This is a genomic window from Providencia sp. PROV272 (assembly GCF_049901975.1).
GTDB classification, from domain to species: domain Bacteria; phylum Pseudomonadota; class Gammaproteobacteria; order Enterobacterales; family Enterobacteriaceae; genus Providencia; species Providencia stuartii.
The window spans coordinates 2,306,860-2,364,530 of sequence record NZ_CP096291.1 but is presented as its reverse complement, the minus strand read 5'-3'; the positions used below and the strand labels follow the sequence as shown (position 1 = coordinate 2,364,530).

52 protein-coding genes and 1 pseudogene (2 of these 53 only partly in view) are annotated in these 57,671 nt (G+C 39.9%); 33 read left to right on the top strand and 20 right to left on the bottom strand.

Annotation, left to right across the window (positions count from 1 at the left end):
* From M1E93_RS10765 to znuC, 3 genes are all read right to left on the bottom strand, one after another.
* Positions 1-276, bottom strand: the 5' portion of a protein-coding gene (locus M1E93_RS10765) for a hypothetical protein (protein WP_004919459.1). Its footprint begins 198 nt before the window's first position; the window shows 276 of its 474 coding nt (coding positions 1-276); it begins with the start codon at positions 274-276; its stop codon lies off the left edge, out of view.
* A gap of 167 nt (positions 277-443) precedes the next feature.
* The gene (gene znuB / locus M1E93_RS10760; protein ID WP_014658292.1) at positions 444-1,229 is read right to left on the bottom strand and encodes a zinc ABC transporter permease subunit ZnuB; all 786 of its coding nucleotides are present in this window, start codon (positions 1,227-1,229) and stop codon (positions 444-446) included.
* On the bottom strand, positions 1,222-1,989 hold the full coding sequence (gene znuC, locus M1E93_RS10755) for a zinc ABC transporter ATP-binding protein ZnuC (protein WP_004919464.1): 768 nt from the start codon (positions 1,987-1,989) through the stop codon (positions 1,222-1,224). Before znuC ends, znuB begins: the two co-directional genes overlap by 8 nt.
* A gap of 76 nt (positions 1,990-2,065) precedes the next feature.
* Here znuC and znuA point away from each other — a divergent pair, with 76 nt between their 5' ends.
* The 5 genes from znuA to M1E93_RS10730 all read left to right on the top strand — a co-directional run bounded on the left by znuA (position 2,066) and on the right by M1E93_RS10730 (position 8,278).
* The gene (gene znuA, locus M1E93_RS10750) at positions 2,066-3,025 is read left to right on the top strand and encodes a zinc ABC transporter substrate-binding protein ZnuA (protein WP_004919466.1); all 960 of its coding nucleotides are present in this window, start codon (positions 2,066-2,068) and stop codon (positions 3,023-3,025) included.
* A gap of 27 nt (positions 3,026-3,052) precedes the next feature.
* A complete protein-coding gene (gene mepM, locus M1E93_RS10745; RefSeq protein WP_154598745.1) occupies positions 3,053-4,375 on the top strand; it encodes a murein DD-endopeptidase MepM in 1,323 nt (440 codons plus the stop codon).
* Between the two features lie 108 nt (positions 4,376-4,483).
* Positions 4,484-5,458, top strand: coding sequence for a lauroyl-Kdo(2)-lipid IV(A) myristoyltransferase (lpxM, locus tag M1E93_RS10740; RefSeq protein WP_004919471.1), 975 nt, complete (start codon positions 4,484-4,486; stop codon positions 5,456-5,458).
* A 1,305-nt stretch (positions 5,459-6,763) separates the two neighbouring features.
* Positions 6,764-7,627 (top strand): LysR family transcriptional regulator, encoded by an 864-nt coding sequence (locus tag M1E93_RS10735; protein WP_426206889.1) that lies wholly within the window; start codon positions 6,764-6,766, stop codon positions 7,625-7,627.
* Between the two features lie 189 nt (positions 7,628-7,816).
* The gene (locus tag M1E93_RS10730) at positions 7,817-8,278 is read left to right on the top strand and encodes a fimbrial protein (protein WP_426206887.1); all 462 of its coding nucleotides are present in this window, start codon (positions 7,817-7,819) and stop codon (positions 8,276-8,278) included.
* Here the strand turns inward: M1E93_RS10730 and M1E93_RS10725 are convergent.
* The gene (locus M1E93_RS10725; RefSeq protein WP_140035165.1) at positions 8,232-9,179 is read right to left on the bottom strand and encodes an IS30 family transposase; all 948 of its coding nucleotides are present in this window, start codon (positions 9,177-9,179) and stop codon (positions 8,232-8,234) included. The two genes, M1E93_RS10730 and M1E93_RS10725, sit on opposite strands and share 47 nt — an antisense overlap.
* 105 nt (positions 9,180-9,284) lie before the next feature.
* Here M1E93_RS10725 and M1E93_RS10720 point away from each other — a divergent pair.
* From M1E93_RS10720 to M1E93_RS10700, 5 genes and pseudogenes are all read left to right on the top strand, one after another.
* Positions 9,285-9,428: pseudogene (locus tag M1E93_RS10720) on the top strand (fimbrial protein); the annotation flags it as partial.
* Between the two features lie 184 nt (positions 9,429-9,612).
* Complete coding sequence (locus tag M1E93_RS10715; RefSeq protein WP_004919478.1) at positions 9,613-10,275, top strand: fimbrial biogenesis chaperone; 663 nt, start codon at positions 9,613-9,615, stop codon at positions 10,273-10,275.
* Between the two features lie 11 nt (positions 10,276-10,286).
* Positions 10,287-12,776, top strand: coding sequence for a fimbria/pilus outer membrane usher protein (locus tag M1E93_RS10710; RefSeq protein ID WP_040133097.1), 2,490 nt, complete (start codon positions 10,287-10,289; stop codon positions 12,774-12,776).
* An 8-nt stretch (positions 12,777-12,784) separates the two neighbouring features.
* Entirely contained in the window at positions 12,785-13,804 is a 1,020-nt protein-coding gene (locus M1E93_RS10705; protein WP_014658298.1) for a fimbrial protein, read from the top strand.
* 98 nt (positions 13,805-13,902) lie between these two features.
* Positions 13,903-14,133: a hypothetical protein gene (locus M1E93_RS10700; protein ID WP_036943896.1), complete on the top strand. Its 231-nt coding sequence runs from the start codon at positions 13,903-13,905 to the stop codon at positions 14,131-14,133.
* 64 nt (positions 14,134-14,197) lie between these two features.
* Here M1E93_RS10700 and pyk read toward each other — a convergent pair whose 3' ends face one another.
* The gene (gene pyk, locus M1E93_RS10695) at positions 14,198-15,640 is read right to left on the bottom strand and encodes a pyruvate kinase (protein ID WP_004919488.1); all 1,443 of its coding nucleotides are present in this window, start codon (positions 15,638-15,640) and stop codon (positions 14,198-14,200) included.
* A gap of 263 nt (positions 15,641-15,903) precedes the next feature.
* The gene (locus M1E93_RS10690) at positions 15,904-16,749 is read right to left on the bottom strand and encodes a MurR/RpiR family transcriptional regulator (protein ID WP_004919490.1); all 846 of its coding nucleotides are present in this window, start codon (positions 16,747-16,749) and stop codon (positions 15,904-15,906) included.
* A 407-nt stretch (positions 16,750-17,156) separates the two neighbouring features.
* On the opposite strand from M1E93_RS10690, the gene zwf reads away from it, so the two are divergent.
* Positions 17,157-18,632: a glucose-6-phosphate dehydrogenase gene (gene zwf / locus M1E93_RS10685; protein WP_004919491.1), complete on the top strand. Its 1,476-nt coding sequence runs from the start codon at positions 17,157-17,159 to the stop codon at positions 18,630-18,632.
* Positions 18,633-18,711: 79 nt separating this feature from the next.
* On the opposite strand, the gene pdxK is transcribed toward zwf, so the two are convergent.
* Complete coding sequence (gene pdxK / locus M1E93_RS10680) at positions 18,712-19,560, bottom strand: pyridoxine/pyridoxal/pyridoxamine kinase (RefSeq protein ID WP_004919494.1); 849 nt, start codon at positions 19,558-19,560, stop codon at positions 18,712-18,714.
* A 633-nt stretch (positions 19,561-20,193) separates the two neighbouring features.
* On the opposite strand from pdxK, the gene mdtJ reads away from it, so the two are divergent.
* Both mdtJ and mdtI read left to right on the top strand, forming a co-directional pair.
* Positions 20,194-20,622: a multidrug/spermidine efflux SMR transporter subunit MdtJ gene (mdtJ, locus tag M1E93_RS10675; protein WP_036940133.1), complete on the top strand. Its 429-nt coding sequence runs from the start codon at positions 20,194-20,196 to the stop codon at positions 20,620-20,622.
* A 2-nt stretch (positions 20,623-20,624) separates the two neighbouring features.
* Positions 20,625-20,957, top strand: coding sequence for a multidrug/spermidine efflux SMR transporter subunit MdtI (gene mdtI / locus M1E93_RS10670; protein ID WP_004919498.1), 333 nt, complete (start codon positions 20,625-20,627; stop codon positions 20,955-20,957).
* A gap of 65 nt (positions 20,958-21,022) precedes the next feature.
* Here mdtI and M1E93_RS10665 read toward each other — a convergent pair whose 3' ends face one another.
* Complete coding sequence (locus tag M1E93_RS10665) at positions 21,023-21,370, bottom strand: RidA family protein (protein WP_014658300.1); 348 nt, start codon at positions 21,368-21,370, stop codon at positions 21,023-21,025.
* Between the two features lie 162 nt (positions 21,371-21,532).
* Here M1E93_RS10665 and M1E93_RS10660 point away from each other — a divergent pair, with 162 nt between their 5' ends.
* From M1E93_RS10660 to rnd, 5 genes are all read left to right on the top strand, one after another.
* Positions 21,533-23,437, top strand: a complete 1,905-nt coding sequence (locus tag M1E93_RS10660) for an ATP-dependent DNA helicase (protein ID WP_104873462.1) — start codon at positions 21,533-21,535, stop codon at positions 23,435-23,437.
* Between the two features lie 142 nt (positions 23,438-23,579).
* Positions 23,580-24,278: a tRNA (adenosine(37)-N6)-threonylcarbamoyltransferase complex dimerization subunit type 1 TsaB gene (gene tsaB, locus M1E93_RS10655; RefSeq protein ID WP_104873463.1), complete on the top strand. Its 699-nt coding sequence runs from the start codon at positions 23,580-23,582 to the stop codon at positions 24,276-24,278.
* Positions 24,279-24,564: 286 nt separating this feature from the next.
* Positions 24,565-25,173, top strand: coding sequence for a Slp family lipoprotein (locus M1E93_RS10650; RefSeq protein ID WP_060560585.1), 609 nt, complete (start codon positions 24,565-24,567; stop codon positions 25,171-25,173).
* Between the two features lie 327 nt (positions 25,174-25,500).
* Positions 25,501-27,189, top strand: a complete 1,689-nt coding sequence (fadD, locus tag M1E93_RS10645) for a long-chain-fatty-acid--CoA ligase FadD (RefSeq protein ID WP_163762047.1) — start codon at positions 25,501-25,503, stop codon at positions 27,187-27,189.
* An 86-nt stretch (positions 27,190-27,275) separates the two neighbouring features.
* Positions 27,276-28,400 carry a ribonuclease D gene (gene rnd, locus M1E93_RS10640; protein WP_004919510.1) on the top strand — a complete coding sequence of 375 codons (1,125 nt, stop codon included), beginning with the start codon at positions 27,276-27,278 and terminating at the stop codon, positions 28,398-28,400.
* 325 nt (positions 28,401-28,725) lie between these two features.
* Here rnd and minE read toward each other — a convergent pair whose 3' ends face one another.
* Genes minE through minC form a run of 3 tightly spaced genes read right to left on the bottom strand, consistent with a single transcriptional unit; the run spans position 28,726 to position 30,566 of the window.
* Complete coding sequence (gene minE, locus M1E93_RS10635; protein WP_004919515.1) at positions 28,726-29,004, bottom strand: cell division topological specificity factor MinE; 279 nt, start codon at positions 29,002-29,004, stop codon at positions 28,726-28,728.
* A 3-nt stretch (positions 29,005-29,007) separates the two neighbouring features.
* Positions 29,008-29,823, bottom strand: coding sequence for a septum site-determining protein MinD (gene minD, locus M1E93_RS10630; protein WP_004919516.1), 816 nt, complete (start codon positions 29,821-29,823; stop codon positions 29,008-29,010).
* Positions 29,824-29,846: 23 nt separating this feature from the next.
* Positions 29,847-30,566 carry a septum site-determining protein MinC gene (gene minC, locus M1E93_RS10625; RefSeq protein ID WP_004919519.1) on the bottom strand — a complete coding sequence of 240 codons (720 nt, stop codon included), beginning with the start codon at positions 30,564-30,566 and terminating at the stop codon, positions 29,847-29,849.
* Between the two features lie 129 nt (positions 30,567-30,695).
* Here minC and M1E93_RS10620 point away from each other — a divergent pair, with 129 nt between their 5' ends.
* From M1E93_RS10620 to M1E93_RS10605, 4 genes are read left to right on the top strand one after another with little or no spacing between them, the layout of a single operon-like run.
* Complete coding sequence (locus M1E93_RS10620; RefSeq protein ID WP_004919520.1) at positions 30,696-30,968, top strand: YcgL domain-containing protein; 273 nt, start codon at positions 30,696-30,698, stop codon at positions 30,966-30,968.
* Between the two features lie 43 nt (positions 30,969-31,011).
* Positions 31,012-32,094 carry a lytic murein transglycosylase gene (locus M1E93_RS10615; RefSeq protein ID WP_004919522.1) on the top strand — a complete coding sequence of 361 codons (1,083 nt, stop codon included), beginning with the start codon at positions 31,012-31,014 and terminating at the stop codon, positions 32,092-32,094.
* A gap of 20 nt (positions 32,095-32,114) precedes the next feature.
* A complete protein-coding gene (locus tag M1E93_RS10610) occupies positions 32,115-32,771 on the top strand; it encodes a fumarylacetoacetate hydrolase family protein (RefSeq protein ID WP_163762046.1) in 657 nt (218 codons plus the stop codon).
* A 19-nt stretch (positions 32,772-32,790) separates the two neighbouring features.
* Positions 32,791-33,243 (top strand): YcgN family cysteine cluster protein, encoded by a 453-nt coding sequence (locus M1E93_RS10605; RefSeq protein ID WP_088499444.1) that lies wholly within the window; start codon positions 32,791-32,793, stop codon positions 33,241-33,243.
* An 85-nt stretch (positions 33,244-33,328) separates the two neighbouring features.
* On the opposite strand, the gene M1E93_RS10600 is transcribed toward M1E93_RS10605, so the two are convergent.
* Both M1E93_RS10600 and M1E93_RS10595 read right to left on the bottom strand, forming a co-directional pair.
* A complete protein-coding gene (locus M1E93_RS10600; protein ID WP_004919527.1) occupies positions 33,329-34,162 on the bottom strand; it encodes an aldo/keto reductase in 834 nt (277 codons plus the stop codon).
* Between the two features lie 53 nt (positions 34,163-34,215).
* Positions 34,216-35,163 (bottom strand): FUSC family protein, encoded by a 948-nt coding sequence (locus M1E93_RS10595; RefSeq protein WP_004919529.1) that lies wholly within the window; start codon positions 35,161-35,163, stop codon positions 34,216-34,218.
* A 290-nt stretch (positions 35,164-35,453) separates the two neighbouring features.
* Here M1E93_RS10595 and M1E93_RS10590 point away from each other — a divergent pair, with 290 nt between their 5' ends.
* The 6 genes from M1E93_RS10590 (at position 35,454) to M1E93_RS10565 (ending at position 42,721) form a co-directional block, all read left to right on the top strand.
* The gene (locus M1E93_RS10590; protein WP_004919531.1) at positions 35,454-35,621 is read left to right on the top strand and encodes a hypothetical protein; all 168 of its coding nucleotides are present in this window, start codon (positions 35,454-35,456) and stop codon (positions 35,619-35,621) included.
* A 1,616-nt stretch (positions 35,622-37,237) separates the two neighbouring features.
* On the top strand, positions 37,238-37,822 hold the full coding sequence (locus tag M1E93_RS10585) for a fimbrial protein (RefSeq protein WP_004919533.1): 585 nt from the start codon (positions 37,238-37,240) through the stop codon (positions 37,820-37,822).
* Positions 37,823-37,892: 70 nt separating this feature from the next.
* On the top strand, positions 37,893-38,594 hold the full coding sequence (locus M1E93_RS10580) for a fimbrial biogenesis chaperone (RefSeq protein ID WP_426206883.1): 702 nt from the start codon (positions 37,893-37,895) through the stop codon (positions 38,592-38,594).
* 9 nt (positions 38,595-38,603) lie between these two features.
* A complete protein-coding gene (locus M1E93_RS10575) occupies positions 38,604-41,093 on the top strand; it encodes a fimbria/pilus outer membrane usher protein (RefSeq protein WP_040133104.1) in 2,490 nt (829 codons plus the stop codon).
* On the top strand, positions 41,084-42,091 hold the full coding sequence (locus tag M1E93_RS10570) for a fimbrial protein (protein WP_426206880.1): 1,008 nt from the start codon (positions 41,084-41,086) through the stop codon (positions 42,089-42,091). The genes M1E93_RS10575 and M1E93_RS10570 overlap by 10 nt, the downstream gene beginning before the upstream one ends.
* A 12-nt stretch (positions 42,092-42,103) precedes the next feature.
* Positions 42,104-42,721 carry a fimbrial protein gene (locus M1E93_RS10565; protein WP_004919541.1) on the top strand — a complete coding sequence of 206 codons (618 nt, stop codon included), beginning with the start codon at positions 42,104-42,106 and terminating at the stop codon, positions 42,719-42,721.
* Between the two features lie 139 nt (positions 42,722-42,860).
* Here M1E93_RS10565 and M1E93_RS10560 read toward each other — a convergent pair whose 3' ends face one another.
* Complete coding sequence (locus tag M1E93_RS10560; RefSeq protein WP_004919544.1) at positions 42,861-43,175, bottom strand: helix-turn-helix domain-containing protein; 315 nt, start codon at positions 43,173-43,175, stop codon at positions 42,861-42,863.
* Positions 43,176-43,343: 168 nt separating this feature from the next.
* Positions 43,344-44,291 carry an IS30 family transposase gene (locus M1E93_RS10555; protein WP_140035165.1) on the bottom strand — a complete coding sequence of 316 codons (948 nt, stop codon included), beginning with the start codon at positions 44,289-44,291 and terminating at the stop codon, positions 43,344-43,346.
* Positions 44,292-45,548: 1,257 nt separating this feature from the next.
* On the opposite strand from M1E93_RS10555, the gene grxB reads away from it, so the two are divergent.
* Positions 45,549-46,187, top strand: coding sequence for a glutaredoxin 2 (gene grxB, locus M1E93_RS10550; protein ID WP_036940140.1), 639 nt, complete (start codon positions 45,549-45,551; stop codon positions 46,185-46,187).
* Between the two features lie 101 nt (positions 46,188-46,288).
* Here the strand turns inward: grxB and M1E93_RS10545 are convergent, their stop codons facing one another.
* Together M1E93_RS10545 and M1E93_RS10540 are read right to left on the bottom strand one after the other, a co-directional pair.
* Positions 46,289-46,726: an META domain-containing protein gene (locus M1E93_RS10545; RefSeq protein WP_014658307.1), complete on the bottom strand. Its 438-nt coding sequence runs from the start codon at positions 46,724-46,726 to the stop codon at positions 46,289-46,291.
* A 16-nt stretch (positions 46,727-46,742) separates the two neighbouring features.
* Positions 46,743-47,741, bottom strand: a complete 999-nt coding sequence (locus M1E93_RS10540; RefSeq protein WP_004919549.1) for a 2-hydroxyacid dehydrogenase — start codon at positions 47,739-47,741, stop codon at positions 46,743-46,745.
* Between the two features lie 232 nt (positions 47,742-47,973).
* On the opposite strand from M1E93_RS10540, the gene M1E93_RS10535 reads away from it, so the two are divergent.
* From M1E93_RS10535 to M1E93_RS10525, 3 genes are read left to right on the top strand one after another with little or no spacing between them, the layout of a single operon-like run.
* A complete protein-coding gene (locus M1E93_RS10535; RefSeq protein ID WP_104873466.1) occupies positions 47,974-50,565 on the top strand; it encodes a YdbH family protein in 2,592 nt (863 codons plus the stop codon).
* Positions 50,566-50,615: 50 nt separating this feature from the next.
* Positions 50,616-50,789 (top strand): YnbE family lipoprotein, encoded by a 174-nt coding sequence (locus tag M1E93_RS10530; protein WP_004919554.1) that lies wholly within the window; start codon positions 50,616-50,618, stop codon positions 50,787-50,789.
* Positions 50,786-51,112: a YdbL family protein gene (locus M1E93_RS10525; RefSeq protein WP_004919556.1), complete on the top strand. Its 327-nt coding sequence runs from the start codon at positions 50,786-50,788 to the stop codon at positions 51,110-51,112. The genes M1E93_RS10530 and M1E93_RS10525 overlap by 4 nt, the downstream gene beginning before the upstream one ends.
* A 48-nt stretch (positions 51,113-51,160) precedes the next feature.
* Here M1E93_RS10525 and M1E93_RS10520 read toward each other — a convergent pair whose 3' ends face one another.
* Positions 51,161-51,760 carry an FMN-dependent NADH-azoreductase gene (locus tag M1E93_RS10520; RefSeq protein ID WP_004919558.1) on the bottom strand — a complete coding sequence of 200 codons (600 nt, stop codon included), beginning with the start codon at positions 51,758-51,760 and terminating at the stop codon, positions 51,161-51,163.
* A gap of 217 nt (positions 51,761-51,977) precedes the next feature.
* Here M1E93_RS10520 and hrpA point away from each other — a divergent pair, with 217 nt between their 5' ends.
* Entirely contained in the window at positions 51,978-55,871 is a 3,894-nt protein-coding gene (hrpA, locus tag M1E93_RS10515) for an ATP-dependent RNA helicase HrpA (RefSeq protein ID WP_169342267.1), read from the top strand.
* Between the two features lie 72 nt (positions 55,872-55,943).
* Here the strand turns inward: hrpA and M1E93_RS10510 are convergent, their stop codons facing one another.
* Together M1E93_RS10510 and M1E93_RS10505 are read right to left on the bottom strand one after the other, a co-directional pair.
* A complete protein-coding gene (locus M1E93_RS10510; RefSeq protein ID WP_426206877.1) occupies positions 55,944-56,912 on the bottom strand; it encodes a fimbrial protein in 969 nt (322 codons plus the stop codon).
* On the bottom strand, positions 56,909-57,671 hold the 3' portion of the coding sequence (locus M1E93_RS10505; protein ID WP_426206875.1) for a fimbria/pilus outer membrane usher protein. The gene runs 482 nt beyond the window's last position; only the last 763 of its 1,245 coding nucleotides appear in the window; its start codon lies off the right edge, out of view — the gene reads right to left on this strand; the stop codon is at positions 56,909-56,911. Before M1E93_RS10505 ends, M1E93_RS10510 begins: the two co-directional genes overlap by 4 nt.

Below are 57,671 nucleotides of genomic sequence, written 5' to 3'. Positions count from 1 at the left end.
CAAATAGCTGTATGGGCCATTTTGAAAACGAATATATAGAGATTCACCAGCAATAAAATGTCCTTGCCCAACAAAAATATTTCTCGCTCCTTTTTCATTAAGCGGTAAGGTTATCTCTGGCTTAGCCAAAGTTCCGTATCGATATTGTGGTGTTTTCCCCGGGTCGACTATCACGCTAACATACTTTTTATTCTCCAGTTGGCAGGTAAATTCTGCGGCCATCACTGGTGTTGCAGATACCCCAATTATAACCATCCCAAGTAATGTTTTATTCATTTCGATACCTTGATACTTAATATTATTAGAGTATTAAGTATTTATTTTTTATTTTAATTAACGAGATGGTTAAGACTGAAAATAGCAAAAGTGTGAAGTTGATATAAAATAAAACCGCTCAATGGGGTATCACCTATTGAGCGGTAAGAGAAAAGCCTCAGTCGGTATTAATTTTTCGTTTTGACTAATAAGCTAAAGGCAAACAAGATTGCAGCGGTTAAGACCACTGAAGGGCCGGCTGGCGTATCGTAAAACGCGGAGAATGTGAGACCTCCTGTCACCGATAACATACCAATTAAAATCGCGATCAGTGCCATTTGCTCTGGTGTTTTAGCGAAACGGCGTGCTGTGGCGGCAGGGATAATTAATAAAGATGTAATAATTAGCGCACCGACAAATTTCATTGCGATCCCAATGGTCAATGCAGTGACTAACATCAGTAGCAGACGTAGGCGTTGAATATTGACACCATCAACAAAAGCGAGCTCTTGGTTAACCGTCATGGAAAGCAGCGCCCGCCAGCGCCAGCAAAGTAAGCCGCAGACTACAATCACACCAATAAAGATAGTGATAATATCCTCGTAATTAACCGAAAGGAGATCCCCGAATAAGTATGCCATTAGGTCAACACGCACATTGGCCATTAAGCTGACAACGACGAGGCCGAGGGATAAGGCGCTGTGAGCCATAATGCCTAATAAGGTGTCAACAGCCAGCTGAGGGCGTCGTTCTAACCACACTAAAATCAAAGACAGCAGCAAAGTGACAGCAATTACGGCATAGAATGGGTTGATATTCAGCAATAGGCCAAATGCCACACCTAATAAAGAAGCGTGTGCAAGGGTATCTCCAAAATAAGACATGCGGCGCCATACCACAAAGGATCCTAACGGGCCGGCAGCAATCGCCAATAACATCCCCGCAATCCAACCGGGTAACAGTAACTCAATCATGACGGCACTCCTTATTATGAATATGAGGAGCCACAACGTTACCTTCTAAATCATGTTGATGGTTATGATGGTGGCGATAAACGCCGAGTTGTGATGCGCCACGATAGCCAAACATCGCAACAAACTCAGGGTGGTTCGATACAACATCGGGTGTCCCTGAACAGCAAATATGCCCATTAATACATAATACTTTATCCGTTTTCGCCATGACTAAATGCAGGTCGTGAGACACCATAAGTACGGCACAACCAAGCTCTGTGCGTAATTGGTTAATTAAGTCATAAAGTGCGACTTGCCCATTCACATCAACCCCTTGAGCGGGTTCATCCAGAACCAAAAGGTCGGGCTTATTCAATAAAGCACGTGCTAATAACACACGCTGTGTTTCGCCACCAGATAGTTTCTGCATTGGCTGTGTCAATAAATGGGCGGCTTTAACACGTTCAAGAGCAGGTAACAGTTGGTCTGAACGAACAGCAGGTTTTAGCATTAAAAAACGCTTTACGGTTAATGGTAAGGTGGCGTCTAAATGTAATTTTTGTGGAACATAGCCAATAGACAGTGAAGCGGCTCGCTCAATGATACCTGTAGTCGGCGCTAACAGTCCTAGCACGACCCGAACAATTGTCGATTTGCCCGCGCCATTAGGGCCTAACAAAGTGACAATATCGCCTTTATTTAAGGTAAAGCTGACGTCTTTGAGCACCTGTTTCTCGCCAAAAGAAACGGAAATTTTATTTAAATTCAGTAATGGTTGCATGTGAAAAACATCTTGCAGAATTCATGTTGTGTTATATTATAACATTTCAAAATTAAAATCACGGAAAAAGACGTCTATGATACATAAATCTCAATTCAATGCCCGACAATTTATTTTAGGCGCCGTTGCGGCATCTGTCCTTAGCACAACGTTGGTCACTGCGGCAAAGGCGGATGTTGTGACCTCTATTCGCCCACTTGCCTTTATTGCCGCGGGTATCGCTGATGGTGTGACTGATACTCAGGTCTTGCTGCCAGATGGTGCATCACCCCATGATTATGCGCTTAAACCTTCTGATTTGAGGAAAATTAAACAGGCAGATCTTTTTGTTTGGGTAGGCCCCGATATGGAGATGTTTTTAGATAAGCCACTCAAGACGTTACCACAGGATAAACGTCTGGCGCTGGCAGAACAAGCAAATATTATTCCCTTGCTGATGAAAGGGGATGAGGAAGAGGCGCATGACCATGAACAGGGTGATGAAGCTAATCATGATGAGGATCACGAACATCACCACCACGGTGAGTATAATATGCATATTTGGCTGTCGCCCGAGATTGCAAAACAGGCTGCGTTAGACATTCACGATCGTTTAGTAGTGCTTTATCCTGACCAAAAAGATAAGCTGGACGTAAACCTTCGTAAATTCAATGAAAAAATGACGCAAAACGATAAGAAAATTGTTAATATTTTAGAACCAGCCAAAAACAAGGGCTATTTTGTTTTTCACGATGCCTACGGCTACTTTGAAAAACACTATCGGTTGGCTCCTTTGGGGCATTTTACGATAAACCCGGAAATTCAGCCTGGTGCACAGAAATTACATAAAATACGAACTCAATTGGTTGAGCATAAAGCACAATGTGTTTTTGCTGAACCCCAATTCAGGCCAGCCGTCATAGAGAGCGTAGCAAAAAATACGGGAGTCAAAATGGGAACTCTCGACCCGCTAGGTAGCGGGCTGGAAATAGGACCAGATAGCTATATGCAGTTTTTAACGCAACTGTCTAAGCAATACGCGAGCTGCCTGAATTAAACAAGAAGGAATTGTTTAGTGCAGCAAATGGCTAAAGGGCTTGCGCAGGTTTACGGTAGCCTGTCCAAGTCTCACAAAATAATGTTAGGAACATTAACAGTAGCAACATTGGCCGTCGCGATTTGGCGGCCAGCGCATTTACCATCAACTAACACAGATACTGAAGGTTCAGTCGATACCGTTATTCCTCTTGCATTTGTACCTTTGACTGATGCAACTGATGATATTATTCAAGATAGTAGCGAACAACTTCCTGATGAAGGCGTCGCTGATAGCACTGACGGTGAAACGGATGGTGCGCCAATCCCCCATGAATATGTTGTTGCAAGCGGCGACAACCTCACTAGCATACTGACTCAATTCGGTATTGAATCAGGTGATGTGGCGACGTTAGCTAATCAACATAAAGCGTTACGTAATCTAAAAATTGGTCAAACGCTAAACTGGAGCCTGACCGATCAGGGGGAGCTCGACACTTTAACATGGGAAGTTTCTCGTCGTGAGACCCGTGTGTACACCCGTGTTGGTAGCACAAATAAATTTGAAGAAAAGAAAGAGATCCGTTCAGGTGAATGGACAAATAGCGTCCTGGCGGGGGTGGTAAACGGCAGTTTTGCGCAAAGTGCCAGCCAAGCAGGTTTAACACGCAGTGAAGGCCGTGAAGTGATAAAAGCACTTCAATGGCAAATTGATTTCCGTAAACTGAAAAAAGGCGATAAGTTCACCGTGTTAATGAGCCGTGAAATGCTTAATGGACGTAGTGAACAAAGCCAGTTGATCGGTGTTCGTCTACGTAGTGGTGGGAAGGACTATTATGCTTTCCGTGCTGAAGATGGTAAATATTACGATAGCGAAGGTAATGGTTTAGAAAGAGGTTTCCTGCGTTTCCCAACAGCCAAGCAGTTCCGAGTATCATCACAGTTTAACCCACGTCGAGTTAACCCAGTAACAGGGCGTGTAGCACCGCATAAAGGGGTGGATTTTGCAATGCCAGTGGGTACCCCAGTGCTTGCAGTAGGTGATGGTGAAGTGATTGTGTCGAAATATAGCGGAGCCGCGGGGAACTTTATCGCGATTCGTCATGGGCGTCAGTACACCACGCGCTACATGCATTTACGCCAATTACTGGTGAAGCCAGGGCAAAAAGTTAAACGGGGTGATCGTATTGCACTTTCTGGTAATACAGGGCGCTCAACAGGACCACATCTGCATTTTGAAATGTGGGTCAACCAACAAGCGGTTAACCCATTGACAGCGAAATTACCGAGTTCAGGTGGTTTAACTGGTAAAGAACGTAAAGAGTACTTAGCCATGGTTAAAGAAACTAAACCACAGTTAAAACTCAATTAACTCTTCATTACTGGCAGGTACAGTGTATCTGCCAGCTTTCTTTGTAACGCTTTCACTTATTATCATTTTAAGCTATAAAAGAGCGCGAACAGTTCTTTTAGGTACATTATGAATAAAGATAAAGATACCGACAGTAAATTAGGCTATGTGCCAACCTTTCATAAATCCTATTTACATCCTAAATACTGGGGAGTTTGGGCTGGGGCTGGCGTTTTTGCCGCTTTAGCCTATATTCCTGTTAAAATTCGTGACCCCATGCTGGCAAAAGTGGGGAAATGGGTAGGAAAATTGGCAAAAAGCGCAAGGCGCCGCGCAAAGATAAATCTATTATATTGCTTCCCTGAGCTTACCGAGCAGGAAAGGGATCAATTAGTGGATAGAATGTTTGAAACTGCACCTCAATCGTTTGTGATGCTTGCAGAGTTATGTATTCGTGGCGCTGATAAAACGTTAGCAAGAACACATTGGCATAACCAAGAGATTATTGATAACTTAAAGCAACAAGGCAGTAATGTTATTTTTATGGTGCCACATGGGTGGGCTGTAGATGCTCCAGCCATGTTACTTGCTGCAAAAGGCTATAAAATGGCGGCGATGTTTCACCACCAAAAAAACCCAGTAGCAGATTATTTATGGAATAAAGCACGTTACCACTTTGGTGGTCGCTTACACTCTCGAGAAGCAGGAATTAAACCTTTCATTGCTTCTGTACGGCAGGGATATTGGGGGTTTTATCTTCCCGACCAAGATCACGGCGAAGAGCATAGTGAATTTGTCGATTTTTTTGCGACTTATAAAGCAACATTGCCTGCTGTGGGCCGCCTAATGAAGGTATGTAAAGCGAAAATTGTGCCTCTGTTTCCGGTGTATGATCATCGTACTCATCAACTGCATATTTATATCCGTGAGCCTATGGATGATATTGATGGGCAGGATGATGAATATATTGCAAGAAGGATGAATGAAGAGCTGGAATATCTCGTCGGTCCAAATCCTGAACAATATACTTGGATACTTAAGTTATTGAAAACACGGAAGGGGGATGAAATTGAACCCTATCAACGTGATGATCTATATCGATAGTTTTACGTTCAATTCACTTAAATAATTATATTTTCTATGAATAGCACCTCGACTGAATTGTTATGTTAGAGGTGCTTTTTTTATATTTGGGGAATGCCTTACCTAAGAATTACCAATCTTTTATTGATTGGCTAATTATGATAATAATTTAGTTAATTGAGAAGTGAATAGAAAAAAAGATATTTATTTTTCTCTTTTATACTTTATTTATGATCGCTATTTTATCGATTTGCCTTATATCAAATGTTTTATAACACCATGATAAATAAGTGAATTATATATTTCTGGGGTTTATTTATAACTTATTTTTTGTAAGGTTATAACTGCTTAACTGCATAAAACGAAGCCTTTTATCGAGCGGAAAGGTCAAAAATCCTTATCAATAGTTAATATCAATTATATGGTAAATGAAATACACGTAAAAGGTTATTTTTATGAAATGATATAAATTGTTGTAATGCAGATAATGTGAGTTTAGTTGATAGAGCGTATTTGTCAGAGTAAAAATAGGCAATCAGAGGTGGAAGGTTGCATTGAGATGCTCATACATTTGCGTTATTTTTCTTTGTAACTAAAGAGTCGTGTGTATTGATGAATGATAATGGAGATATAAGTTTTTTCTCTTTTTCATAAGCTCACTATAGTTAACCGTTAACTTATTGGAACAGTAATAAGATTAATCTAATAGAGCACTAGTTTGATAAAATTTTGATGAAATAAGTATTAATTAAAAAGGTCATATTGTCTGCCATTCCCCCCTAGAACCCCACATTTGCTAATCAATAACAAAAAATTATTAGATTAATATCCTGATTTTCTTTACTCTCAATAGGTGTTTAATAAGCCATAAATTTGCAAGCATTTGACGAGAACATTAAATGTTAAATCATAATTTAATTTAAAGTTAAACATCGTACCAAATATTTATTAATAAAATAATTAATTAATTTAAATTACGCTGGGATTTTTTTAATGATTTAACGCTAAGGCAAAACGCTATATTAACGAATAGTTTTTATGTTTTAAATATACAATAAATGGCAATAAATTTATTGTATATTTTATTTTTACTGATGATTAAATGATGGAAGAAATAAGAGTAAGTTTAAATTAATAAAGCTCAAAAAAGAGATTCTTTTTAACTAAGATGAAATTTGTACTAAAAAACATACAGACTTAAATAATATTTAACTAATGATGACAAAATGATCTGTAAGTGCATATACCTATTAACGGTGATGAAATATGTTGCTATATTTTTATTAAATAATAAAAATTGAGTCCAAAACTCTATTTGGAGACGCTATGGAAAAAACTAGAACGACATTGGACCAATGGATTACCTTGCAAGCTGTTGTAGATTGCGGGGGATTTGCACAAGCCGCTGAAGTATTACATCGGACTCAATCCGCTATTAGTTATACAATCAGCAAACTTGAACAAACACTAGAAATTGAAATCTTTTCATTAGAAAAAAGACGCGCTGTTTTAACACCGAAAGGTGAAATGTTATTAGCGTTATCTCGGGAGTTAACGAATAAAGCGATATTATTGGAAACAAAAGCTAAATTACTGAATAGTAAATGCAATATAAAGATTAAACTCGTGATAAACACGCTTTATCACACAGATAATCTTTTAGATAAAGTGGCTAATTTTATTAAAAGGCATAAAGATTATGACATTGATATAATCAAACAAAACATATCTAAATCAGATGTGTTTGCTTTAAAAGATTATGATATTTTGATTACAGATCAGCATGTTGAGACTTTAAATCCTATTTTTTTAGAAACGGTTGAATCTGTTATTGTGACTTCACCTGACCATATATTACAGAGTATTGAAGAATCTAACTTATTGGATTATCTATCTAAATATACAAAAGTTGTTCTTGATCCTTCATTGGAAGATACCGTTAAAAGTGCACAAACTATCAGCGCTGCATCACTAGAAACAGTTATTAAACTTGTCGAAAATGGAACGGGCTATACATGGTTGCCTAAAAATCTAATAAAAAACCAGTTGAATAATCATTCACTAAAACAGCTAAAAATTGCCAATAAAAATATTTACTATGATTTTTATATGTATGTGAATAAAAATTCATTGGTGCAAGATGTTTTAGGTGAATTTATAAACCATTTAGAGTTAACTGAGATTAAATAAACGTTAATCATTAAATGAGTAATCAAAAATAAACATTAAGTGTTTCGATATAATAACAAAAAATTCAATGTAACAAGATATTAACTAAATTAAATTGTGATGCTATATTTCGCTTGCACTCATGCACTGAGTAAATATTTATTAGTGCTGTGGCAATTAACATCAGAATATCTAATTATAGGAATCGATATGAGTATTCTAAAAAAATCCCTAACTGCTTTAGGGGTGGCTTTAGCTGTAACAACCGCTCCAGCTGTTTTTGCTTCAGGAACAATTGACTTTACTGGTGAAATAACTGATTCAGCTTGTGCAGTAGATAGTAGCTCTCAAAACTTAACGGTTGACCTTGGTAAAGTGTCAGTGAAAAGTTTAGCAGCAGCAGGGCAAATTGCTGGTTTAAAAGATTTTACTATTAAACTCATCGATTGCCCTGAAAATGCTAAAGTGGCAGTAAGATTTGGTGGCTCTCGTGATAACGATGACCGCGATATTTTACAAATAGCACAAGCTGGGGGTCACGCAACCAAAGTAGGTATTGCTTTATTTGAAAAGGATGCGACAACACAAATTAAACTATTGGCGGATTCAAGTCCGAAGTGCAACGCTAAGCCGCCTTTCTTAGCTCCGCAAACACCACCGAAGGTTGTCTGAACCCCAGACACTTGCGTGGCCTGCTGTTCAACGCTCCCTGATAGCGTTGTAAGTCTTCTTCTGTCACTGTCCGCAGGTCTGTTCCTTTCGGGATAAACTGTCTTAACAACCCATTCGTATTCTCGTTCAGCCCACGCTCATGCGAGGCATACGGATGGGCAAAGTACGTATCTGCGTTCAGTGCTTCTGCTATCGCCTTGTGCTCACTAAACTCTAGACCGTTATCGAACGTTATTGTGTGACATACATCCTGATACTCACTCAGCAGTGAGATAATGGCCTTACTGACTTCCACCGCATCCTTTGAAAACACCTTTTTTGTCAGGTAAATACGGCTTTTGCGTTCTGCCAGTGTCACGATAGCACCAGTGCCCTGTTTACCCTGCACCAAATCGGCCTCCCAGTCCCCCAGACGGCTACGGTCATCGACGACTGACGGCCGTAGCTCAATGGATACCGCATCAGGGATGCGCCCTCGTTTCTGCCCGTAGCCCTTACGATATCGCCGTTTGCCCTGCCTAAGATGCCTGTACAACTCGCCACCGCTACGCTTATCCGCATAGATATACTGGTAAATCCATTCATGGCTGACGCTAAGACCAATAATGCTGCCAATTGCACTTATTTGCTCAGGACTCCACTTCCACTCCAGAGCAAATATCACGAAATCTATGGTCTGCTGAGGAATTGTCCTTTTGGCAGATGACAGCCGCCTATCACAGCACTTCTGGTGTGCCTGTTGTGGGTTATAACCAGTATCTGAAGTGTTACGCCTCAGTTCACGGGAGACCGTGGACTTGCTTACACCGATACGGATACCTATCTCATGGCAGGATAAATTATCCTCACGCAGTATCGATATCTGGTATCGTTGTCCTTCGGTTAGTTGCTGATACTTCATACTTACTCGCTCATCTTTGGTCGGAAGAGCAGGATAGCTTATCAGTAGCTAACCGTCCTTCCATCTAACATGACCGAGCGTTGCACTTATTATCTGAATTCGCGATTTGAAGATTCAAAATTAGTTGAATTTAAAAATGCAGCAGGTGATTCAGTAGAATTGAATTACGTAGCTCGCTATAAAGCAACAGGTGCTGCAACTGCTGGTAAGGCAGATGGTACGGCTGTTTATAGCATTCAATATCAATAATAAATATATACCCTAAATAATTTGAGTTGCATCTAAAAGACAGACCTACATATTCTGAGAAGCATCGTTATTTAATGCCTCTTGGAGGGGATGGTGCACGTCAATCATGAGGCAATTTGAATATAGTGTGTATAGAGGGTAACGCTGTTACCCTCTCATTTTTAATAAATAAAATGGCCGAATTATGAAAAAAATAATTTTTTCAGCAGTTTTTCTTTTATTTTCTATTTCTCATTTTGCTTCTGCGGCGGGTGTCAGTGTGGGAGGAACTCGTTTTATCTATCAAGAAAATAAACGTGAAATTGATATCCCTATTTTTAATAGTGATAAAGAAAAGCCATTCCTTATTCAAACTTGGGTAAGTCCATTTGAAGGTGAAGGAAAAACACCATTTATTGCAACGCCACCATTATTTCGCATCGAGCCAGATAGTAATGCTGCTGCACGTATTTCTTATGTAGGTGAACCTATTGGTTCAAACCAAGAAAAATTATATTTGCTTAATGTAAAATCAATACCACCTAAAGACGTTAAAATTGAAAATCAATTACAGATTGTTATCAATTCTCAGTTTAAACTATTTTTAAGATCAAAAGATATTGTTCCATTTGACTTTAATAAAGTTGAAATTATCAAAAAACCTGACGGTATTATTATTAATAACGATACTCCCTATCATTTATCAGTTAGGGATATATTGGTGGACGGGAAAAACATCCAAGGTGGTGATCTCGTTTACCCTCATACAAAAGAATACATTGTTAAACACAGCATAAATAATAATCAAAAAGTTGTTGTTAAATTTATTAATGACTATGGCGCGATTATTGATAAAACATCTAAATAAGAGTATAAAAAATGTCTGCCTCATGTTTTAAAAATAAAAGTTTATACCACTCAAAAGTTTTTATTGCAGTCAGTATTATATTATATTCTAACAATACTAAAGCAGATGATGTTTTTGACATTAATGCAATCAATACAGGGATTGAAAGCCACGTTGCGGATGTAAATAATTTAGATTATCTGTCATATTCGGGAGGGCAGCTACCCGGAACTTATCATGTCGCTATTTATATTAATAACAAATTTGTTGATGAACAAAATTTACGCTTTATCTTTGATAAGCAAAATAAAAAGCTTGTTCCTGAAATAGCAAAGAAGATGCTATTAAGCTGGGGGGTTAAAAATACCGCGAGCCAAGCCTTTAGCGATGCAAAAGATGATCAAGCAATCACTGATATCGCCGCGACTATACCCGGAGCGTTCTATAAATATGATTTTGGGAATGGTCGCCTTAATATCAGTATTCCTCAAATAGGGTTAGATAATTATAGCCGCGGTTACGTTGATCCTAAAGAGTGGGATGATGGTATTAATGCCGCCTTCGTAAATTATAATATCCGACACAGCCAAAATTGGTATAAAGATCGTGACGATACCAATAACACATTTATTGGCTTACGCAGCGGTATTAATTTTGATGTGTGGCGATTGAGAAACCACAGTACTTATAGCCGGACTTCAGGGAAAACGGATTGGAATAATCTACAAACTTATGTGGAAAGGGATATTCGTCCATTAAAAAGTCACTTAACGATTGGTGAAACAGCATCGGATAACGGTGTTATGGAAAGTAACCCTTATCGAGGCGTAAAGCTAGCCTCCGATGAAAGTATGTTACCGCAAAGTCAACGTGGGTTTGCGCCGGTAGTTAAAGGCATTGCTCAAACGAATGCTGTTGTGACGATCCGCCAAAATGGTAGCGTGATTTATCAAACGACAGTACCACCCGGCGAGTTTGAAATAAATGACCTTTATCCTACGTCATATAGTGGTGATTTGGATGTACAAATAGAAGAAGCAAATGGAACGATCCGTTCGTTTATTCAACCTTTTTCTGCCGTTCCTATGATGCAGCGAGCGGGATCATTAAAATACAGCATTGATATTGGTAAATACAATGTTGATAACGCGCTTCGGAAACCTAATTTTGCGCAAGCCTCTGCTATTTATGGTTTGCCTTATAACTTGTCGGTTTATGGTGGTTTTATTTTATCAAAGGACTACCAAGCTTATACCGCAGGGACAGGGATCAACTTGGGGAGTATTGGGGCAATTTCAGCCGATGTGACTCAATCTAAAACAGAACTACTTGATAAAACGAATGCGCAAGGTCAGTCCTATCGAGTGCAATATTCGAAATATATGCCAGGAACAGGTACGTCATTTTCTCTTGCATCTTATCGCTATTCGACAAAAGAATATTACGATTTTTCTGCATCAAATAATGACCCTTATGAGAGCGGAAGAAAGAAACAGCAGTTCCAAGCTTCTATTTCTCAATCATTAAAAGATATTGGTTATTTATCCATTAATGGTTATCAACAATATTATTGGGATAGAAGCGGCGTCGATAAAAATTTAACCGTAGGCTTTAACTCTAATTATCGACAAATAAACTATGGTATTTCTTACTCTTATACTAAGCAGGAACATACTAATAGTAAAAACGAAATGTTATCTATCAATTTTAGTGTTCCATTTACGCTTGGACAAAAAAATAACTGGGTCAATTATCGTTACAATACTAGCCAGAATGGTGATTCGATTAGTTCGGTCAGTGTGAGTGGTACACGTTTAGAAGATAACAATTTGCAATTTGATATCACGCAAAACTATAACCATAGCCGACATGAAAATAGCGGTTCGGTGAGTGGTAATTATATTGTTTCATCAGGAGAGTATAACGGGGGCTATAGTTATGACCCACGTTATCAGTCCGCTAATATCGGGGCAACTGGCGCGTTACTATTACACTCTGGTGGTATCACCCCAGCTCGAGCGATTTATGACTCTGCGGTTTTAGTCAAAGCCAATGATATTAATGACCTGAAAGTCAATAATGCGCAGTCGCTTTATACTAACTCTTGGGGATATGCTGTTGTACCGAGTGCTACACGTTATGAAAGGAATAAGATCAGCGTTGACCCTTCAACATTAACAGGAAATAACGATGTTGGGTTAAGCACGACAACAGTTGTACCAACTCGTGGTGCTATCGTATTAGCCGACTTTAAAGGTAAACGTGGTGCGAGAGTCATGCTTAAATTAACTCACCATGATCAACTCATTCCATTTGGAGCACAAGTGTCTGTTTTAGTTGATAAAGAAGAAGTTACAACAGGTATTGTCGCTAATGATGGTGAAGTCTATTTAAGTGGTGTACCTGAACAGAGTCGTATTGTTGTCAAATGGGGAAGTCATGCGGATCAGCAGTGTGAACTGCCACTTCAGCTTGATTTAAGTAACGACAAAATTCAATTTATTGAGCGAATTTGCCAATAGGAGCAGACATGAATAAATTATTTTTAATTGGGGGTATTTCGACGCTTCTATTTTCACAATCCGCTTTAGCCGAATTTAGAGCATTATTTAATGAATTATCTCATACAGTGAATGAACCTATTTATGTTTCAAGAACAGCACCAATTGGATCAGAAGTCGGAACTATTGATTTAGGAAGCTATACCGCTTGGAGTTGGAGTAACATAACAGACGAAGTTCAAGTGGGAATTTATTTACCTGAAACGTATGGCAGTAAACAATATTATAATAACAGATACATTAAAGAAATTAATAATTCTGGTGTGGGCTATGCGCTACATGGGACAGTGTCAACACCTTGCACAGGTAGTGCTTATGTTGATGGAATTAATACCATTGATGGAAATAATGCGAATAGGATGATCTGTAGCACTACCCAGAGTTCAGGTGTGTATACCGTTTCTTTAAAACTTGTTTTTTATAAGCTCAAAGATAACGTAAAAACGCAAGTACTACCTGCTAGCCGAGCGGCGATGTTAATTATTTATAATAATGGATTTCAAACATCGGATAGCTACGGTAATATGGAGCCTAAGGTTAGTATAGGGCCGGTTAATATTATTTCGACAGGTTGTGAAGTGCTGAATAAAAATATTCTTGTGCCTTTTAATAAGATTGATAAATCGAGTTTTTCAGGGGTAGGGAGTGTTAGCCCAAATAGCGTGAAAGATTTTCAAATCAACCTTAGTTGTGACCCCGTGTCACCCATAAAAATCACCTTTACTGGAACACCTGTCAATAATAGTATGACACCCGGAACAATCGCATTAAATAATCCAACAGACGTCAATACTGCGAAAGGGTATGGTATACAAGTTAAGTATAAAAATGACCCCATTAAAATAAATCAAATGATGACGATCGAAGAAAAAAATGTATCGTCGGAAAATTATAGTATTCCATTACAAGCAGCGTATATTCAAACTTCGAATGATACACAAGCTGGCCAAGCTAATGGAACGTTACAGTTTAATTTGCAATATCATTGATTCCCAGAAAAATCGGACAGATTAAACGGTAACTATTCAATATAAATTATGATGAGCACAATATTTATTACAATGTTGTGCTTATTTTTATTTTAGTGATGCCAAAGACGAACGTAGGAGAACTTGGTGGCATTGGACCGAATGGATTGGCATTTACTGAATTTTATTATTCAACAGAGAATGGGAGCTATTTTGATGACTATCATCGTGTTTTAGCACAAGCATTGCCATCAGTATACCATGTTGAAAATTCTTGGGAAAACTATGACAAAATAGCTTCGGTGATTGCTGCTGTATTTAATAATTGGAAAATGACTCACTCTAAATAAGCATACAGCATTATCTATATCGATTGAAAAAGGGAGCAAATGCTCCCTTTACACCAATATTGATTTATTCGACTTCCAAAATACGGCAAGTATTCGTACTACCAATTGTGCCCATCAAGTCACCTTGAGTAACGAGAACGAGATCTCCAGTCATTAAATAACCATTATCACGTAGGCGTGTGATAGCTTCATTCGCAGCCGCAATACCATCGGTGTGAGTGCTACAGAAAACAGGTGTAACACCACGGTACAGTGAAGACTGATTGAGTGTTTTTTCATGGCGCGACATAGCGAAAATAGGTAAGCCAGAACTGATACGTGACATCATACGAGCAGTACGGCCTGATTCAGTCATCGCGATAATGGCTTTGACCCCTTTCAGGTGGTTAGCAGCGTACATCGTTGACATCGCGATAGCTTCTTCAGGTGAATCAAACTCGGCATCTAAGCGGTGCTTGGAGACATTCAGTCCAGGCATTTTTTCAGCCCCTAAACAGACTTGTGCCATGGCAGCAACAGTTTCAGCTGGGTATTGCCCCGCAGCGGTTTCTGCTGATAGCATAACGGCGTCTGTACCATCTAGAACGGCGTTAGCGACATCCATCACTTCAGCACGAGTCGGCATTGGATTTGTGATCATTGACTCCATCATTTGAGTTGCGGTGATCACTACTCGGTTGAGCTGACGTGAACGGCGGATCAGTTTCTTTTGTACCGCAACTAATTCTGGGTCACCGATTTCAACGCCTAAATCACCGCGAGCAACCATGACAACATCCGATGCAAGGATAACTTCATCCATAATTTCATCGGTTGCCACAGCTTCAGCGCGCTCTACTTTCGCGACGATTTGGCATTCACAGCCTGCATCACGAGCCAAACGGCGCGCATAATTTAAATCTTCGCCTGAACGAGGGAAGGAAACGGCAAGGTAATCGACACCGATTTTAGCGGCGGTGATGATATCTTCTTTGTCTTTATCGGTTAGTGCTTCAGCCGATAAACCACCACCAAGTTTGTTGATGCCTTTATTATTGGAGAGTTGACCGCCAACGGTTACTTCAGTGAAAACTTGTAAGCCTTGGACTTCACGGACTTTCAGTTGTACACGACCATCATCAAGCAATAAAATGTCACCAGGTACAACATCAGCAGGTAAACCTTTATAATCAATACCCACTTTTTGTTGGTCACCTTCACCTTTGCCGAGAGTGGCATCAAGGATAAATTTATCACCAACATTCAAGAATACTTTGCCATCTTTAAACGTAGAAACACGTATTTTAGGGCCTTGTAAATCGCCAAGGATCGCAACATGGCGACCTAAACGAGCTGCGATTTCACGCACTTTGTTAGCACGAAGAATATGGTCTTCTGGAGTTCCGTGAGAGAAGTTTAGGCGTACAACGTTGGCGCCGGCGTTAATAATCTTTTCAAGGTTATTATCACGATCGGTAGCTGGACCTAGGGTAGTAACAATTTTAGTTCTTCTAAGCCGTCTAGTCATGTATTACTCCGTTGACCTGTAATGGTGTTGATTTATTGAGTGAAATCTTTTCATACTTCAAGCGGTATGTAGTGCTCGTGGCGTAAGCCCCTATCATATTATGTCGACATACAACTTGAATCATTTAGCGTATTTTCGAGACCTTTTTACGACAAGTCGTCATGCTGACACGAGCACAGCTATTATATACTGCTAATTCGTTTATGCTATCAGGTCTGTAAAACTATTAAAGCCCACAGCAAGAAAAGAATACTTTTTAACGTTTACACACTATCAAACCGCGAATCACGTAATGCTTCTTTGACCCGTTTCAAGTTATCTCTAAATTTTTCACCTCTTCTTAAGGTAAAACCCGTTGTGAGGACATCGATCACTGTGAGTTGAGCAAGTCTTGAGACCATTGGCATATAGACGTCGGTATCCTCTGGTACATCAATAATAATTGAAAGGGTAGCGACTTGAGACAATGGAGAGTTTTCTGAGGTGATGGCAATCACAGTGGCATCGTTATCACGGGCTAGGCGAGCCATATCAACTAAGGCTTTCGTTCTTCCTGTATGCGAGATTAAAACGATAACATCCCCCTCAGTACTATTTATACAACTCATTCGTTGCATGACAATATCATCGAAATAAATGACGGGAATATTAAAACGGAAAAATTTATTCATCGCATCATGTGCTACAGCCGCCGATGCGCCAAAGCCAAAAAAGCTGATTTTTCTTGCTTGAGTGAGAAGGTCAACCGCACGATTAACGGCCGCAATGTCTAAAGTATGTTTGACATTATCTAAACCCGCCATTGCTGATTCGAAAATTTTATGGGTATAGGTGTTAACCGTGTCATTCTCTTCAACATTTCGGTTCACGTAAGGGGTGCCGTTAGCGAGGTTTTGCGCCAATCGAAGTTTAAAGTCAGGAAACCCTTTGGTATCCATTTTACGGCAAAACCGGTTAACGGTGGGTTCACTCACATCAGCAAGTTGAGCAAGGCTCGCAATGCTAAGATGAATAGCTCGCTGTGGCATACCTAAAATCACTTCGGCAACTTTCTTTTCTGATTTACTTAAAAAATCGAGGCTGTTCTTCATTTGTTCTAAAATATTCATATAACGAAAGTGCCTATTTCATCAAAAGGAGAAATTTTTCTGCCATAAAGATACGCTGTATTTTATTAATATCGTTTTGAAGGCAGTGTGTATATAAAAGGAATATACTATGGGTAATGGCTAACCTATCTGAATGAGAGGCGTTTGTGATGTAATTTTTTACAAAACTATGAGCTGTATCTAATTTTCATATCAGTAAGTTCGTTAGCTGTTTTGTCATTTTATTACAAATGCTGTCACCATTCAGTTAACATGACATGGTTTAGGTTTGCTGCTTTTTTCAGCATAAAAACTGTGATCTGTATCATCAATATTTACTGAATACCCTCAAAAGGGTACATTAGCGGAACATCTGGCTAATTTTGTAACAAAATTACAATAAATTCCGCAAATTGAGGAGAACCAATATGGCGGTAAATAATGCTGCTCAAGCCTGTGACTTGATTATTTTCGGCACCAAAGGAGACCTCGCTCGTCGTAAGTTGCTTCCATCCCTTTATCAGTTGGAGAAAGCAGGCTACATTCACCCAGACACCCGTATCATCGGTGTAGGGCGTGCGCAGTGGAGCCAGAGCGATTATGTTGAGTTTGTTGAAAAGGCGTTCAGCGAATTTTTAAAAGAAGATCTCGACCCAGTACTTTGGGAGAGGCTCAGTGCGCGTTTAGATTTCTGCAATTTGGATGTTAATCAAACCGAAAATTTCGATAGCTTGGCACAAATGTTGAAGCAAGACTGCCATCCCGCTATCCACTATTTTGCTATGCCGCCGAGCACTTTTGGGGCAGTTTGCCATGGACTTGGACATGCAGGTTTAAATAAACAGCCTAACCGTGTTGTGATGGAAAAACCGTTAGGTACAGATTTAGCGTCTTCTCAAGAAATCAACAATGAAGTAGCGAAATATTTTGATGAAAGTCAGGTCTATCGTATCGACCATTACCTCGGTAAAGAAACGGTACTTAACCTGCTGGCTCTACGTTTTGCTAACTCATTATTTATCAACAACTGGGATAATCGCACCATTGACCATGTGCAGATCACCGTTGCAGAAGAAGTGGGTATAGAAGGGCGCTGGGGGTATTTTGATCAGGCAGGTCAAATGCGCGATATGGTGCAAAACCACCTATTACAAATTCTCACCATGATCGCGATGTCGCCACCTGCTGATCTCACCACTGACCGGATCCGTGATGAAAAAGTGAAAGTGTTACGTTCATTACGTCGAATTGACCACACTAATGTCAGAGAAAAAGCGGTTCGCGGGCAGTATACTGCGGGCTTTGTTCAAGGTAATAAGGTCCCCGGTTATCTTGAAGAAGAAGGCGCTAATAAACAAAGTATGACAGAAACCTTTGTTGCGCTACGCGTTGACATCGATGATTGGCGCTGGGCGGGAGTACCTTTTTATTTACGCACAGGTAAGCGTTTACCTGCTAAGTGCTCTGAAGTTGTTGTTTATTTTAAAAAGCCAGCACTGAATATTTTCTCTGAAAGTTATCAGGAATTACCGCAAAACAAGCTCACTATTCGTCTGCAACCGGATGAAGGGATTGATATTGAGATCATGAATAAGGCACCGGGCCTTGATCACAAACATCGCTTGCAAACCACTAAGCTGGACTTGAGTTTTTCAGAAACCTTTAATCAAACACACCTTGCGGATGCTTATGAGCGCTTATTGCTTGAAGCAATGCGCGGTATTCAAGCGCTGTTCGTACGCCGTGATGAGGTTGAAGAGGCTTGGAAGTTTGTTGATTCCATTATGGATGCGTGGGCTATGGATAATGAAGCCCCTAAACCATACCAAGCGGGTACTTGGGGGCCTATCGCATCGGTTGCGATGATCACTCGTGATGGGCGTTCTTGGAACGAATTTGAATAAGCTATAGTTGATTTATCTCGTAGGCCAGCTTGCTCTAGAAGGAAGCTGGCCTTATTTTTATCCATGGTGCGAGAGCATCTTACAGCACTAACTCACTTCTTCCTGTCGCCGCCATATGAATAATACCTTGCTCTATCCGTAAACAAGCCATTTTAGCCGCATCGGGAACAGACAGCCCCGCGAGTAATTGAGCTGTTAACTCTGCACCAAATAGATCGCCGGTGCCTTTTGGCGTGACAGGGTAACGTTTATGGCGAATAACCGCGACATCCTGTTTGGTGACACACACGACCTCAATACTTTCATCATCGGGTTGGAATGCACTGGTAATGATCACCCATTGTGTATGGCCTTTTAGTAATGAACGAGCAGCTTGAGTTGCATCATCAAGGGTCTTTATCTGTTGACCACTTAGTGTCGCGAGTTCAAATTTATTGGGGATGATACCTGTTGCAAGCGGCAATACTTCATCGCGATACACATCGGCAATTTCTGGGGGAATATAAAAACCGCTATCTTCATCCCCCATAACAGGATCGACAATGACAGGTATAGAAGGGTATGACTGACGTACACTTGATAACCATTGTGCAAGATCATGGGCTTTATCTCTAGAGCCTAAATATCCCGTTAGGATCGCACGTACACTGCCAAGGCAATCGCGCTCAACTAATCCAGACAGATAGCCTCGAAACCATTCACCCGGTAATTCGCCGCCGTGACATGTCACATAATGGGGGGTATTGCTTAAAATCACTGTCGGTACAGCAGCGACCCTTAGCCCTTGCTTCATCAGTGCCGGAACCGCAATACTGTTACCGACACTGCCGTAAATAACTTGCGACTGGATGGAGATGACATCATAAGGCAGCGGCGTGGCATTTGCATCGTTTTGAAAACTGTTAGAGGTGAGGTTAAAGGTGTCCATTTATCTCTCTTTCGGCCAAAATTAAGCAGTTAGCTAATATAAGATGCCTGTTTGCCGTTGAAGTCAATCATAAACAATGGATAGGACTACGTAATAAAAGAAAACAATGAAAAATTTATTTTTTTCAATAAAAAGTATGGTTATCTAGTGAGAAGTTTGTGGTTGATTATTCGTTTAACTTGAGAATAGGTCAAGGTTAGTTGATTATTTCCTGCATAATTATGCAATAAATATTCATTTAAAAAAGCTTTTTATATTCATTGACTTAATATTTTTGGCATGATAAAAATAACCTGTAATCAACAATTATATGAGGGTTCGGAGTAACTTGGATGGATGTCCATCCGATGAAATGAATGAGATATCATGCTTAGCGTGAATAGCATTAAAATCAGTAAGTCCCAAAGAAGAACTACCCATCGGCTTTTCCTTTCAGCGATCCTTTCCAGTGAACACCACTGGTGCGGTGCATTATAGCGTCTCTCTCTATTATTCATTTTGCTGAATAAAATCAGCATCACTTTGATATTTATTTGTTTTTTATAATTGCACAAAATTTTTCTTAGCCGAAAAGTTTGCTATTTCTGTATGAAAAATAAGCAGTCGTGCGATTATCCATAGAGAGATTATATAATGATATATTGGATATTTTTAGCATTAGCTATCATTGCCGAAGTGATCGGTACATTATCGATGAAACACGCCAGCGTGAGTGGTGATTTTACTGGGATGGCAGTAATGTATGTCATGATTGCATCTTCTTACATTTTGCTAGCTGTTGCTGTGAAAAAAGTTGCTCTTGGGGTTGCATACGCCTTATGGGAAGGGATCGGTATTCTATTTATCACGACGTTTAGTGTGTTGTGGTTTGGCGAGTCGCTTTCCCCTATGAAAATTGGTGGCTTAGTATTGTTAATCGCAGGAATTGGGTTAATTAAATCGGGTACTAAAAAATCGACCGTCACTCAGTCTGCTCAAAAAGTGAAAGAAGCGGCGGGGCGTGCGGTCTCTGCGGTTAAATCAGGTGGTTTGGCACAAGAACGTGCTAAAACGGAGGCCTGATTATGGACGTCCAATTTGAATGGTGGCACGGCGCATTTTTAGTTCTTGCTGTGGTACTGGAAATTCTTGCAAACATCCTCTTAAAAATGTCGAACGGCTTTAAACGTTACTGGTTAGGCATTTTATCTTTAGTGGCAGTATTAGGCGCATTTAGCTCGTTGGCTCAAGCAGTCAAAGGTATCGAATTGTCGATTGCTTATGCGTTGTGGGGCGCTTTTGGTATTATTGCGACGGTAGCCGCGGGGTGGATCCTTTTCAATCAGCGGCTAAATTATAAAGGTTGGGGAGGTATCGTCCTGTTATTGTTGGGGATGGTGCTTATTAAAATGTCTTAAAAAATAGAGCGCCAATTGATGATTGGCGCTCTATTTTTTTATGATAAATCGTTTGCTAGGTGTCGTTATTCAATAGCGGCAACAATTTTGATTTCGACTTTATATTCCGGTTTCATCAGCGCCGCTTGTACAGTACAACGAACCGGTGCGCTGCCTTCAACAACCCAAGCATCCCATGCTTGATTCATTCCCGCAAAATCGGCTTTGTCAGCAAGGAAAATCGTTGCATCAAGGATTTTACTTTTGTCAGAACCCACGCGTTGTAAAAGAATATCAATCGCTGAAAGGGTATTCGCTGTTTGAGCAATAATATCAGCATCTAAGTTATCCGGTACACTGGTGTAGTAGACAACATTGTTGTGAATAACCGCTTCAGACCAACGTTTGTCAGGGTCAATTCTTTCAATCGTCATCATTATTCCTTAGTTCATTTCATTAGTGAGTCTTTTTAAGGATAACAGCTTGCTTTATTGATGAAAAATCCTTTCTATGACGATTGGATGATTTAGCTCAGCAGGCAACATCAAGACATGATAAAGTAGACGCCTTCAAAGAGAACAATAAATAGGTTTGCGGTGCACGACGATTTTTCTTCTAATGGCTTTTTGGCGAGAACAATCCCAGGTTTTCAACCACGAGCAGCCCAAGTCAAAATGTCACATGCTGTCACGGAGGCAATTGAAAAACAGCATGTGCTAGTGGCTGAAGCGGGAACAGGAACAGGCAAAACATACGCTTATTTGGTGCCCGCCTTACGTTCGGGTAAAAAAGTGATTGTTTCGACTGGATCGAAAGCGTTACAAGATCAGCTTTATCACCGTGACTTACCCACGATTATAGACGCGATGAAATTTAATGGGCGGACAGCGTTATTAAAAGGCCGCTCAAATTATCTTTGCTTAGAGCGTTTAGATCAGCAGTCATTAGGCGGGGGGAGCCTTGAGCCAGAAATATTGTCTGCCGTTGTCCGCTTACGCAACTGGTCCATTGAATCGGAGTCTGGGGATATCAGCACTTGTCACGATATCGCGGAAGATCATGCAGTTTGGCCATTAGTCACCAGCACTAATGACAACTGTCTCGGCAGTGATTGCCCTCGTTATCAAGAATGCTTTGTATTAAAAGCGCGCCGCAAAGCATTAGATGCTGACATTATCGTTGTTAACCATCATCTCTTTATGGCTGATCGTGTTGTTAAAGATACGGGGTTTGGGGAGTTAATGCCACAAGCTGATGTGATGATTTTTGATGAAGCACATCAAATCCCCGATATTGCTAGCCAATATTTCGGTCAACAACTCAGTAGCCGCCAGCTTCTTGATCTCGCACGTGATATGGTTATGGCCTATCGCACAGAGCTAAAAGATCTGGTTCAGCTACAAAAAAGTGCAGATAGGCTAACCCAAAGCACATTGGATTTTCGCTTAAATTTAGGTGAGAGCAGCTTTCGTGGTAACTTGCGTGATCTATTGAAAAGCCCTGTGGTGCAGCGCGCGTTGACATTACTCGATGATTCTCTCGAGTTATGTTATGAAGTGATCAAGACATCATTAGGGCGTTCGCAAACATTAGATTCCGTTTTTGAACGGGTGACTCTCTACCGTAATCGTTTGAATCGGCTAAAAGATGTCACAATTCCAGGTTATAGCTATTGGTTTGAAAGCTATGGCCGGCATTTTTTATTAGCGATAACACCACTGACGGTTGCGGAAAAATTCAGTGAAATGATCTCCAGTACGCCAGCAAGTTGGGTATTCACATCGGCAACGTTATCCGTTAATGAACAACTCAATTACTTTACCGATAGATTGGGTTTAACGTCAGCGAAAACCTTGCTATTGGCGAGCCCTTTTGATTATCAAAGCCAAACTTTACTCTGTGTGCCACGTTTTTTACCGGAAACAAACCAAAAAGGGGTGGCACAAAAACTTGCGAATATGTTGCGACCACTGATTATAAAAAACCAAGGGCGCTGCTTTTTCTTGTGTACATCACATATGATGATGCGTGAATTAGCCGAAGAGCTGAGAACAACACTCGTGTTACCTGTGCTTATGCAAGGCGAAAGCAGTAAAAATAAGTTACTTGCCCAATTTATTGCGGCGGGAAATGCAGTGCTTGTTGCAACGAGTAGCTTTTGGGAAGGGGTAGATGTCAGAGGGGATGAACTGACATGTGTGATTATCGACAAATTACCGTTTACAGCCCCTGATGACCCATTATTACGGGCGCGTATTGAGGATTGCCAATTAAGAGGCGGTGACCCATTTGCGGATGTTCAAATTCCTGATGCGGTGATCACCTTAAAGCAAGGTGTTGGGCGTTTGATCCGTGATACCAGTGATTACGGCGTTATTGTGATTTGCGATAACCGTTTAGTAACACGTCCATATGGTAAGGTTTTTTTGAATAGTTTACCGCCGTCACCAAGAACTCGCAGTTTATCTAAAGCAATTGAGTTTCTTGAGAAAAACGAATAGAACATAATAATAGCAATTAAACCAAGGTCATAAGCGGTTTTTTCTGCTATTTCATTTTGAGTTTATGCTACTATAAACGTCATTTTCAGGTCACTGTACAGGTACAGTGGCATCAAATCTAATCATTTGCCGGAGTTGTGGCATGTCGAGCCGTATTCTTGCTGTTGATACAGCAACAGAAGCATGTTCAGTCGCATTGTTATGCGATGGAGAAATTATTTCGCGTTTTGCCGTTTCGCCTCGAGAGCATACACAAAAAGTGTTGCCAATGGTGGACGAGGTATTATCTCAAGCGGGGGTCACTTTAAACCAATTGGATGCGTTAGCGTTTGGTCGTGGACCGGGGAGTTTTACGGGCGTTCGCATCGGGGTCGGTATCGCCCAAGGGTTAGCACTCGGCGCCAATTTACCGATGATCGGTGTTTCATCATTGATGACACTGGCAGAAGGGGCATATCGAACGCAAGGACATGAGCAGGTTTTGACGGCGATTGATGCGCGCATGACAGAGGTATATTGCGCTCAATATCATCGTACGGCAGAGGGCATATGGCTCGGTGAGGATACCGAAGCTGTTATGGCGCCGGAGCTATTTAGAGATTCAATCGCTCAGTTGGCAGGGCAATGGAGCCTAGCAGGAACAGGTTGGCAAGCTTATCCGCAATTAAAAGACAGTGCGCTTTCGTTGATTGAAAGTGGGATCACATTGCCAGCGGCACAAGATATGTTACCGATTGCTGAACGTTTATGGCGTGCGGGTCAGGTACAAGCCGTCGAAAACGTTGAACCAACATATTTACGTAACGAAGTGACGTGGAAAAAACTGCCGGGTCGTGAATAGGTATATTTTTTAGATTGGCTATGCTTATTTTATTGTTAAGTTAGGCATAGCCAAGTTCTGTTTTACGCTTTTTTCCTACCAATATTTACTGTCTTAAATGGATGTTTTTTTTAATTCGATGATTGAAATTAGCATCGAGACACATCAAGCCTTATTTTATCAGTCTATAATTGAATTATTCGTGTATTTATCTCTCAAAGTATTGAACATATCGTGTTATGTTAGTTGATATTAATGTTAATCCTTGCCGTCTGAATTTATAATTAAAGCTAAATGGAGGTGGTATATGGGTATAAAAATTAACAGCCGTTCGACATTTAAAGTGGTTTTATTTGTCGGCATATTAACGTTAACGGGGTGTGTGTCGATCCCAGCCTCAATTCAAGGCTCGTCACCTAATCCAGCGGTTAACTTATCGTCAGTACAAAATGCGCCTGAAATGTATATTGGGCAGGAAGGGCGTTTTGGTGGGAAAGTAATCTCTGTTTTTAATCAGCCTAATAAAACGCGATTAGAAATTGCCGTGATCCCACTGAATAAATATGATGCAGCACCAGAATTAAATACGGCATCAACTGGTCGTATTTATGCCTTTGTTAATGGGTTCCTTGACCCTGCTGACTATAATGGTCGTTACATCACAGTGGTGGGTAAAATTACCGGAGAGCAGCCTGGTAAAATTGGTGATATCCCCTATAAGTATGTCACGTTAGACGTAACGGGTTACCAGCGTTGGAATTTAGCGCAAAGTGTAATTTTGCCGCCACCAGGCCCGTGGGGTTATGGGTATTACGGAAACCCTTATTACTATAACCATCCTTGGGGTTACGGATATGGCTATGGTTATGGCTATCCGGGGGGTGTTGCTCCAGTACAAACCTATTTAACCGAATAAAATGAGAAGTGAAAGGCTATTTATTCGGCAATGAGCTTAGTCAGTTTATTTATTAGGTTTATACGTGGGAAATATGTTAATTTTTCCAAAAATGATTCAAAAAAGTGTATTATTATGATATCTACACCAGATATCGTTCTGGAATAACATACTAAAACGAAATAGGCGGAATAGTCCGCCTATTTTTGTTTCGAAGGAATGAAATTTATTTAGTGATAGACCTCTCAACCTTAGCACAGGGTATTTTTCAAACTGGTACGCTGAGTTAATAATTTGTTAAAAGAGTGTTTGAGTTATATTACTATACTAAAATTCAGGAGTCATACTTTGGAAAAAATCTGGCTGAAAAATTACCCAAGCGATGTGCCGGAAGAGATCGATCCTGATCGCTTTGCTTCTTTAGCAGAGTTACTTGAAAATTCGGTTTCGCAATATGCTGACCAACCTGCATTCATCAACATGGGTGCGGTGATGACTTATCGCAAGTTAGAAGAGAGAAGTCGTGCTTTTGCCGCTTACCTACAAAATGGGTTAGGGTTAAAAAAAGGCGACCGCGTCGCGTTGATGATGCCTAACTTGCTGCAATACCCGATAGCTCTATTTGGCGTTTTGCGCGCGGGGATGGTTGTCGTCAATGTTAACCCACTTTATACCCCAAGGGAGCTAGAGCACCAGTTAAATGATAGTGGTGCAACGGCCATTGTCATTGTGTCTAACTTTGCTCATACCCTTGAAAAAGTGGTGTTTAATACCAAGGTTAAGCACGTTATTTTAACTCGGATGGGGGATCAACTCTCTCGTCCGAAAGCGACATTAGTGGATTTTGTCGTCAAGTATGTTAAACGGCTGGTGCCTAAATACCATTTACCAGATGCTATCTCTTTCCGACGTGCGATGCATTACGGTTATCGCATGCAATATATCAAGCCAAAGATCAATGGCGATGACCTTGCGTTCCTTCAGTATACCGGAGGGACGACAGGGGTAGCGAAAGGGGCAATGCTAACGCACCGTAATATGTTAGCGAATATCGAGCAAGCTCGAGCGGCTTATGGTCCGGTATTAAAAATAGGTTCAGAATTTGTTGTTACGGCACTACCGCTCTATCACGTCTTTGCTCTCATGGTAAATTGCTTCCTGTTTATTAATGTCGGGGGGGTGAACTTATTGATTACTAACCCTCGTGATGTGGCAGGTACCGTTAAAGAGTTAGCACGTTATCCGATCACCTCGATTACGGGTGTTAATACCTTATTCAATGCATGGCTACATAACGCAGAGTTTCAACAACTGGATTTCTCCAAACTCAGGTTGACGGTTGGTGGCGGGATGCCTGTTCAAAAAGTGGTTGCTGAAAAATGGCAAAAACTGACTGGGAAGCATTTATTAGAAGGGTATGGATTGACGGAATGTTCGCCACTTGTCACTGGAAACCCGTATAATCTGACGGCTTATAGTGGTAGTATCGGGTTACCGGTTCCATCAACAGAAATCAAGCTGGTTGATGATGATGGAAATGAGGTTGCACTTGGGGAACCAGGGGAAATGTGGGTGAAAGGTCCACAGGTGATGAAAGGGTATTGGAACCGCCCTGATTCAACCGCGGAAATTTTACATGATGGCTGGTTAGCGACGGGGGATATTGCTGAAATAGACAGTGAAGGTTATATCCGCATTGTCGATCGTAAAAAAGACATGATCATCGTTTCGGGCTTCAATGTCTATCCAAACGAAGTGGAAGATGTGATTTCATCTCATCCTGATGTCGTAGAGTGTGCCGCGATTGGTGTGCCGAGTACGAGTACAGGGGAGGCAGTTAAAGTCTTTGTTGTTAGTAGTAATCCTAATCTAACGTCAAATGATCTGAAAACATTTTGTCGCCGCTCATTAACCGCCTATAAAGTACCTAAGTTATTTGAGTTCCGAACCGAGCTACCAAAATCGAACGTTGGTAAAATATTGCGTAGGGAACTACGTGATGAAGAGAAACAGCAAAAAGATAAATCAACAGCGTAACGTTGTCATATCGGTTTGCACCCCTATGAGTAACGCCGGTTTTTACCGGCGTTACTGTGATGAGAATATAAAAAGAGAAATTTGTTTTGAATTATCGTTTAGTTACAACTGATAGCGAACTTGCACAGGTATGCCAGCAGGCGAGTGAAGCCGATTGGTTGGCATTGGATACCGAATTTGTCCGTACTCGAACTTACTATCCACAATTAGGTTTGCTACAGCTTTATGATGGAAAACAAGTTTCACTGATTGACCCGTTATCTATTAGCGACTTTTCACCGTTTAAAGCCTTACTGACAAATAAGAGCCTCACTAAGTTTTTACATGCCGGTAGTGAGGATCTTGAAGTGTTTTTGCATGATTTTGAGTGTGTGCCTGAACCGATGGTCGACACACAGGTTATTGCAGCCTTTTTGGGTTATCCAATCTCCTGTGGTTTCGCTTCTTTAGTTTCTGAATACTTAGGCATAGAGCTTGATAAGAGTGAATCTCGAACCGACTGGCTAGCGCGCCCATTAAGTGAAAAACAGTGCCAATATGCGACGGCAGACGTGCTTTATTTGCTGCCGTTAGCCAAGATCCTGATGCAGAAAGTGGAAGAGTCAGGCTACCTTTCTGCTGCGCTAGAAGAGTGCCAAAGAACGGTTGAACGCAGACAAAATGTGACTGATCCTGCATTAGCTTACCGTAATATCACCAATGTTTGTCAGTTAAAGAATGAGCAATTGGCTTGCTTGCAAATGCTGGCGGAATGGCGGCTAAATCAAGCAAAAGCGCGTGATATGGCGATTAACTTTGTGGTTAAAGAGGAGCATCTTTGGAAAGTGGCGCGTTATTTACCCGGTTCATTAGGTGAATTAGACGCATTAGGGCTGACGGGGCAAGAGATCCGCTGTCATGGAAGGCGGTTACTCAGTATTGTTGAAAAAGCCAAACAAATGGATGAGAGTGAATATCCCCCCACAGTGGCGAATTTGAATGAGCAACCTCAATATAAAACGTTATTTAAAGAGATAAAGAGTGTTGTTAAAGAAATTGCAGAGCATGAGAAATTCAATGCGGAATTGCTTGCTTCAAGGCGACAAATAAACCAGTTGCTCTCGGTACATTGGGGGATCAAATCTATCCCTAATCAGCCTGAATTACTTGATGGTTGGCGAGGAAGAATGCTTGCTGAGCCAATTACAAAGCTCCTTCAACAAGCGCGTTAATGGCCTATTTTCACTCCTAGGTTTGCTAGGAGTGAAATGTTAACCTTTTGCCTAGTGAATAGTGACGGCACTTAAGCGTTGAATAGCTCACCCACTCATTAATCAATCGATTTATTTACTGCACTGCTACGGTTTCGACAGAAAGTTAACTATCGGCAGAGGCGTATCGGAGAGTTGGGGGATTTTGTATTTCTTTTGGCAATAGACACCCAAACCACATAGAACAAATATTCATTCCATTGATGATTATTTAAATTCAATTGGTTGAACAAATAAAAAAGCAAGCCGCTATTTACAACTTAAAAACAACGGCTATTTGCTATGATTATTTTTCAGGAGCCTTGATTTCATCACCTTCCGGTAACGTAACGTTGAGTTCAAGTACTGAGATATCATCACCTTTTTGTTCGAATTGTACAGAAAGCATCTCAGGGTCAACTTGCACGTATTTACAAATAACCTGCAAAATATCTCTTTTCATATCAGCAAGATAAGGAGGTTCACTATCACCGCGGCGACGTTCTGCAACGATGATTTGCAATCGCTCTTTTGCGATATTTGCTGTCGACTTTTTTCTCGACAGAAAGAAATCCAATAAAGCCATTATTTACCCCCCAAATAGGCGTTTCAAGAAACCTTTTTTCTCTTCTTCAATGAATCGGATAGGGCGCTCTTCACCTAAAATACGGTCAACACAGTCACTGTATGCCTGACCTGCATCAGATTCTGCGTCTAAGATGACCGGTTCACCTTGGTTTGATGAACGTAGAACAGATTGGTCTTCAGGGATCACACCAATTAATGGAATACAAAGTATTTCCAGCACATCTTCCATGCTTAACATATCACCACGCGTCACACGACCCGGGTTATAGCGGGTTAATAATAAGTGCTCTTTGATAGGATCGAGCCCTTTTTCGGCGCGGCGTGATTTAGAGGCGAGAATACCCAAGATGCGGTCAGAGTCACGAACAGAAGAAACCTCAGGGTTCGTGGTGATGATCGCTTCATCTGCAAAGTAAAGTGCCATTAATGCACCACTTTCAATACCGGCTGGGGAGTCACATACGATAAAATCAAAAGACAAGTCATTACTTAATTCGTCGAGTATTTTTTCAACGCCTTCACGTGTCAGTGCGTCTTTGTCACGAGTTTGTGATGCTGGCAGAATATAAAGATTCTCGGTGCGTTTATCTTTAATCAGTGCCTGATTTAATGTGGCATCACCTTGAATGACGTTAACGAAGTCATACACTACTCGGCGTTCACATCCCATGATCAGGTCGAGGTTACGTAGACCGATATCAAAATCGATCACAACCGTTTTTTTCCCTCTTTGAGCTAGGCCTGTAGCTATGGCCGCGCTTGAAGTGGTTTTACCGACGCCACCTTTACCAGATGTAACAACAATTATGCGTGCCATGAATAATTCCTTGTAAATAAGGTCTAAATTAAGTTTTCAATATTTAATCTGTTGTCAACGAGACAAAGTTTCGCTGCTTTGCCGAGAAATTCAGACGGGATCTGATCACTCAGCCAATATTCACCTGCAATAGACACTAACTCTGCTTGCAAGTGGACACAAAAAATTTGGCTTTCCGTATCGCCAGAAGCACCTGCAAGTGCTCGGCCTCTCATTATGCCATATATATGAATATTACCATCTGCCAACAATTCTGCACCTGCACTCACATTACTTGTTACGATGAGATCACTATTTGGTGCATAAATTCGTTGGCCTGAACGAACAGGGGCATTAATAATTCGTGTTTTCCGGTAATTAAACTCAGGTTCGGCGGGAGTGGCTACCTCAACCGGTGTATGAACAGCCTTAGGTTGAGTATCAACGGCTTTTTGGCTTTTCCCCTCATTGAGAACCGGTAAGCCTGCATCATTGACTTTCTTACGTAGCAAAGGATCGGTACATCCGCTTATTCCGACAACCCTTAAGCCAACCGATATAATTGCTTTGTGAATACTGTATAAATCAGCATTTGTGGTTAAATCAGCAATGTTGATAACCACTGGCGCATTTTTAAGGAAGTCAGGAGCTTGACTAACCTTATCTTGTAGCGCTTTTTTGATGAGTTTGGGTTCTTCACTGTGTAAGTGAAGAACAGAAAGAGTAAAACTACTGCCTTTGAGTTCTATTGGCGACTGTGACATCTATCCGGGCTCAGCAAATTAAAATATCCGAAACAAACTTCGGGTGACGATATTCTGTAAAACAATAGCATGTTATAGTTACTACATTCTTCAAGCAAGCCAATGAACTAAGAAAAAGAGTTAAATATAATGATTTGTGCAATATATCGTAGTCCTAACCGTGAACAAACATATCTTTATATTGAGAAGAAGGATGATTTTTCTCGTGTACCTGAAGAACTCATGAAACAATTTGGTACTCCTCAATTTGCGATGACCCTTTCCCTTGCAAACCGCGACAAGCTGGCAAATGCAGACATTGAGAAAGTCAAAGCTGATTTAATTGAAGTTGGGTATTATCTGCAATTTCCACCTCCAGTTGAAAACCTACTCGCTGAATATCGAGAGTCTTACAGCGAATAAAATTAGGATAATACTTAGATGTTAATTTACTTGGGGAGGTGATGTGATAAAACCAACGTTATTATTTACTTTAATTAGCGGCCTATTTTTAGCTAGCTGCTCAGCAAAACAACCTATTTTGGTTACACCACAGGCTGAGCAAGATGCCATGATTGCAAAAGAGGTGATCGCGCTAAATAAAGCTTTTCCACTCGAAGAGCGTGAACCATCGCAATTCCCTGCTTATGTGGAGTTGTTAAAAGAGCATGCATTAGCTCAAGGTATTCAACCTGCCACTATTGAACGTGGTTTCGCCCATATTCATTTTATTGAACGCGTTGTTAAGGCCGATAAAGGGCAACCGGAAAAAAGAGCAACAGTGACTTTAGAAAGTTATCTCAAGAATGTGCTACCTGCATCACGCATTAATGCAGGCGCGGAAAAATATTGGGAAAATGAGTCACTCTTAAATGCGATTAGCCATCGTTATGGCGTACCGCCCCAATATATTGTTGCATTGTGGGGGCTAGAAAGTGGCTTTGGTCGCTCCCAAGGTAAAGAAGATGTTATCTCAGCATTAGCTACGCTTTCATTTGAAGGCCGTCGTGAAGCATTATTCAGTAAACAGTTGCTGGCTGCACTGGAAATTATGGATAAAGGCTATATACCGGAAGAGCAGCAGTTAAAAGGCTCTTGGGCAGGCGCCATGGGCCAAAGCCAATTTATGCCGACGTCTTATTTATCTTATGCGGCGGATGGTGATGGCGATGGCAAAATGGATATTTGGAACAATAAGGCGGATGTGTTTGCCTCAATTGCCAATTACCTGTCTACGGAAGGCTGGCAGTCTGCACTACCTTGGGGCTATCAAGTGAGCCTACCTACCGACTTTGATAAGCAACTGGAAGGCGTGAAAGCAGAGCAGGGCAAAACGGTTGCACAGTGGGAGCAACTTGGCGTTAAACTCCCTGCATCTGCGCAGTTATCACCCAATTTAAAAACGTGGGTTGTTATCCCTGATGATCCGTTAGGGCGTGCATACTTAGTAACTGAAAACTTCCGCACGATCATGCATTGGAATCGTTCATATTACTTTGCTTTGAGCGTTTGCCTCATGGCTGATGGCGTTGCTCAAAAAATACAATAACGATAATAGGAGTTACAACTATGTACCAACATCGTGACTGGCAAGGTGCCTTACTGGATTTCCCTGCAAACAAAGTGGTTTGTGTTGGCAGTAACTATGCGAAACATATAAAAGAAATGGGCTCAGCACACCCCGAAGAGCCTGTGATTTTTATCAAACCTGAAACGGCATTATGTGACGCTAACCAACCGATTGTTATTCCAAAAGATCTTGGCTCTGTACACCATGAGATAGAATTAGCGGTTTTGATTGGTATGCCCTTAAAAAATGCTGATGAAGATAGAGTTTCTCGCTCAATCGCGGGTTTTGCTGTGGCATTAGATTTAACATTGCGTGATTTGCAGGCAAAATTTAAAAAAGCAGGGCAGCCATGGGAAAAAAGTAAAGCGTTTGATGGCTCATGTCCTATTTCAGGCTTTATTCCGGTTAATAACTTTGGTGATCCGCAAAGTGCCCAGCTTTCACTGGAGATCAATGGGGAAATTCGCCAGTCAGGCTCTACTCGTGATATGATCACGCCAATATTATCTCTGATTAGCTATATGTCTCGCTTTTTTACTTTGCGTGCGGGGGATATTATTTTAACGGGAACACCAGAGGGTGTCGGGCCGTTGACATCGGGTGATATGTTAAAGCTCTCAATTAATGACCACTCGTTAACGACTCGAGTGATCTAATGATATAGGATTGATAAGTATTATGTCTCAGCCTTTCTGGCAGGTAAAAACGTTAGATGAAATGACTGACGATGAATGGGAATCACTGTGTGACGGTTGTGGTCAGTGTTGTTTACATAAGCTGATGGATGAAGACACGGATGAAATTTATTTTACTAACGTGGCTTGTAATCAATTAAATATCAAGACCTGCCAGTGTAAGCATTATGAAGATCGTTTCAGTTATGAGGCAGATTGTATCAAGCTCAATCGCTACAATTTAGAAACGTTTGAATGGTTGCCACACACTTGTGCTTATCGTTTATTGCTAGAAGGTAAAACCTTACCTGCATGGCATCCTCTTAAAACGGGGTCAAAAGCGGCAATGCACAGTGAGCGGATCTCTGTTCGCCATATCGCGGTTAGAGAAAAAGATGTGGTGGATTGGGAAGACCATATCATGAATCGGCCAGTAGATAGAACATCATCTTAATCAGATAAGCTTGATTTAGCCAATATGTTTGAATAACGCGACAGCCCTATTTTATAGGGCTGTCGTATTTTAAAACAGTGACGTATTAAAATTCTTCATAAACAGCAGGATCTTGATTGCGTAATCGACCATTAGCAGAAGATAAGTTATTTATTGCTTGCATATCTTCCGGCGATAATTCGAAATCATAAACATCAATATTTTCAATTTGGCGTGACGAATGCGCCGATTTCGGTATTGGTAATGCACCTAACTGTAAATGCCAACGTATGATAATTTGCGATACCGATTTATTATAGCGACTCGCTAAATTGAGTAAGGTTGGATTAGATAACACATCACCGGCACGACCTAATGGGCTCCATGATTGCGTAATGATCCCTTTAGATTGGTCATATTGACGCTGTTTGGCTTGATTAAAATTAGGATGCAGTTCAATTTGATTGACCACGGGAAGTATGCCCGTCTCTTTTTCTAATGTTTCTAGGTGTTCAGGGAGAAAATTACACACCCCAATACTTCTGATTAAACCTGAACGTTGTGAATCGATTAATGCTTGCCAAGCCTCAACAAATGTTCCTCTTTTCGGATTTGGCCAGTGGATCAAATAAAGGTCAACATAATCTAAACCTAATCGAGCCACTGATTCTTGGATAGTGTGCATGGCATTATTGTATTGTTGGTGTCGGCCAGGTAATTTCGATGTGACGGTTATTTGATCTCTAGGAACCGAGCTATTTTTAATGGCTTTGCCGACAATACCTTCATTCTCATAATTAAATGCAGTATCTAATAAACGATAGCCATGTGATAGCGCACTTTCAATAACCCGAACCCCATGTAAACCTTTTAATGAATATGTTCCAAAACCAATTTGAGGGATTTGGAATCCATCGAGTAATTCATATGATGGGATCATAGTGTCTCCTGATAGATGTCAAAACTGTACCCAATATATCACCGCGTAAGAACTTATTTTGTCGATTTGGGCAGTAGCAATAACATCATGATGGCAATGACCAAAGCGCAAACCGTCAGTAACACTCGGTCAATCGCTAATACAATAGGCCCAGCAGTGGCCGTTAAGTTAAATGTTAATGCGATAGCGGTTAAACAAAATGTCCAATAGCCATAACGTTTCGCACCGATCATTAACATGGCGAATAACAATAGGCCCACTAAGGAAACGTGTAAGAGTGGGTTATTTGATAAACCAAGTAAAAGCCCCCCTACAGCAGCACCGAGCAGAGTGCCTGCACCACGTTGTTTTAGCCTTTGCCAAGTTGCTGTCCGTTCAGATTTCATCACTCTTAAACCAGCAGCAGGTAACCAACAGGGATGAGAGCTAGGGAGCAGGGTTGCAAGAGCACTCCCGATGAGCGCAACGAGAACTATTGCCACAGAGAAGCGCTGTACTGCGGGAGTGCGCATATCAATTTGAGTTGTTGGTGCGGGAAGGTCATGACGGGGCAACAGAATATAAGCAATAATGACGCCCCAAAATGTACCGAGTGTAAATGCGATGCCATAAAATAAGCTACCCTGAGCGGGGACCTGACCAATTGATAGGAAATAAGCTAAAACGCCAAGGGCGATTGGTAAACGTAGATAGGTTGACCGCAATTCGGCATAGCCTTGAAAAAAAGCGCCAAGTCCAGAGCAAATAAAGAATAAAAGGCTACCAAGGGTGACATTAACACCGATTACCGCAAGAGCAGATAAAATGCAGGCTCCTTGCAGTAAAACATAAATAGGTTTTTTCGTGGGGAGTTTAGGAAATGATACAACTAATAAATATGCACCAAAAGAGATCAAAGTCCCTAACATGGGTTGCTTATAGAGGATAGCAATAAACCATGGAGCGATAACCCATAGAGAAAGTAAAAAGGCACTTCGGGTTTGGGGCAAAGAAATTGGCATTAGACGATCTCACCTTATAAATTAATCATATTCATACAGTGTATAAGTTGATAACTCAACGAATAACTTACTGAGAATTATTATAATTTTCCATCATCTCTATTTGAGCATCATTGATTGCCCCGCCAACCTATCACTCGGAAAATGACATAACCAGCGTATAGCAACATCAATATGCCACTCTGGTAGTCGTTTGTATTGCTATCTTCTATTTTTGTAAAATTAAGTAATTAAGACCTATCTTTTTCTTGAGTATGGCATGGTAAAGCCTCTAAAGGGAGGAGACCAAAATGCATCAAATGAAAACAGAAGTTGTGGTTATTAGACTCACTAAGCAAGAAAGAGCAGAGCTTGACGCTAAGAAAACTAAGCCCATTCTCTCAGACTGGTTAAAAGAGCTCGCATTTGCAGCCCCCGATAACCCAGACAATAAGAATATTGAAGGTAAACCCGCCTAGCGGAGTAATGATTTTATTCTCTACAAAATGGGCTTGCATGGTATATCTCAGTCAATAAAGCCGTTGAATGCAATTAACTTTATGGCTAATAGTAGGTTAATTGCATTCACATTAATGGAATGTAGCAGTTTAAGTCAGCAATTTTGTAAGGTGCTGTTAAAGAGGTTAACGGTAGTTTTAATTGATTGGTCGCTAACAATATGAAAGTAGTAACTTAACAACAATGTCGATTAAAGTTTGATCGGTGTGTGTAGTTGAAAGAGATCTAACTCTCACTTCTTACGATAACAGATATTCAATATACGATGTGTGCTTTATGTTATGGTCTAAATAAGTTGCATTAAACAGGCTTATTCGTTCCATTAATCTTGTTATCTTTAGATAGATTATTGCGCAAAGTGATCTAACTAACCTTAACTGAGCATCTTTTTTGTTCAGCGCTGGTGAAATAAAAAGCTATTTATACTCTTCAGGTGAGTTTTAGGACTATTCTTAAGGATGGTTTTGATATCTGAGTTAAGTCTCAATAGAGGGGAGGGTAAATTATTTTTTAACATTAGTTATCAAATGGTTACACATTTAAAAAAATTTGAATAGATCAAAAAATATGAAGAAAAAATGTGCATACATCAAATTAATTGATAACATTTACTAACAATAAGTAACCTTTGTTATTTCTTCATTAGCGCATTTTGGGTGCTAGGCAAGGAATAAAATAGCGAAATAAAAAGAACTTTTGAAATATAGTCAAATCACAAGTAATTATTCTACTTACTAGATCAAAATAAAGCCTATTACTTTCTGATTTATCGCTTAAGTTTTGCTTTTAATCTAAAAATACACCTTTATCCATATAATCACATTGTTTTACTCCTTACATGAGTAAATAATCCAATTATGATGCATTACCGTTATATCATAAATATATTCTCAAATGAGAATTAATTCCATCAATGAATAAACATAAAATTAATTTATATTATTTAAAACCCAAATATCATATTTAGACTAATATTTATTTTGAGTATATAAATTTAGAATAAGTAGTCACAATAAGGATAATCTTATTTAGAATAGTTTTTGCATTTATCTCTTTTATAAAATATCACTATAAGATCATTTTTTAGAATTTGTTAAAAACATAAAAATAAAAAACAAACAATCAATTTGATAAATTAGCGTAAAACGAGTAATACATCGTGTATATTCAATAAGGTTTTTCGATCAATAGCAGTTGTTTGATAGGCTAAGACTATTAAATTTTATTGTATCTCATGATAAAAACGATTTAATGTAATTTAAGTTTTTATGTATCCTCTCTCCGAAATCATATAGACCACGTTATGATTATTAATTCTAAAAATGGACTGATTAAGATAGAACTATATTTTTAATTAAATTATTAGCAGTAGCTTAAATACACGGAAATAAATGTGTAACGGCGGATTCAAGTCCGAAGTGCAACGCTAATGACCGAGCGTTGCACTTATTATCTGAATTCGCGAACCATATTAAACATATGGTCAACACCCTACGCTAATTATTTATTAAAAGACTAGGTGCTTAATAAGTTCTGTTTAGTGTAATAATAAAAACCCTCATATTAGGAAATGACAATGAAAAAAGTATTACTGACTGCAATTGCTACTGCAATTATTGGTGCATCTTCTGCTTACGCTGCAACTGAAAACGCTGGTGGTGGCCAAGTTAATTTTTACGGTAAAGTGACAGATGTTTCTTGTACTATTTCTGTTGACGGCCAAGGTAGTGACGCTAAAGTTTATTTGGCTCCTGTTTCAGTAAAAGAAGTTAAAGATGCAGGTGCAAATACTTACCTGAAACCAAAATCATTTGTTATTGACGTGACTAATTGTCAAGGTACAGCTGATGACACTACATTAAATGTTAACTGGACTGGTGGTAACGTATTAGTAGGTGCTTCTGGTGCAAACGAAGGTTATTTAGCTAACACTGATTCAACGGGTGCTGAAAATATTCAATTAGTATTAGCAACTAATGCTGATCCTGATTTAAAAACCAAAATCAACCCAACTAGTGCTACTCAACCTAAAGCAAAAACAGTTGATATTGCTGACGGTTCACGTTTCACTTATTACGTAGGTTACGCAACTTCTACGCCAGATACTGTTAGCAGCGGTATCGTAGAAAGCTATGCAACTTACGAAATTACTTACGAATAATATTAAATTAATTTAAAAGTAATATTTATCTAAGCGGTAGGTTAACTGCCGCTTTTATTTAGAGGTTCAAATGAAAGCAATTGTTTTATTCTTCTGCTTCGTTTTCAGTGCATCTTCATTAGCGAACAACATTATTGTTAACGGCACACGATTTATTTATCCTGGAAATGAAAAAGAAATTACAGTGCAGTTAAATAATACCGCGGATAGACCAGCTGTCGCACAAGCATGGTTAGATACCGGTGATGCATCTGAAACACCAGATACAATAAAAACACCATTTCAAATTACGCCTCCAATATCTCGTATTGATGCTAAGGGTGGTCAAACTCTCCGTATTAAATTAATGGATAAAAATGGACTACCACAAGATAAGGAAAGTTTATGGTGGCTGAATATTTTAGATATTCCACCGACAGTCCGAACTGCAGGAAAAGAAGATCAAAACTTTTTACAACTGGCAATTCGTTCTCGTTTTAAATTTATTTATCGTCCTGTAGGTTTAGGTAGCCGTGAATTAGCACCTGAAAAACTAATTGTGAGTGCTAATGGAAATAATCTGACTATAAATAACCCAACACCATTTTTTATTACCATTACAAAAATTTCTACAGATGGAAAAAATGGGTTAACTGATAAAGCGGTTATGGTGGCACCAAAAAGCCAGAGCTCAGTGGTATTGAAAAAAACAATTAAAGCAGGTGAAAACATTATTTTGAACAATATCAATGATTATGGGGCGGACATAGCAGTTAAAACAACTGTTAAATAGGACAGAAAAATGAAACAGCGAGAGTTAATAAATAAATATAGTAATACACTCTCTGTGACCTGCTTTGTCACTGTATGTATGATGCCAACATTTTACGCGTGGGGGGCGGAAGGCACAACCTACGAGTTTAACAGTGGATTCATAGTAGGCAGCAAAGATAATGTTGATTTAGAACGCTTCAATACTGCTCCAATTAGTGAAGGTAAATATTCTGTTGATGTGTATACCAATGATAATTGGAAAGGACGCTATGATTTAAATATTGTTCAACAAAAAGATGGGAATTTAGGTGTGTGCTATACGCCAGCTATGTTGAGCAATTTTGGTGTTGATGCAGAAAAATTAAACCCACAACTAAATTCACAAGAATCCACCTGCTTACCTCTTAAAGAGTGGAATAATTTGAGTGAAGTGAATGATAAATTTCACTCATCTAATTTACGTCTAGATATTTCAGTACCCCAAATTTATGAACAACGTTTATCACGCGGGTATGTTGCGCCACAATTCTGGGAAAAAGGAATACCAGCACTTAATGTAGCCTATATGGCTAACTATTATGATAATCATACGAGCGGAGCTCAGGGGCAGAATGATGCCAGTGCGTATTTAGGATTAAATGCAGGGTTATCATTCGATGGCTGGTTGTTAAAACATATCGGTAACTTAAGTTGGCAACGTTCAGGAAGCACCAGTTGGAACAGCAACCAAACTTATTTACAACGACCTATTGCAAGTATGAAGTCAAAAATGACCGCAGGTCAGTTTTATACTGATGGCGATCTGTTTGACAGTATTAGCTTGCGTGGTGCAAAAATTGCGACAGATGACAGCATGTATCCTGATGGAATGACATCATATGCACCTGAAATTCGTGGTGTTGCCCAAAGTAACGCATTAGTCACTGTACGCCAAAATGGCTCGATCATATATCAAACTTCAGTACCACCAGGGCCGTTTATTTTAAATGATGTCTATCCATCCGGTTACGGTAATGACCTAAACGTCACCGTTAAGGAAGCAGATGGCAGTGAAAGTACTTTCAGTGTGCCATATTCATCGTTAGCACAACTGTTACGTCCGGGCTTTACACGTTATCAAGTCGCTGCTGGTAAGTCTGATACCGATGGTTTGCATCATCGCCCTTATATTATGCAAGGTACGATCCAACACGGCTTAAATAATACGTTTTCACTTTATGGTGGTGTTACGGCATTTGATGACTACCAAGCTTATTTAGTTGGTACTGGTATTAATACGGGGATTGGTGCGTTAGCACTGGACGTGACGCAATCTCGAACTGCGTTAAAACATCGAACCGATAATGGCCAAAGTTATCGTATCACTTTTAACCGACTGATATCGCAAACTGATACCAATATTTCATTGGCTGCGTATCGTTATTCAACGAAAGACTATTTTAATGTTAACGATGCGCTGTATGCGATCGATTATGATAAACGTGGTCTTTCAAATAACCGTTGGCGTGAAAAAAATGGTTTTAGCTATACAGTAAACCAAAACTTACCGGATGGATTTGGTGGGCTGTATTTTACAGGTCGTATATCAAGTTATTGGGAACGTTCTGGCACTGAGAAACAGTATCAGTTTAGTTATAACAACCAATATCAGCGCCTCTCTTATTCCATTAATTTTATGCGAGTCTACTCGGATAATAATAACTCACATGGAAAGAAAGACGACCGTATTAGCCTAAACCTAAATATTCCACTCTATTTTGGTGACAGCAGAAGTACCACATTAACCTCAAACACCGTATTTAATAATGAGAAATTTGGCTCAACTCAGCTCGGTGTTAATGGGGCACTAGATGATGAGAATAACTGGACTTATGGGCTAAATACCTCAACGGCTAGAGGTGGTGAACACAGTGTTGCAGTAAATACGGGTTATCGTACTCCTTATGTCAATACCAATGCTAATTATAGTCAAGGGCAAGGTTATCGCCAATTTGGCGTTGGTGCGAATGGCTCTGTTGTTGTGCATTCAGGGGGCGTTGTACTCACACCAAATACTGCAACGACAATGGCGTTGATTGAAGCCGAAGGTGCAGAAGGCGCTTCAATTATCAGTGCTCCAGGTGTACGCGTCAATCGAGGTGGTTATGCACTAGCACCATATGTACGACCTTATCGTATTAATAATATTGAAATTGACCCTAAAGGCAGTGCTGAAGATATCGTGTTCGAAAACACATCAAGCCAAGTCGTTCCTTATGAAGGCAGTATTGTTAAGGTGAAATTTGGCACTAAAGTTGAACGTAATCGGACTTTTAACGTTGTGCGTCTCGATAAAAAGCCAATGCCATTTGGCGCGGAAGTGACTAACGCTGAAGGTGAGTCAATTGGTGTTGTCGGACAAGGTGGCACGGTATTTATTAGTAACGAAGATGCCAAAGAAGCTATTGTGAAATGGGATAATGGGCAATGTGTATTTTCTCTGGAAGCAGGAACCAGTAAGGATAGTGTATGTCGATAAACACAATTTTACGTAATGGAATAGCACTGGCAGCAGTGCTATCGAGTATCCCCGCGTATGCTACATGCACCCGAAATAGTTGGGTTCCAGCCGAGAATATCGACATGCAATTTGGCCGAGTGGTTGTCTCCCCAGATCTTCCTGTAGGTAGTGTGATACAAGAAAAAACATGGCCGATGAAGGAAACTGACAGTTATTGGGCACAGTGTTATGGTGGCACTGTTTTAGATGCCATTATAACAGCAAAGGGGCTGACTGAGGGGCCAAATAAAGTCTATAACACGAATATCCCAGGGATAGGATTGCGTTTCCAACGTATGGGGGCTGTAGCAATGACCTACCCAGATACGTTTAAAGTTAGTGGGAGTAATAGACAAAAGATCAATGTGTATTTAGCTGGCTCAACATTTAAGTTACAAATCATTAAGACAGCAGAAAATACAGGCTCAGGGCGAATTACCCAAGGTGAGTATACTCGTTATGGTTACAAACCTAATTCAGTTGAACCAGCGATTATTACTTATTTATCGGCTGATGCCATTACCATTGTATTGCCATCTTGTAAAATTATGACAGGTAAAAACCAAGATGTTCATCTAGATACGGTTAAGCGCACCGATTTTAAAGGTCGAGGAACTACTGCGGGTGAGAAAAAGTTCCCTATTAATTTAATGTGTAATGGTGGAGTGAGTATTTCTCCCGATTCGGTTTCTGTAAACATGAGTTTCTATGGAAGAAATGCACCGAATACCAACCCTCAAGATGGGGTTCTGGATAACACTGCAAAATCGTCCCCGGCACAAGGTATTGGTGTGCAAGTTCTTACCGACAAGGGAGTAAAATTAACTTGGGGTAAGAGTTATAAGGTTGGGGAGTTAACAACTGCACTCGATAAATATATTAATACGAACTATATTGCTCGCTATTACCAGTATGGAGACAAAGTGACTGCTGGTGATGTGCAGGCTGTGATGCAATTCAACATAACCTATGATTAATAGGGGAGCCCAATGAAAAACTGGATAATACTGATGCTTTTTTCAGCGGTAGGTTATGCAAATGCATTACCAACTTTTGAAACTAACTATGATGAAGGCAAGGTATCTTTTGCGGGTAAAGTTGTTGATGTTTCGTGTGTAGTTTCCGTGAATGACCAAGGAAGTGATGCGAATATCTATCTTGCTCCAATTTCACTTATGGAAATTCATAATAGTGAAGGTGGTGCCTATTTAAAATCAAAAATGTTTACTATCAAGTTATCACAATGTCAATCTGTTGAGCATAATGGTGAAGTTGTTGATGCCGATCTCAATAAAATCAGTGTAACTTGGGCGGATGGTTACTTGGTGCCGAAAACAAACTTTGAAACTGCGGGGCTTCTGAAAAATATGTTAGTTGATGGTGCAAAAAATATTAACTTTGCATTATCCATCAATAATAACACGATTCTAGATGCTGATAATAAAATTATTCCAGCAGATCCTCAGCAACTTAAAGTCACGCCGAAAATATCGGATAATAAGGATGCAATTTTCCAATATTATATTGGTTACACAGCAGAGAAGGCGAGTGATGTGACAACTGGGTTGATGGCAAGTTATGCGACATATGAAATCCAGTATAATTAACATATAAAAACATATAGGTTAAATAAAAATAACATAGCGATTTAATCGCTATGTTATTTTTTTTGTTTAGGTGATTAGGTTTGAAATATAATTGTCTAATTACAGATGTATCATAAATGTAATAATATAGATTGAAATATTAGAGCGAGTTTTTAGAGTGAATAATAACACTCTCTGCTGTATATTTTAGCTCTTGACTCTTAATATTAATTGTTTCATCTTGCATAGAGTAATCCTCTTCAGTAATACATCCTTGAAAGAACCAGTCTATAGGGCATTTCAACGCAATCGCTATGCTAACTAAGTGATTTAGAGGTATTTTATTGATTCCATTCTCATAGCGAGAGACTTGCTGTTGGCTGATATTTAATTTTTTGGCTAAATCAGCCCCCGAAAGGCCTAATTCTTTTCGCCGTGTTTTTATCTTAATTCCAATAAAATAATGAATGTCCATGTGACACCCTCGATTGATAAAGGGATTGTAGAGTATAATGCTAATGCATTATAAAATTATACAATATATAAAATCTTAAAAAAACAATTAATTTCAATATATCGGTTATTTAATTTAGCTAAGCCATATATTGAAAAGACCTGGCGGATTCAAGTCCGAAGTGCAACGCTAAGCCGCCTTTCTTAGCTCCGCAAACACCACCGAAGGTTGTCTGAACCCCAGACACTTGCGTGGCCTGCTGTTCAACGCTCCCTGATAGCGTTGTAAGTCTTCTTCTGTCACTGTCCGCAGGTCTGTTCCTTTCGGGATAAACTGTCTTAACAACCCATTCGTATTCTCGTTCAGCCCACGCTCATGCGAGGCATACGGATGGGCAAAGTACGTATCTGCGTTCAGTGCTTCTGCTATCGCCTTGTGCTCACTAAACTCTAGACCGTTATCGAACGTTATTGTGTGACATACATCCTGATACTCACTCAGCAGTGAGATAATGGCCTTACTGACTTCCACCGCATCCTTTGAAAACACCTTTTTTGTCAGGTAAATACGGCTTTTGCGTTCTGCCAGTGTCACGATAGCACCAGTGCCCTGTTTACCCTGCACCAAATCGGCCTCCCAGTCCCCCAGACGGCTACGGTCATCGACGACTGACGGCCGTAGCTCAATGGATACCGCATCAGGGATGCGCCCTCGTTTCTGCCCGTAGCCCTTACGATATCGCCGTTTGCCCTGCCTAAGATGCCTGTACAACTCGCCACCGCTACGCTTATCCGCATAGATATACTGGTAAATCCATTCATGGCTGACGCTAAGACCAATAATGCTGCCAATTGCACTTATTTGCTCAGGACTCCACTTCCACTCCAGAGCAAATATCACGAAATCTATGGTCTGCTGAGGAATTGTCCTTTTGGCAGATGACAGCCGCCTATCACAGCACTTCTGGTGTGCCTGTTGTGGGTTATAACCAGTATCTGAAGTGTTACGCCTCAGTTCACGGGAGACCGTGGACTTGCTTACACCGATACGGATACCTATCTCATGGCAGGATAAATTATCCTCACGCAGTATCGATATCTGGTATCGTTGTCCTTCGGTTAGTTGCTGATACTTCATACTTACTCGCTCATCTTTGGTCGGAAGAGCAGGATAGCTTATCAGTAGCTAACCGTCCTTCCATCTAACATGACCGAGCGTTGCACTTATTATCTGAATTCGCGCCTTACAATTTATATTAGTAAGTGTTCTCATGTGTTAATTAAAATGAGAATAATAATTATAACAGAAATATTACTATATAAACATTTGATATAAATTAATTGTTTTACTTTTTGTTTTTTAGTTTTTGTATTTGATTATTTTAAGGCTTGATTATATTTAAATAAACCTTATTCATTTTTTCTTTTATCGATACTCGATTATGGATATGTCGTTCTCTAATATATAACCTTAGATGTTAGTGATATGTATCTAAAAAGCTATTAATTTTCACGGTAAGTATTTTTATTGAGGGTTTCATTGGTATATAAAAATATTAACATTAATTAATATTAAGGAAATTTAATGTTTATTGCTGTTTTACGGAGGATTATTGAATAAAAATTCACGTGGTAAATATACGTATGCTTATAATACATTATTAAAATAATAATAAAGTAGAATGAAAAAAGTCAATAAGTATATAATGAAATTAATCAATTAACTGTAATTACGGTCTTGAGAGGGGAGTGCTAGAAAGGATTGTAATTATTAAATCTATTTATAATCAATTACTTATTTCTTTATTCTAATCAGAAGGAGAGTAATATAAATTACATTTTAATAACAAAAAAATGCAAGATATAGATAAGCTCATCATAGATCCCTAATGACATAGTAAAAATAACTATTAATGTAAAAAAGCTAACAGAAAGCAGTTTCGCCATAATTAATTGATAAAACTCTATTGGTAAATATGTGTTTATAGTTTTAGTATAACTGAACTTAAATATTAAAAATGATGTAATGTGTAAACATACATTTCTGGTAGCGCATACTAACAACTAACGCCATTGTTCAGGTGTTTTTTGAAGTTATAGACTAATTGATCTGATTAGACCAGTTTTTTATGCTGTATATATGGTATAATACAGTGGTAGAAGTCGGTGATATTGGCCTGAATTACTGCAAATTGTAACAAAATTGAATGTTCACAAAAGGGCGAAATGAAGAGGTTCGCTGATAAATATCTTGCATAACTCATCGGTTAGAACAGATTTAGTGGTGGGTTACTTAAAGTTAATAAATTTTACAATTTTGTTACATTCATGCCTTTCGCTATACTAACATAATAATCAATATGATTGTCACCACTTAAATGAAGAGGATCTTATAATGAAACTCTATCTTTATGATCATTGTCCGTTTTGTGTTAGAGCAAGAATGATATTCGGATTTAAAAAAATCGCTGTAGAGCAGATATTTTTGATGGAAGATGATAAAGCGACGCCAACCAAAATGATTGGCCGCAAAATGTTGCCTATTTTGCAAAAAGATGATGGTGACTATTTACCAGAGAGTCTAGATATAGTTCATTATGTCGATCAGCTAGTAGAGCCAGCAATCGCTCAACATGCTGTTTCTCCAGAGATTGATAAATGGTATAACACCGTTTCAACTACAGTATATAAATTGGTTGTTCCACGTTTTACACAAGCCGATTTTCCTGAGCTAAGGACCCCAGAGGCGAGAGCCGCTTATATTGAAAGGGAAGAGCGTGCTTTTGGTGATCTGAATACGTTATTAAAAGAAACGCATACATTAATTGTGGAGCTTGAACCACATATGGATGCTTTAGATGCATGGTTAGAAACGCGTAATAGCAACAATATTATGGATGATATTATTATCTTCCCTTTATTGCGCAGTTTATCAATAGTGAATGACTTACCGTTTAGCACCACTATACTGAATTATATGAAAAATATCGCTCAAATAACGGGGGTAACCCTGCTGTTTTCACAAGCAAGGTAAAGCTAGCTATTTTGAAACCGTGTTATTATCAAGCAAAAATCCCATTATTCATGACAAATAATGGGATTTTTAATTAGTCGTCACTTGAAAATAAAGAAAAATTAATTAACGTAATCTTTCAAAACATAAACCAGTTTATATCTACCTTGTGACAAAGTAAGCTTTTTATCATTATAGGATATATCAGCACCTTCGGTTAGCATACGTTTAATTAATGGATCCCATTTTGATAAGTCTTCATCAACGCACTCTAATTCTGTTTTGGATAGATGCTTAACAACAAGCGTTGCATTATTGATCCGACCCATTCCATGAAAATCATTGCACATAGTGGCAGAGACAAACATTTTTTCGCCAAAGGACAAACTAGGAACGCCGACTTTACCAACGATGGGGTGCCCATCAACCTCTGTTAGTACAAAATTATGATGGATTAACTGTTGCTCAGTCACATTATCGCTGTTATCAGCACTCACATTTTGGGTTTGGCAGGCTGCTAATAAAAAACCCAATAGTGTTAAAGGGATTATCCGTTTCATTATCATTTTGCCTCTATTAGGCTTTGACAATGTTAGGACAATCTTCGCCATTATTAAGTTGGCGGATGTTCCCTAAAGTTGTTTCGCTGATACTGGTTAATGCTTCTTCCGTTAAGAAAGCCTGGTGACCCGTAAATAGCACATTATGGCATGATGAAAGGCGACGGAAAATATCATCTTGGATAACGTCATTCGATTTGTCTTCAAAGAACAATTCGCGTTCATTTTCATAAACATCCATACCAAGAGAGCCAATTTTCTGTGCTTTAAGTGCACTAATGGCTGCAACAGAATCGATGAGAGCGCCACGGCTTGTATTGATGATCATTACGCCATTTTTCATTTTATTAAATGCGTTTTCATCTAATAAATGGTGATTTTCGGGCGTGAGAGGGCAGTGTAAAGAGATAATGTCAGAATTTTTGTATAAAGTATCTAAATCCACATATTCTGCACCTAAATCGAGGACCACTTGATTTGGGTAAGGGTCATGGGCGAGTAAACGCATACCAAACCCTTTTAAGATCCTCAGCGCGGCTTGGCCAATTTTACCCGTGCCGATAATACCGACAGTGCGGTTATGCATATTAAAGCCCGTTAACCCTTCTAAAGAAAAATTAGCATCTCGGGTACGTTGATAGGCTCGGTGGATACGACGATTAAGGCATAACATCATCCCCACGGCATGTTCGGCAACTGCTTCAGGTGAATAGGCGGGCACACGCACAACTTGGATCCCAAGCTCTTGTGCTGCGACTAAATCAACATTATTAAAACCTGCGCAACGTAATGCTAAAATGCGGATATTAAGCGCCGCAAGCTCTTCTAATACTTCACGGCTAGCATCATCATTAACAAAGATACATACGGCATCAGCGCCGACAGCATTTTTTGCTGTTTGTACTGTTAATGGAAAATCAAAGTATTCGATATTAAAATCAAACTCGGATCCTTGATTGACTTGATCCATATGTTTACGATCATACTGTTTAGTACTGTAAGAAACGATTTTCATCTAAGAAACTCCGTGTACTATTCGTTAGGAACCCAAAATAAGGGGTAGCTAAAAAAGTGGCTACCAAGCATTAAGGTCAGAATAAGATAATTATTACAGTAAATCATCAAAAAAATACTGAAAGCGCGCCTTTATTGCGCTTTAATTGGTGATTGTAGTCGTTTAAAGATATAACGATCTTGATTAGCACCAATATTCACAATCGATATAGATAAAACAAGGAAGCTGTTTGATGAAAAGGGCACTTAAAATATTACTCTTAAGCGTTGTAGGATGCGTTGTGCTCTTATCTATTTTATGGGCCACAGTAACCCGTTGGCTTCCTATTGTTGCAAAATCTTATTTACCCGAAAACGTGACGCTGTCATTTAGCCAGCCTGTATATCGTCATGATCAATTAATTGTTGATAGCATACAATTGAAGGCAGGCGACTGCTTGTGGTTTGATGCTAAAAAGAGCCGTTTTTCGCTTTTTCCATTACATTTAGCAATTAATGAGTTAACTGAAGATAATCAATGTTTAAGTCAGTTGTCTTCAGATGAAAAAGATAGCGAAAGTACACCACTATCGGTGATTGAATTGATTGATAACTTACCTTCATTTTCATTGGTCATTGAAAATGCCAAGGTATCGCCTTGGGAAGAGTATCAAGGCAGTATTTGGCTGTATCGAAATGAAGGGACGCCATTAGCTTTAGATTATCGTGGTGATAAATTATCTTTTTCAACCAATATCACTGCTAACCATCAACTCAATATTGAACATTTTTCCGTTCAATTACCAGAACAAGAGCAGCGCCTTGAACTCGATGGCGAGTTAAGCTTACCACTGACGACAGAATCACTTCCGACATCAGGCATACTCTTTGCTGAATTTTTATTAACTCAGCCAAGCAAATCCCTGTATGCGAAATTGCGGTGGCTGGATGATCAAGGCACATTGTCTTTATTTGATAAGCAAAGTGGTCAAGAAATTTTTCATTTGCCTTGGCAAGTGTCAGCCAACATGATCCGTATTGAGGATGGGCGTTGGCAGTGGGAAGAGAGTGAGGTTCCATTACATGGCGGTATTTCGTTACAAATAGAGAATTGGCAGTCGGGCCTGAGTGACATGGTGATTAGTGGGCGTACTAATATGATGACCGAGGCTCAAAAAGGTAAAGCGAATTTAGTATTAAATTTACCAGCTAATAAAATTAATTTACTCGATGCAGATATTCATTTTCAGCTAAATGGGCAATTGAAATATGATGATATGGTTTTAGATATCAACTTGCCGTCAAAAATATCGGGTCAATTAATTTCGCCCGCAATTTCATTTCTTCCCGGCTCACTCTTACGAGCTTATGGGCGTGTTTCACCGACGCTACTATTACAAGAAGCGCGCTTACCTTTAGCAGGTACTTCATTGAGTGCGGAAGGGATCACCGGGCGCCTCCAAGCTATTTTAAAAGTGAAAGAGCAGTATTGGGGGGATTTCGCCATTCATTTAGATGGTCAGGCGAATAAGTTTATATTTGATAAAGGTAAGTGGTTTTGGAATTATTGGGGAAATGCACAATTACCGGCTTTAGCGGCGCATTGGGATATCAAAGGGCAAGGTAGTTGGCAAGATTCGTTAATTACCCTAAATACGTTAAACACTGGGTTTGACCAAATAAAATATGGTTTGCTTTCGATGACGGCAACACGCCTTATTTTAACAAAACCTTTATTTTGGCAACGTGATCCGGCTAAAGAGAACTTCCAAGGTGAACTCCAACTTACCAGTAACCGAATGCAATTTGGAGCTGCAAGCTATTTGCCTAAAACGACTGTTAATGCGGCTCTAAAAGGTAAATCACCGGCTGATTTTCAGTTAAAAGCTGATTTAAGTACTAAAGACGTAGGGCCAATTGTTATTTTTAGTCGATGGGATGGCGAACGTTTTCGGGGGCAAGCGCGTTGGCCAGAACAATCAGTGAGCGCATTCCAAACATTGATCCCAAATGATTTAGGGATCACCTTGCGTGAAGGAAAACTTTTTTCACAAGCCGCTTTTTCGATTGATCCAGAAACCGGTTTTATCGCGGGAGGGCACTGGCGTGTAGAAAATACGGGAATGTGGCTTAAAGATGGTGAAGTGAGTGGCTTAGATTTCGTTTTACCTTGGAAATTACAAAATAGCACATGGACGTTAGGTGAAAAATCGGCTGTACAATTACGTATCAAGCAATTAAATAATTTGTTTGAACTAACCGATATTCGAGCCGATTTATCAGGTACTTACCCGCCAACAGATGCAATGCCATTAAAATTGAGCCAAGTTGGTTTTAATTTATTAGGGGGGAAGGTAGAGCTTGATTTACTCCGTTGGCCACAAAAACAGCCAGCCACAATCAGACTACATCAAATTGAATTAAGCCGATTATTTACCATACTCAAAGTAACTCAGTTTGCGGCCTCTGGTCGCGTTGATGGGGAATTACCTTTTTACCTTAATAATCCAGAGTGGATCGTTAAAAATGGTTGGTTAGAAAATAGTGGCCCGTTGGCCTTGCGTCTTGATACTCAGTTTGTTGAGTCAATTAAGGCTGATAATATGTCTGCAGGAGCAGCGATAGGTTGGTTGCAATACTTGGAAATTTCTCGCAGCCGTACCGATGTGAATATCACCAATTTAGGCTTGTTGACAATGAAAACCATTATCCAAGGTTTTAATCCTCAAGAATCTAAAAAAAGAGAAGTCCACTTAAATTACACACATGAAGAGAATATCTTCCAATTATGGCGTAGCCTACGTTTTGGCAGTAACTTAGAAGAGTGGCTGGAAAAAAATATCTAAAGGAATAAGGATTAACAGTGAAAATAATCGCGACGAGTGTATTTACATTGATGGCAATGATGCTGACAGGTTGTTTGCGGGTTGAGGTAGCGACACCTGATAAACCCATTAATATCAACATGAATGTTAAAATTGAGCACGAAATACTCATTAAAGCTGATAAGCAAGTTGAAGACTTACTTAAAGAAAATAGTGATCTTTTTGGTAAGGTGGAAGCACAATGAAGACCATTTTCCAAGCGTTGATGATATCCGGTTTATTTGTTTTTTCGGCTGCTGCACTAACCGTTGATGAGGCAAAAAATCAAGGGTTAGTTGGTGAAACATTATCAGGTTATTTAGCGGTAGTTACCCACGGTAATGCGGAAGTTGATGAGCTTGTCACTGAAATTAACCGTGAGCGTGAAATCAAATACAGTGAAATTGCGAAGAAAAACAATCTAAAAACTAGGGATGTGGGTAAAATAGCGGGGCAGAAACTCGTTGAAAGAGCCGCGAGTGGGGAGTATGTACGCGGTATTAATGGTCAATGGTTGAAGAAAAAATAATATGCGCATGATTTGTTCATACGCACATCATTGTGAGGTCAATTGCGGTTAAGCGATAACCGTATCGATGCATTGACGAGCATCTTGCTGTGCTTTTTCAGCCGATTCAGTACCTAATGCAGTACCCTCAGCAAAAATAAATTCGATATCGGTGATACCGATAAAGTTTAAGAACAGTTTTAAAAATGGAACAATAATGTCAGAAGCCGTATCTTTATAGATGCCACCTCGGCTGGTTAACACAAATGCACGTTTATTTTCTAATAAACCGACTGAGCCTTGTTCAGTATATTTAAAGGTCTCTCCCGCTCTTGCAATAAAATCAAAGTAATTTTTAAGATGGGAAGGGATATTCAAATTGTACATTGGCGCAGTAATGACAATCACATCATGTTGTTTGATTTCATCGATCAATTGGTTAGATAATGCTAAATGCGCTTTCTGCTGTTCAGTTTTACTGTCACCTGGTGCGAAAGCTGCTAAAATTTCCGCATCAATCGCTGGAATTGGGTTGCTGACAAGATCACGGATGGTTATGCTATCGCTCGGGTTTTTTTCTTGCCATTGTTCAATAAAGTAATCTGCCATTTTGTTACTGTGTGAATAGTCTGCCAGAATACTTGATTTCAACAACAATACTTTTTTCATCGTTTTACCTTAAAACTCATTGATTTATATCGTAATTAATAATACAGATTTTAATCATCAATGAAAGAAAGAATTTTAGAAGAGTTATATCAAAAAAATTGATGTTGCCATTTATTCTGTGATATTGATGGCGTTTTTATCATGATGGTAATGACAGCCTATATTCAACAAAATGGCATAAAATAGTTAAATAATAAGGATTTAAAAAGTGGAATCCATGCTTACAGCCTTAGAAGCTGATATTGGACAAACTTCATTACGTGACCAACGGTTACTGAAAAAGCGTCTTCAAGGAATAGTTAAAATTCGTGATGAAAAATCACGAGTTGCAGTACTGAATGCGATAAAAGCGGATGTTGAAACAGCGAAACAAAAAATTTCGAACAAGCTGCTTAATCCACCTAAAATCGTCTATCCAGAAAATCTTCCTGTTAGTCAGAAAAAACAAGCTATTTATGATGCGATAAAACAGCATCAAGTGGTGATCATCGCGGGTGAAACAGGGTCCGGTAAAACGACTCAGATCCCCAAAATATGTCTGGAATTAGGGCGAGGTGTTAAAGGGTTAATCGGTCATACACAACCAAGGCGACTAGCCGCTCGTGCGGTAGCAACCCGTCTAGCTCAAGAGCTTGAAAGCGAAGTCGGAACTATTGTTGGTTATAAAGTTCGCTTTAGTGATCAAGTGAGTGATAGTACACAAGTCAAATTAATGACAGATGGCATTTTGTTAGCAGAACTGCAAAATGATAGGTTACTGCTGCAATATGATACGATCATTATCGATGAGGCTCACGAACGTAGCCTAAATATCGATTTTATCTTAGGTTACCTGCGCCAATTATTACCTAAACGTCCTGATCTAAAAGTCATTATTACGTCAGCAACTATCGATCCTGAACGTTTCTCTCGCCATTTTAATCAGGCACCCATTATTGAAGTGTCGGGGAGAACTTATCCCGTTGAAGTGCGTTATAGCCCGATTATGGGGGATGATAATGACAGCGACCGCGATCAAATCGATGGCATCATTGATGCTGTAAATGAGCTTGGGCAGGAAAGCTCAGGGGATATTTTGATCTTTATGAGCGGTGAACGAGAAATCCGCGATACCGCAGATGCCTTGTCAAAATTACAATTGCGCCATACCGAAATCTTACCGCTATTTGCTAGGCTATCGAATAGTGAACAAAATCGCATATTCCACCCACATGGTGGGCGGCGAATTATTTTAGCCACTAACGTTGCTGAAACGTCTTTGACCGTGCCTGGCATCAAATATGTCATTGATACTGGTTATGCGCGAATAAGCCGTTACAGTGTTAGAACCAAAGTGCAGCGCTTACCTGTTGAACCGATCTCCCAAGCTTCAGCAAATCAGCGTAAAGGTCGCTGTGGTCGTGTTTCTGATGGTATTTGTATTCGTTTATATTCTGAAGAGGACTTTTTAAGTCGCCCAGAGTTTACCGATCCTGAAATACTAAGAACCAATTTGGCGTCTGTTATTTTACAAATGACCTCAATTGGCTTAGGAGATATTAGCGCATTTCCATTTGTCGAAGCTCCGGATAAACGTAATATTCAAGATGGCGTGAAGTTATTAGAAGAGCTTGGGGCTATTCAGGCGCATCAACAGAGTGAACGCGGTTATATATTGACGGATATTGGTCGTCAATTGGCGCAACTACCGGTTGACCCACGTCTCGCTCGAATGGTGATAGAAGCGAGAAAGCTAGGGGCAGTCAGGGAAACCATGGTGATTGTGGCGGCATTATCGATTCAAGACCCAAGGGAGCGCCCATTAGATAAACAACAAGCGGCAGATGAAAAGCATCGCCGCTTCCACGATAAACAATCTGATTTCTTAGCATTCCTTAATCTGTGGGATTACTTAAAAGAGCAGCAAACCGCTTTATCAAATGCGCAATTTAGAAAAATGTGCCGCCAAGATTTTTTGAACTATTTACGCATTCGAGAGTGGCAAGATCTCTATACTCAATTGAGGCAAGTTGTTAAAGAGCAAGGTTTTCCAATTAATAGTGCAGCGGCAGATTACCGGTGTATTCATACATCATTACTTGCTGGGCTGCTATCTCATATCGGTCAAAAAGATGTGGAAAAACCAGAATTTACAGGCGCTAGGAATGCAAGATTCACTATCTTCCCCGGCTCAGGTTTATTTAAAAAGCCCCCAAAATGGGCAATGGTCGCCGAGTTAGTAGAAACGTCAAAATTATGGGGGCGGGTGGCTGCAACTATTGAGCCTGAATGGATAGAGCCGTTAGCGGAGCACCTTGTTAAGCATCATTACAGCGAACCTCATTGGTCTAAATCGCAAGGTGCTGTGATGGCCTCTGAAAAGGTCACTTTGTATGGATTACCGATCGTCGCCGCGCGCCAAGTGAATTACGGGAAAATCGACCCCTTATTGTGTCGCGAGCTTTTCATTCGTCATGCACTGGTCGAAGGGGATTGGGTTACTCGTCACGCATTTTTCAGGGAAAATCGTAAGCTATTGGCGGAAGTTGAAGATTTAGAACACAAGTCTCGTCGTCGTGATATTTTGGTTGATGATGAAACCTTGTTTGCGTTTTATGACCAGCGTATCCCTAATGATGTGATCTCTACTCGCCATTTTGATAAGTGGTGGAAGGTTGCTTCAAAACAGCAGCCCGATCTCCTGAACTTTGAAAAAAATATGTTGATCAAAGAGGATGCGGCGCACGTTTCATTGCTAGATTATCCAAACTTTTGGCATCAAGGTGAGCTGAAATTCCGCTTAAGTTATCAATTTGAGCCAGGAACGGAGGCAGATGGGGTGACAGTGCATATCCCATTAGCCATTTTAAACCAAGTACACAATGTTGGTTTTGATTGGCAAGTTCCGGGGTTACGTCAAGAACTGATTATTGCGTTGATTAAATCATTACCTAAGCCTGTACGTCGGAATTTTGTGCCTGCACCTAATTATGCCGCGGCATTTCTTGAAAGAGTACCGACACCAGATGGTAGCCTACTTGATAAGCTTGAGCGTGAATTACGTCGCATGACAGGGGTGACTGTTGAACGTGATGCTTGGCAATTAGACCAACTACCTAGCCATTTGAAAATGACATTCCGCGTAGTGGGTGAAAAAAATAAAACCATCGCTGAAGGTCAAGATCTGGATGAATTGAAAAATCGGCTCAAAGAAAAGGTACAAGAAACCCTTTCCGAAGTGGTTGATGATGGCATTGAACAAAGCGGCTTACATATCTGGAGCTTTGGTGAGTTACCTCAACGTTACGAACAGAAACGAGGAGGGTATTCTGTTAAGGCTTATCCGGCCTTAGTGGATGAAAGAAACAGTGTTGGGATCCGCGTTTTCGAAACCGAATTTGAACAACAACAAGCGATGTGGGGTGGTGTACGTAGGTTACTGTTACTGAATATTCCATCGCCAATTAAATACTTACATGAAAAACTCCCGAACAAATCTAAACTGGGATTATATTTTAATCCGTATGGAAAAGTTTTAGAGTTAATCGATGATTGTATCGCCTGTGGTGTTGATCAACTCATTGCGACTTATGGTGGCCCTGTGTGGACGGAAGATGGGTTTGGCAAGTTACAAGAGTTTGTGCGGGCTGAACTCAATGATGCAGTTGTACAAATCGCGAAACAAGTTGAGCAAATACTCACTGCGGTATTTGCAATCAATAAACGCTTAAAAGGACGCGTTGACTTTGCGATGGCAATGGCACTTTCGGATATAAAAGGGCAGATGTCTAACTTAGTCTTTAAAGGCTTTGTCACTGAACATGGTTGGAAACGGCTTCCTGACGTGTTCCGTTATTTGAATGGTATTGAGCGCCGATTAGAAAAACTGGCGATTGATCCTAATAGAGACCGTGCCCAAATGAGTAAAGTGGAGCATGTGACACAAATGTGGCAGCAATGGAAGGCGAAACTGACACCAGTACAACAACAATTACCGGAAGTACAAGAGATCCGTTGGATGATCGAAGAGTTGCGTATAAGCCTATTTGCACAGCAGCTTGGTACGCCGTATCCGATTTCGGATAAACGGATTATTCAATCAATGGAAAATTTAAGTCAGTCACTTGTATAAAACACAGAGTTAGATGATAACCTTCAAAACCCCATCATGATGCTAAAGATGGGGTTTTTTTATCGTTATCGGTTATGGATAAACAATTTGTAATGTCGCAGTTGCATTGGCTTTCCCCGCACTAACAGAGGGGTGGATTTGCACATATTGAGCTTCGAAATAAATGGCATAGGGGGAGCGGTCAAAGCTAGTTCCCAAATTAAAGACTTTATTTAGAGGGATTGGCTCACCTTGAAAACGCAGTTGTAAACCAATCCCTTGGGCGCTATCAGGTCTTTTATCTAGTGCAATCACAGAATGATCTGCACTGTGACTGGCTCGCCCACTAAGGATAATGCCCACAGGGGTTTCTCCACTACAATTTAGCGTAAGATAAAAAGAGACGGGGGCGGAATGGCTACCAATCCCCCTAAACTGGCTCTGTTTGACTTTCTTCATTTTTACTCGTTTATGTTTTTCGAGCAGTTCACAGCTAGGCGTAACAATCTTTGTATTTAGGAAACGATAACTTTGAACAAGTAAATGGCCAATTGATGCTTCAATCAGCCGATGAGAGCTAAGTATCCCTGAACCTGTGATGTTTTTTGTTTTCACCAATTGTACTCGGATCCCATTTAATGCATTACCACAATAGCTATAACGATGAGAGGTAATGTGGCAAGCATTGGGTGAGTCATTAACAAAAGGTAACTTATCTCGGCTAAATGCCGCTCCCTGTGGGATAAAGCGAAGGCCAATGCCGTCAATATTTGTTTGATAAATTGAGTTATAACCATTTGATAGTAATGGGAACTGGCCATTTTCCCATTTTGCTTGAACGGGTGAGCGACAATCTACCATGATTGGATTGTCACTAAGACCGTTTAAGGTCACCTCTTGGATCACCGACCCTACCGCTAATCGATGAGGTACAGTTACCGTACCGAGGGATAACACAGTATGATGTGGCGTGAAATTTGGCACATATTGGCATTGAGAAGCATAAGCGTTATGTGTAACGAATATACAGCAAGGCCATAAACGAGAAATTAAAGTCATCATAAAGCTTCCTTGCGCTGACAAATCACCGGAACATGGTAAAACCCTTGATTCAGATCTGTTTCTAATAGTTGGTATTGAAATTCACATTGCTGCGATTGTTTTGCTCCCCATTTCAATTTTATTGTGCCTGATGGCTCAAGCCCACTTAAATAGACTTGGCCCATATCGTTAATAATCCCTACATTAATATCATTGCTTGTTAGTTCTCCTTTTTCTGTTACGAGGCTGGCAAGCGCACCAAAAGGGGCCAATTTCCCATCCGCAAGCTGAATAGTAAAGAAAGAGCGTTTGCCCCGTTTGACGGGGAAGTGAACCAGTACCAATGCCCCTTTCGTTGGTAAAATAGATTGAAAACTCGTTTCAATTTCAGTATCTACAGGTAAGGTCTGTGTATCAATAACAAAGTTATTACGCCGATAAGGTTGTAGCTGATTGATAATCGCATGGCCTTTGCTATCGGTATTGGTATTGAGTTGAGCATCCAAACGGACGTCTTGTGTATCAGGTACAACCAATAAAGCGGAAGTTTCCCCACGACTCGGTGTTAGCGTGATGCCATACGGATGAGCCACCACTGAACTTCGAAATCCATAGTGCAATTGATGCTCTTGTTTGTAGCCATAACCCGCATTTAAAATAAATTTATTATGATGATACTGAGTATAAAATCGTGTGTCTGATTCATTTTTCGGCCTCATACAACAGCGGTTATTTAGAGAGTTATGCTGTAGAGTATAAGAAATAAAATTATCTTCTAGG

Excerpts from the sequence above, each read along its gene's own strand:
- znuB (WP_014658292.1), bottom strand. The coding sequence starts at position 1,229 with ATGATTGAGTTACTGTTACCCGGTTGGATTGCGGGGATGTTATTGGCG.
- znuC (WP_004919464.1), bottom strand. The coding sequence starts at position 1,989 with ATGCAACCATTACTGAATTTAAATAAAATTTCCGTTTCTTTTGGCGAG.
- znuA (WP_004919466.1), top strand. The coding sequence starts at position 2,066 with ATGATACATAAATCTCAATTCAATGCCCGACAATTTATTTTAGGCGCC.
- mepM (WP_154598745.1), top strand. The coding sequence starts at position 3,053 with ATGGCTAAAGGGCTTGCGCAGGTTTACGGTAGCCTGTCCAAGTCTCAC.
- lpxM (WP_004919471.1), top strand. The coding sequence starts at position 4,484 with ATGAATAAAGATAAAGATACCGACAGTAAATTAGGCTATGTGCCAACC.
- M1E93_RS10735 (WP_426206889.1), top strand. The coding sequence starts at position 6,764 with ATGGAAAAAACTAGAACGACATTGGACCAATGGATTACCTTGCAAGCT.
- M1E93_RS10730 (WP_426206887.1), top strand. The coding sequence starts at position 7,817 with ATGAGTATTCTAAAAAAATCCCTAACTGCTTTAGGGGTGGCTTTAGCT.
- M1E93_RS10725 (WP_140035165.1), bottom strand. The coding sequence starts at position 9,179 with ATGAAGTATCAGCAACTAACCGAAGGACAACGATACCAGATATCGATA.
- M1E93_RS10715 (WP_004919478.1), top strand. The coding sequence starts at position 9,613 with ATGAAAAAAATAATTTTTTCAGCAGTTTTTCTTTTATTTTCTATTTCT.
- M1E93_RS10710 (WP_040133097.1), top strand. The coding sequence starts at position 10,287 with ATGTCTGCCTCATGTTTTAAAAATAAAAGTTTATACCACTCAAAAGTT.
- M1E93_RS10705 (WP_014658298.1), top strand. The coding sequence starts at position 12,785 with ATGAATAAATTATTTTTAATTGGGGGTATTTCGACGCTTCTATTTTCA.
- M1E93_RS10700 (WP_036943896.1), top strand. The coding sequence starts at position 13,903 with ATGCCAAAGACGAACGTAGGAGAACTTGGTGGCATTGGACCGAATGGA.
- pyk (WP_004919488.1), bottom strand. The coding sequence starts at position 15,640 with ATGACTAGACGGCTTAGAAGAACTAAAATTGTTACTACCCTAGGTCCA.
- M1E93_RS10690 (WP_004919490.1), bottom strand. The coding sequence starts at position 16,749 with ATGAATATTTTAGAACAAATGAAGAACAGCCTCGATTTTTTAAGTAAA.
- zwf (WP_004919491.1), top strand. The coding sequence starts at position 17,157 with ATGGCGGTAAATAATGCTGCTCAAGCCTGTGACTTGATTATTTTCGGC.
- pdxK (WP_004919494.1), bottom strand. The coding sequence starts at position 19,560 with ATGGACACCTTTAACCTCACCTCTAACAGTTTTCAAAACGATGCAAAT.
- mdtJ (WP_036940133.1), top strand. The coding sequence starts at position 20,194 with ATGATATATTGGATATTTTTAGCATTAGCTATCATTGCCGAAGTGATC.
- mdtI (WP_004919498.1), top strand. The coding sequence starts at position 20,625 with ATGGACGTCCAATTTGAATGGTGGCACGGCGCATTTTTAGTTCTTGCT.
- M1E93_RS10665 (WP_014658300.1), bottom strand. The coding sequence starts at position 21,370 with ATGACGATTGAAAGAATTGACCCTGACAAACGTTGGTCTGAAGCGGTT.
- tsaB (WP_104873463.1), top strand. The coding sequence starts at position 23,580 with ATGTCGAGCCGTATTCTTGCTGTTGATACAGCAACAGAAGCATGTTCA.
- M1E93_RS10650 (WP_060560585.1), top strand. The coding sequence starts at position 24,565 with ATGGGTATAAAAATTAACAGCCGTTCGACATTTAAAGTGGTTTTATTT.
- minE (WP_004919515.1), bottom strand. The coding sequence starts at position 29,004 with ATGGCTTTATTGGATTTCTTTCTGTCGAGAAAAAAGTCGACAGCAAAT.
- minD (WP_004919516.1), bottom strand. The coding sequence starts at position 29,823 with ATGGCACGCATAATTGTTGTTACATCTGGTAAAGGTGGCGTCGGTAAA.
- minC (WP_004919519.1), bottom strand. The coding sequence starts at position 30,566 with ATGTCACAGTCGCCAATAGAACTCAAAGGCAGTAGTTTTACTCTTTCT.
- M1E93_RS10620 (WP_004919520.1), top strand. The coding sequence starts at position 30,696 with ATGATTTGTGCAATATATCGTAGTCCTAACCGTGAACAAACATATCTT.
- M1E93_RS10610 (WP_163762046.1), top strand. The coding sequence starts at position 32,115 with ATGTACCAACATCGTGACTGGCAAGGTGCCTTACTGGATTTCCCTGCA.
- M1E93_RS10600 (WP_004919527.1), bottom strand. The coding sequence starts at position 34,162 with ATGATCCCATCATATGAATTACTCGATGGATTCCAAATCCCTCAAATT.
- M1E93_RS10595 (WP_004919529.1), bottom strand. The coding sequence starts at position 35,163 with ATGCCAATTTCTTTGCCCCAAACCCGAAGTGCCTTTTTACTTTCTCTA.
- M1E93_RS10590 (WP_004919531.1), top strand. The coding sequence starts at position 35,454 with ATGCATCAAATGAAAACAGAAGTTGTGGTTATTAGACTCACTAAGCAA.
- M1E93_RS10585 (WP_004919533.1), top strand. The coding sequence starts at position 37,238 with ATGAAAAAAGTATTACTGACTGCAATTGCTACTGCAATTATTGGTGCA.
- M1E93_RS10580 (WP_426206883.1), top strand. The coding sequence starts at position 37,893 with ATGAAAGCAATTGTTTTATTCTTCTGCTTCGTTTTCAGTGCATCTTCA.
- M1E93_RS10575 (WP_040133104.1), top strand. The coding sequence starts at position 38,604 with ATGAAACAGCGAGAGTTAATAAATAAATATAGTAATACACTCTCTGTG.
- M1E93_RS10570 (WP_426206880.1), top strand. The coding sequence starts at position 41,084 with ATGTCGATAAACACAATTTTACGTAATGGAATAGCACTGGCAGCAGTG.
- M1E93_RS10565 (WP_004919541.1), top strand. The coding sequence starts at position 42,104 with ATGAAAAACTGGATAATACTGATGCTTTTTTCAGCGGTAGGTTATGCA.
- M1E93_RS10560 (WP_004919544.1), bottom strand. The coding sequence starts at position 43,175 with ATGGACATTCATTATTTTATTGGAATTAAGATAAAAACACGGCGAAAA.
- M1E93_RS10555 (WP_140035165.1), bottom strand. The coding sequence starts at position 44,291 with ATGAAGTATCAGCAACTAACCGAAGGACAACGATACCAGATATCGATA.
- grxB (WP_036940140.1), top strand. The coding sequence starts at position 45,549 with ATGAAACTCTATCTTTATGATCATTGTCCGTTTTGTGTTAGAGCAAGA.
- M1E93_RS10545 (WP_014658307.1), bottom strand. The coding sequence starts at position 46,726 with ATGAAACGGATAATCCCTTTAACACTATTGGGTTTTTTATTAGCAGCC.
- M1E93_RS10540 (WP_004919549.1), bottom strand. The coding sequence starts at position 47,741 with ATGAAAATCGTTTCTTACAGTACTAAACAGTATGATCGTAAACATATG.
- M1E93_RS10535 (WP_104873466.1), top strand. The coding sequence starts at position 47,974 with ATGAAAAGGGCACTTAAAATATTACTCTTAAGCGTTGTAGGATGCGTT.
- M1E93_RS10530 (WP_004919554.1), top strand. The coding sequence starts at position 50,616 with ATGGCAATGATGCTGACAGGTTGTTTGCGGGTTGAGGTAGCGACACCT.
- M1E93_RS10525 (WP_004919556.1), top strand. The coding sequence starts at position 50,786 with ATGAAGACCATTTTCCAAGCGTTGATGATATCCGGTTTATTTGTTTTT.
- M1E93_RS10520 (WP_004919558.1), bottom strand. The coding sequence starts at position 51,760 with ATGAAAAAAGTATTGTTGTTGAAATCAAGTATTCTGGCAGACTATTCA.
- hrpA (WP_169342267.1), top strand. The coding sequence starts at position 51,978 with ATGCTTACAGCCTTAGAAGCTGATATTGGACAAACTTCATTACGTGAC.
- M1E93_RS10510 (WP_426206877.1), bottom strand. The coding sequence starts at position 56,912 with ATGATGACTTTAATTTCTCGTTTATGGCCTTGCTGTATATTCGTTACA.